Here is a 57,671-nt window from a genome sequence, read left to right as displayed (position 1 = left end):
GCGCGTAAGCAAATTCCGCATAGCCGCTTACAATAACAAACTGTATCGGGAACGGAAAGGACTTGCCTCGCTGAATCAGCTCCAGCCCATTCATTTCTGGCATTCGTATATCTGTAAAAACAACATCCGGCTTGCACTGCCCAATAGCTTCAAGTGCCGCAATGCCACTGTATGCTTGTCCCACGACTTCGAAGCCGAGGCTGCCCCAATCCACCAAGTCCTTCAAGCTTTCCACAACCCAGCTCTCGTCGTCGACAAGAAATACTTTATGCATCCTGTTCCTTCCTCTCCGCCAGCTTAAGCTGCACTTTCGTACCCCGGCCTTCTACGCTATCGATTTGGATCCCGTATTCATTCCCATAAATCAGCTTAATCCGGTTATTTACATTGCCAAGCCCGATGCTCTTCACGTTTTCGTCCGCTGCCGGCGCTGTGGACTCTTCGGATAACATGCTGCGAATATGCGCTAGGCGGCCGGCTTCTATGCCTACACCGTCATCTTCAATTACGATGTGAAGAGCGTTTTCCTCATCCACGCTCGCCCGCAATGAAAGCTTCCCTACCTTCAGCGTCGGCTCGAAGCCATGGTAAATCGCATTTTCGACGAGCGGCTGAAGGATCATTTTGGGAATGCGGCAGTCCATCGCTTCCTCCGAAAAATCGTATTCCACGGAGAACCGCTCCGCAAAGCGGATTTGTTGAATTTGAATGAACGACTCTATCATTCTAATCTCATCGCGCAGCTGCACAACATCGGCGCCCTTGATGCTGTAACGAAAAATATTCGATAGGGATCTGGTCATCGTTTTGATTTTCGTTTGCTTCTCCACGACTGCGATGCCTGTAATAGCCTCCAGGGTGTTGTAGAGAAAATGAGGGTTGATCTGGCTTCTCAAAAAAGCCAGCTCCGCCTTCTTCTTCTCCAGCTCGCTGCCGTAGATCCGGCTGTTTGCTTCCAGCAGGCGCTGGGTCAGCTGCTCGATCTCATCGAGCATTTGATTAAATTGAGTGGCCAGCACATTGATTTCAAGATAACCATGGAGCGAAATTCTCTTTTGAAATTCAAACAGCGTTCCCCGCTTGACATTCGTCATGAAAAACATCATTTTCTTGAGCGGACGCAAAATATTGTTAATGATAAACGTAAACGGAACAGCCAGCAGCAGCAGGCAAATGGCTAAAATCGTAAGCTCTACCTCGCGAATCTTCCTTAGGTCGCGCAGCAATTCATCCTTCGGCGCCATGCTTAGAATAACGCCATCGATATCGGGCAAGCTGTCGGCTTGCATGATGTAGGATTTATTTTTCCACTGCACCGTTTGCTGGTCATTGCTTTTCCCGCTAATGTTGAGTTCCTTCGGCAAGGCCGTTCCGATTTGGTTCGGCGTATTGCTGGTAATAATTTTATGGTCACGGTCCAGCAAATAAATTTGCGTGCTCGTATTTTTCATGGCATATTCTTCTTCGCCTGCAAGCGCTTTCGGCCTGATGATAAAAAAGAGCGTTCCAACATTCGTATTAAACAGTTCCCCAGGCTGCATATAAGTGATCGATGTCGCGAATATAAGCCCCTCAGCGGAGCCGTATGAGCTGCCAAACGTCTGCATCCCCACATAATAAGCATTAAATTTCGTTTTAGGCAGCTTGCTGATCATCGGTGCGACATAGGGATTGCCTCCGTTAATATCGACCCAGCCGCCATTATTGCCCGAAATAACGATATCAAGGACACCATCCTTCAGCTCCTTTTGGTTAGTGATCAGCTGGCTTAACTTTTTGAACATTTCATAGCGCCGCAGTGGATTTTGCTCTACGAGAAAGCTCTGCACTTCTTCGTTGTACGATATATTTTGCATCAGCCGGTTAACCACGTCTTTGTTGGAAATCACGTTTTTATGAATTTCAGTAACCGTCTGCCTCACGTATTCCTCATGGTTCCTCGTAATCATTCCCGACATCATTGAATACGTATGCAAAATGATAATCAGGATGACGGCAATGGAGGATCCAGCCAATATTAAGAGCTGGGAGCGAATAGAAAGTTTTCTAAGGAACGCCAAGGAGCTCATCTCCATCACGATAATATAATCAAATGCGGGTCATATCGCTAATTATTACTGCAAGGCCAGAACAAGGTCAAGCCCATTAGCCAAAACACAAAATATCCTGCAAATCGTCCATAGCATGCCCAAAAATCGTCTATATGAATGTTTTCGACATTCAGATATGCCAATAAGAGAGCTCGCGACTGAGAGCTCCCTGCATCTATTGCTATTGCATCCCAAACTCTATACTAAGCTTGCTAATGTGTCGGGACATTCATCATCGTATTCATGAGCTCCGTTACCGTCACGAATGCATATCCCCGCTTGGTCAGCTCATCCAAAATTGTGTCCAACGCTTTAACCGTCTGCATCGATCCCGGAATATAATCATGCAGCAATACGATATCGCCGTTACGCGCATTATTGAGTACTTTGTTCACAATTTTATTTACGCCAGGACTTTTCCAATCGTTCGTATCCTGGTGCCAGGACCACATGATTGTTGTATATCCAAGCGTTTTGGCGATTGCAATGGAATGTTCATTATAATAGCCTCCGGGAGGCCGGAACAGCTGCGGCTTTTTCCCTGTTAGCGCCTCTAATGCCTTTTCTGTTCTTACGATTTCTTCCCTTATGGTCGCTTGACTGATCGAACGCTGAAAGTACACATGATTAAACGTATGATTGGCTACCTCATGCCCTTCGGCAATTTCCCGCTTAATCGTCTCCGGATAACGTTCAACCTTGTTGCCAAGCACAAAGAAGGTAGCCTTTGCATTGTATTTCTTCAATAAATCCAAAATCATATCCGTCGTTTTAGGAAATGGGCCATCATCGAAGGTTAAGGCAATAATCTTATCGTCCGTAGGAACCTCCCATACAATTTCTCCTCTTTGTTCATAAAAAAAACGGTCCTTTTTTATCGGGATGCCAAACCCTGCCAAAATAAAGACCATTATCAGCAACAGCAAACTCCTTCTCAGCATGAACAATGCAATTCCTCCTAACAGCGCAGCCGTATGTAAAAATAAGAAAAGCCGAGCAGCTCCAAAAAGGAGCTGCCAGCCCAACTAATATCCATTAACGCAGCGGAGCAGTTACCGCATTGCCAATGTCCCGAATCATCATCGTTACGTCGTTCGCTAACGTTTTGATTGGATGATTGCTGGACATGCCTGCATTCATCTTTTGTATTTTTTGATGCATGGCGTGGTCGGAAGTAACATGAATGTTATACGCAGGATATTGACCCTTTAATGCTGCATAAACCTGCTTTTCGATGATTGCTTTTTTGCCTTTATTATCGATATCTAGTCCGACGATCGCTTCGTTATTATGCACAACAACCGTTGCCATTTTCACTCCGCTGACACTTCTTGCTCGGCTGGCCAATTGATCGGCGCTTTGCTTTGTATTCATGCCATGCATTCGGTTATAAGTGGAATTGCCCATCCGGTTTTCCATCGTATTATCTATGCCAGTGCCATTGTTCATATTGTTGTACATACGGTTATTGCCCGTCATGTTATCCATGCCGTTGTACGTCGAATTACGTGTACGGTAATCCATTTCATTAATCCGGCGATCCGTCATGTTTGTACCGTAAGGTACGGCTTTGGATTCAATGCGATGCATTTCGTTTCTGGCTTTCATCGATTGCTGCTTTACGGTATGGTTTTGGCTGCAAGCGGACATGGAAAAGCCTATTGCCAGAACCATTACAGATGTTATTACGGGTTTTAAATGTTTTTTCACTTCATAGCACCTCCTGTTTGATGCTTATAAGGTGTGCTAAACAAGGCCATTCATACATGGAAAAATGATTGTGCTCCTAATAAAAAGAACGGCAAGCCACTGTTCGCGGCTCGCCGTCCATTGAATGCTTATCTATTCCGTTCTTAATCCTCAACATTGCGTACGTCGACCGTTACATGCAGGATTTGCTCCCCTGTGCCTCGATAGACACCCTTTACGGGCACAATATCCTTATAATCACGGCCATGCCCCAGTTTTACGTAGCGTTCGCCCACGGGATCCATATTCGTTGGGTCAAAGCTGCACCAGCCAAGTCCTGGCACGAAAGCTTCGACCCAGGCGTGGGAAGCCTGTTCAAAGTCGGCGCTGCCTCCCTGTAAATCGCCTACAAAGTGATAACCGCTCACGTATCTGGAAGGGATGCCGAACGCTCGGCAGCTGGCGATCATCAAATGCGCAAAGTCTTGGCATACTCCCCTTTTGCTGAGAAACATATCCGATGCCCTCGTCTTCACATCCGTCGCTTCCGGATCATAAATGAACTCCGTACGAATTTTGGTTGAGAGCGCGCTAAGCCAGTCCAATACGCTGGAAGGCCCCGTCCCGCTTGACTCGTCTATCTCGCGGGCGAAGCGCTCAACCTCTTCGGTCACGGCTGTATATTCCGTCGTGAGCAAAAACTCCGTAAACCGGTTTGCCGCATCCTCCGTCCTCAGCCAGCCCCACGCCTGGCCAACGGGACGCTTACTTAAATATTGCGCCCTCTCCTCTGAAGAAGGCGCCTGCTTCGTAACCACCGTCATTTGAGTGCGAATGGTCAGTTTCTTATGAGGACCGTTGACGGAGAAAGCATGGACACGGTTGCCGAAATAGTCCTCATACGTAAACAAAGATGCATTCGGCTCAATGGATATGGCTTGCTGATAGCAGGATTGCCGCTCATTCGTGCTGGGGGTGAGCCTAATTTCATTGACACTGTCCGTAACCGTCTCTGCGTATTCGTATTGCGTCACATGAGAAATGCTCAGCTTCATGCGCTAGCCTCCCCCATGCGAAAAAAGGTTTTCGCAAACGCCATCCCAAGCTGCTGGCAAGCATCAAGCAGATGCGCCACGATAGTCCCGCTCCGGTCAATAACCATATCTTCCCGTTCCAAGCAAGCGAGGTCTGCCTTCACCTTCCCAACCTGCCGAAGCACACGTTCATGTGCCGTTCGAAGCTGTTTGTCCTGCAGTTCGATATCTCGCATATGGTCATCCAGGGAGTGCAGCGCGAAGTGGAGCGAACGTGGGAACGCGTCATTGAGAACCACAAATTCAATAATCGATTCCACCGATATGCCATCCGCATAATAACGGCGAAACGCTTGATAGCCGCTAACGGAGCGGAGAACTGCCTGCAAATAGGAGTAGGCGTTCGCGTTGTTAAACCCTTCTCCGCTAGCTGCGTTTCCGACCGCTTTGATGATGCGCAGCGTGTTCTCCGAACGCTCTAGAAACCGGCCGCACTCAATAAAATGCCATTCGTTCTCCCTTGGCATAACCGATTGGCTGACGCCTTGGAACAACGCCGTCCATTCCTTGATCCGTCCAAAAAAGAGATGCGGGGATTCACGAAGCAGGTCATCCGGCTGTTTCTCGCGCAGCCACAAATAAAATCCATTCGTGGCGTCCCACATTTCGCTCGGCACCTTCTCGCGCAGCGTACGCAAATTGCCGCGGGCATGGCTGACGCAGGAGACCAGCGAATTCGCATTGTCGCGGTCAAGCGTTGTATAGAACAACACATCTCTCTCGTTGTAACTGCCGTACTGCTGTTCATAGGCCTCGCGGCTGCCCAGCGCATCAACGATTCTGGCCCATTTGGAATAGGATTCGGCTGTTTCAGCCCCTTGTTTCCCTTCCGCGCCAGCCGTATCCTCATCTACCTGCAAATGATAGTGAACGTCAATGAGCCTGGCATGATTTTCAGCACGCTCCATATAACGACCAATCCAAAATAATGCCTCTGCATTCCGGTTCAGCATCGCATTCCCTCCAAATTATTTATCGATTAAGGACCCACGTATCCTTGACTCCGCCGCCCTGTGAAGAATTGACCACGAGCGAGCCCTCCTGCATGGCTACACGCGTTAATCCTCCCGGAATGACATGCGTCTCTTCTCCCATCAATGCAAAGGCCCGTAAATCAATATGGCGAGGCGTCATGCCCCCGTCTACCATGACCGGAGCGCGCGAGAGCTTCATCGTCGTTTGCGCAATGTAGCGTTCCGGCTCGCGTTTAATCGCTTCGGCAAACGCCTGAAGTTCGCTCTTGGTAGCGCTTGGTCCGATCAGCATGCCATAGCCGCCCGAGAGGGAGGTTTCCTTCACCACAAGCTGGTCCAGATGCTCAAGCACGTACTCCCGCTCTTCCTTGCGCGATAAAATATAGGTAGGCACATTGTGGAGGAGCGGCTCTTCGCCCAAATAATAACGGATCATATCCGGGACGTACGCATACACCGCTTTGTCGTCAGCTACGCCGGTGCCTGGCGCATTGGCGATAGCAACGTTGCCTGCACGGTAAGCGTTCATCAAGCCGGGAACGCCTAACACCGAATCCGGCTGGAAGGCGAGCGGATCAAGAAAATCGTCGTCAATGCGGCGATAGATCACATCCACTTGGCGAAGGCCGCGTAAATCGCGCAAATAAATTTTATGGTCCTTGTAGACAAGGTCCCTGCCTTCTACGAGATGAATGCCCATTTGCTGCGCCAAAAAAGTATGTTCGTAATAAGCGGAGTTGAAAGCGCCTGGCGTCAGCAGAACGATTAACGGATCTCGTTTGCCGTTAGGGGAAAGGGCACGGAGCGAGCTAAGGAAGCAGTTCAAGCTCCGGTCAATGCTTTGAACCGAGCTAGACAAATAGAGGTCGTGGAAGAGCTCGCTCATCAGCGTCCTGCCTTTAAATAAGTAAGAAAATCCTGAGGGCGAACGCAAATTGTCCTCCAGCACGTAGTACCTGCCTTTTTCGTCGCGGATTAAATCAATGCCCGATGCTGTAATATATACACCGCCGGGTACATGTAGACCAGCCATTTCTGGACGAAAATAAGTATTCGATACAATCATCCTCCGAGGAATGATACCGTCTGCTACGATCTTTTGACCATGATAAACATCATGAATGAAAGCGTTCAATGCGCGGATCCGCTGTCTCACTCCCCGGTCAACCACTTCCCATTCATGCCTCGGAATGACACGCGGAATGTAATCGAAGGGAATCGTCCTCTCCAGAGGCTCGTTTTGCGCCTCGCTATACAGCGTGAACGTGATGCCTTCCTCCATCATCCTTTGGTTAATCGCATTTTGACGAATCGCAAGCTCTGCCGGTTTGATTCTCCCGAATAAACGATGGACGCTGTCATAATGGGCTCGAACGGAAAAATCCTTTTCGAACATCTCATCGTAAAAGGTTTGAGAATCATAATATTGCGATTGCGACTGTTTGGCCGTCGACATGACAACCGCCTCCTTCATGATGGGCGCTGCACCAATTTGGTACGAGCTGGGTAAACATTCGATCAATTATGTTATATTTATGTTAAAAAACTTAACAATTGTAACGGAATTGCATCTTAATGTTAGGATTATCATACTAAAAACTGAAAATTGTGTCAACTTATATAACGCGAAAGCAGGAACCCTCGGTTGAGAGAATTCCTGCTTTTTCTAAGCTGCGTATGATACTAGGATTGGTTTAATTGCTGTAAATCTTTAGTCACCTTATCGACCATTTGCACGAACGAAGCCAGCTCTTGGGAACGGGCGGCCTGATTGCGCGCTTCGACCGAGGTTTGTTCGGATTCCTGGCGGACCGCTGACAGTTTCTTGTCAATCTCTTCAAGCTTCGACTGTATCCCTTCAAGCGCATTTCGTGAGGAAGTGGCCAGCTTGCGTACTTCATTCGCAACGACCTCGAATCCGCGCCCATGCTCGCCGGCTCTCGCTGCTTCAATAGCTGCATTCAGTCCGAGCAGATGTGTCTGGTCCGAAAGTCCGCGAATCAACGTACCCATTTCATTAATGCCGTCAAGCTCCTCGCGAAGCTCTCCCAATAGTGTATGCGTCTTATCCTGTGATTGCGAGGTTGAAATTGCGGTAGCTGCAATCGATTGAGCACCCTCGTCCAATTCAAACATAAGCGAAGCAAGCTCCTGGACTGCACCGGTAACCGTAGTCAGCATCGCTGAACGATTGTCTGCAAGCTCTTGGATTTTCAATTGCTCATGCTGATTGTACGCTTCGAGAACGAACTGGGAATCCAGATTAAACAATTTCGTCAATACATGCACGACTTCCTGCCAGTGCTCGGGAAGAACGCGTTGAAGCACTAATGTTGAAATATCCAAATATGTCATATAAGCACCCAGATACCAATCCGTTGTCAATCCAATATTGGAATGGACGGCGCCAATCTTTATTCGATTATCAATATACGCTTGATCGATGACCCCCTCGGTCAGCGATATGTAGTACCACCTTTGTGTTTCCTTCAAGCGTTCAATCGTGCTGAACTTCGAAATCAAAGCAACGAGCTCCTGCTGCTGCCCGATGCTATCATAAAAACGGTCAACCACTTCATCGACGATTTTTTGAAAAATAGGCTTGTATTGTGCCAGAAGAATCAAATCCTGATCCATAATGCCTGTATACTCAAGCTGTTTCTTGCGTTCTGCTGATACATTAATCAACTCGTCCGACTCCTTCGGTGTAATAGTCATCCACTACCACCTATTATATCGGAAAACATACACAAATCAGTATGGTCCTGATAAATTTATTTTAAACCTGGGAGCATTACAGAAAAGCCGATAGACGATTGTCTATCAGCTTTTCCAATACCCAAACCGGGAAATTAACGATTCAGCAGGCTGCCCACATAACGAAGCAGCTCGTTAGAGCAGACCGAGCAATATTTGTGATCGTCCATAAGCCGCTTCGTGACCTCATTGATCCGTTTTAATTGGCTTTCATCCGGTGTCTTGGTAGAGGTCGTAATCTTCACGATATCCTTCAAATCTGCGAACAGCTTCTTCTCAACGGCTTCACGCAGCCGCTCATGGCTCGTAAAATCAAATTTTTTCCCTTTGCGCGAGTACGACGATATGCGAATTAGAATTTCCTCGCGGAAAGCTTTTTTCGCATTTTCAGATACGCCGATTTGCTCTTCAATCGAGCGCATAAGGCGCTCATCCGGGTCCATCTCCTCGCCGGTCAGCGGATCTTTAATTTTAGCCCAATTGCAGTAAGATTCGATATTGTCCAAATAGTTTTCAAACAGCGTGCGGGCAGATTCCTCATAAGAATAAACAAACGCCTTTTGAATTTCCTTCTTCGCTAATAAATCATATTCCTTGCGCGCAACCGAAATGAAATTTAAGTACCGCTCACGTTCTTCCTTCGTGATGGAAGGGTGGCTATCGAGCCCTTCCTTAAGTGCACGCAGTACGTCAAGCGCATTAATGCATTGTGTATCCTGCTTGATCAAAGCGCTGGAGATTCGGTTAATGACATAACGAGGATCGATGCCCGTCATGCCTTCCTCCAGGTATTCATTTTGCATCTCCTTCAAGTCCGCTTCCTTAAAGCCCTCAATTTCCTCACCGTCGTACATCCTCATCTTCTTCACCAAATCCATGCCCTGCTTCTTCGTCTCCTTGAGCCTCGTTAGAATAGAGAAGATCGCCGCTGCCCGCAGCGCATGCGGAGCAATATGGATATGGCGCATGTCGCTCTGCGCGATGAGCTTCTTGTAGATTTTCTCCTCGTCAGACACCTTGAGGTTGTAGGGCACAGGCATTACGATCATCCTGGAGTGAAGGGCTTCGTTTTTCTTATTGCTGATAAACGATTTGTACTCGGATTCATTTGTATGAGCGATAATCAGCTCATCAGCGGATATTAAAGCAAATCGTCCGGCCTTAAAGTTGCCTTCCTGCGTCAATGATAGCAGGTTCCACAAAAACTTCTCGTCGCACTTCAGCATTTCCTGAAACTCCATTAACCCCCGATTGGCTTTATTTAGCTCGCCGTCAAACCGATAGGCGCGCGGATCGGATTCGGAGCCGTATTCGGTAATCGTCGAGAAATCAATACTGCCCGTCAGGTCGGCAATGTCCTGCGATTTAGGGTCAGACGGACTGAATGTTCCAATCCCGACACGATTGTCCTCTGAAATAAACACGCGTTCCACGAGCACATTCTCAATATCGCCGGCATATTCCGTTTGCAGCCTCATTTGGCACGATGGGCACAGATTGCCTTCGATTCGAACGCCAAGCTCCTTCTCAATATCAGAACGAAGCTCATGGGGAATGAGATGCGAGGGGTCCTCATGCATTGGGCAGCCTTTAATCGCATAAACGGCTCCTCGCTCCGTTCTGGAGAAACGCTCCAGCCCTTTTTTGAGCATCGTCACAATGGTTGACTTGCCCCCGCTGACGGGTCCCATCAATAGAAGAATCCGCTTGCGGACCTCAAGCCTGCGAGCCGATGAATGGAAATACTCTTCCACCAGCTTCTCAATCGCACGATCGAGCCCAAAAATCTCCTGGTCAAAAAATTTATACTGCTTTTGACCCCCAACGTCTTCCACCCCATGAGATTCAATCATTTCATAAACGCGTGAATGTGCTGTCATGGCCGGGGACGGGTCCTTCCTCAGCAATTCAATATACTCCTTGAATGTTCCTGTCCAAGCAAGCTTCTCGCTCTCAGCCTGATACTCCGATATTCGCTTGAAAATGTCCATACCGTGCCTCCTCCCATCGCTTCCGCATTCCACTAATCATTCGACGCCCGGGATTTGTCTCTAGACGCTCTATCGAGTGGTGCCAACTTTTATTGAGATATAACAATCCTATGCTTATTCGGGAAGATAATTGCACACTATTTTTGTCCATCATCCATCAAATTACGACAAGCTCATGGAATCCTTTGTTATAATGGGAACAAAAGCATCGTAAAACGGAAATGGGAAGGAGTAATCCGAAGTGGCAGTTGCACGGGAAGAGGAGCTTTATCATCCAATCAAAAAATACTACGAGCAGCTTGGCTATACGGTAAAAAGCGAAGTGCTCCACTGTGATTTAGTGGCTATTCATCCCGAACAAGCCGATACCGTTATTGTCGAAATGAAAAAAACGTTCAATCTCGCCTTGCTGCTGCAAGGGGTTGAACGTCTTCGCATAAATAACCATGTCGTGCTTGCCGTGGAACGGAACCGCAAAAAAAGCGGCGCTCACAACCAACGGTTTGGCGATTTGACCGAGCTGTGCCGGATGCTGGGGCTTGGGTTTATGACGGTTACGTTCTACAAAACCAAACCGCCGGTCATCGAGCTGCTATGCCAAGCAGGCGATCCCCCTCAGCGCGGGGTGAGAAGGAAAAAACAGTCTCAGCTGCTTACCGAATTCAGGGAGCGCAGCGGCGATTACAACGTCGGCGGCAGCACGGGACGCAAGCTGGTTACCGCATACCGCGAGAAGGCGCTGCGCTGCGCTTATGCGCTCCATAATTACGGCCCGCTTGCTCCTCGCGAAGTTGCAGCAATCACCGGCTACAGCCGCAGCGGCGAAACCATGCGCAACAATTATTACGGCTGGTTCGACCGCATTGGCCGGGGCAAATACAGCCTGCGCCCGGATGGTGCAGCCGCGCTTGCCCAATACGGGGATGTCATTGCCGATTGGACAGCCTCGCTTAGCTCCGCGCCGTAAACTCGCCGAGCGCTTCCACAAACCGTTTCACGCCCTGCTCTGTGCGCGCACCCGTATTATAGGTATAGTTCAATCTGGCGGTGTTTCGCTGCGGGTGATCGCCGTAGAAGGCGCTTCCTGGTACGAAAGCCACGCCCTTCTGAACCGCACAGCGCAGCAGCGCCTCCGCATCAAGTCCGTCAGGCAGCTCCAGCCACAGGAACATGCCTCCCTTAGGCTTCACCCACACCACGTCTTGAAGCGCTTCTCGCTTCAGCAGCTCGTGCATCTCGACCATGCGCTCTCCATAGGATTGGGATATTAGTCGGATATGGCTGTCCAAATCAAACCCCTTCAGCAATTGGCTCAAAATTTGCTGATCGATGGCGCTGGAGTGAAGATCAGCGGCTTGCTTTGCTTTAGCTACCATCCCGATAACCGTGCTGTCCCCGATGGCCCAGCCCGAACGCAGTGCAGGCGCGACGGTTTTGGAGAAGGTACTCGTATAGAATACAGCTCCGCCCTCAGCCTGACCCTCCAGTGAAAATAACGTTGGAAATTGTTCGCCCTCGTCAAATTTAATATCACCATACGGATCATCCTCAATGATCGGCATATCATTTTGCTTGCATAGCGCAAGAAGCTTCTTTCTGCGCTCCAAGCTCCATACGCGTCCGGTCGGATTTCCGAAGGTCGGCACCGCGTACAGCAGCTTCGGACGATGCTCGCGAATAAGCCGCTCGGCCTCTTCAGGAATCATGCCGTCTTCATCGCTCTCCGCAGCAACAACCTTTAGACCATGCAAAGCAAATACCTGCAGACTTGCCAAATAGGTAGGCTTCTCGACTAAGATCGTATCGCCGGGCTCCGTAAGCACGCCAACGAGCAAATCGATCGCCTGCTGCGATCCGGTCGTTAGAATCATTTGATCCGGATTCACATGCATTTGCTTCGCGGCCATACGCTCGCACAGCTGCTCCCTAAGCGGCATGTAGCCTTCTGTGAGCCCATATTGCAGTGCCCCTTTTCCAGCCGTAAATACGCGGTCTGCCGCTTCACGAATCGCTTGCACTGGGAACAGCTCCTCTGCTGGAAGCCCACCTGCAAACGATATCATATCCTTTCCTTGTGTCAGCTTCAGGATATCCCTGACGACTGACGATTTCAACTGTGATACTCTGGATGAAAAACGATAATTCATATGCTATGCTCCTCCTCGCGAGCTGATATGCCCGCTATGCTCATACTCTCTATGTTAACAATGTGTTCACAACTTTTAAAGTTTTCTTTTTTGCCATCGTTGGTTATAATAAAGACAGCTTATTTGGAGGTGTCCCACAGATGAACTTTATTATTGTTATGACTGTGTTTGCATTGTTCATTACGGCGATGCTCACTAGCTCCTACAATGACGACAAAACGCAAGGCCTGTAAGCGCGCATCTGCCAGCTTACGGTAAATGCATATGGCTGAATCCTGTCTCAGGCATTCGTCCGTATGCCAATCAACAGAAAGGAAGCGTGGCCCATGTCGCCTGCTTCCTGCTATCATGAAACAAACGAAGCTTCCCGCCGAGCGCATTTGCTCATTTCGGGAAGCTTCATTTCGTTAAAATAGCAGGCCTTAGCGCTGATTAGCGCTGCAGCTCTGCCATTTCTTCCATACAAACGCCACATACATAACGATCCTTGAAATCACGTACCTCAACCATAGAGCCGCAAAACACGCATTTTGGACGGTAACGCTCCAAAATAATATGGTCACCTTGGACGAAAATTTCCACGGGATCGCCCTCGTTCATCAAATAACGTTTACGCAATGATTTTGGAAGTACAATACGGCCGAGTTGATCCACTTTCCTTACTACACCTGCTGGTTTCATCACTTTCACCTCTTCTGTGTCTGGTTTCGCAAGTCATTTTTGAGAAACCTCTGCGTTATAGTGTTTCGATGGTACTTCCGCATTTCCTTCATTCATTCATAAATTCTTAATATCCTGCAATTAATTTTTAGTTTTCCGGTGATAAAATACCAATAAAAGTTAAACAATGCATAAATTATCACTTTAGTCCCGGAAAATCATTTTGCCTGAGCGCTTCATAGATAACGATAGCCGCTGAATTGGATAAATTAAGCGATCGCACCGTATCGGTCATCGGCATTTTAATGCAGCTTTCCAAATTAGCGTCTATAAGCTCTTGAGGCAGCCCTTTCGTCTCTTTGCCGAATACAAAAAAGTCTCCGTCCTTATACTCGAATTGCGAATAAGAATGTCTGGCTTTCGTGCTGGCATAAAAAAAGCGGCCCTCTGGATAGCTGGCAAGCACTTCTTCAAAAGAATCATGATACTCAATATGGACAGAATGCCAGTAATCGAGTCCCGCCCGCTTCAAGGTACGGTCGTCCGTATCAAAGCCGAGCGGTCTTACTAAATGCAAAATTGTACCGGTTGCAGCACAGGTCCGCGAAATATTGCCTGTGTTTGCCGGAATTTCCGGTTCCACCAAAACGATATGAAATGGCATGGCTTTCTATCTCACCTCTCATTTTGCCTATTATACACGAAAATAGCGAATATTTTTACACCCACTTTACGTACCGTTAATCTCAAGCATAATTTTCACCTTCATAATAGGAAACATAATAGGCGGAAACAGATGAAGGAGAGCTGAACCATGCGGAAAAAGATTTTGGTCGTTGATGATGAGCCATCCATATCGATGCTGATAGAATTCAACTTAAAACTGGCAGGCTATGATGTTCGCTGCGTAGGTGACGGCGAAGCCGTATTCGACATGCTGAAACCTTTTCGCCCCGATTTAATCGTTCTTGACCTTATGCTGCCTAAAATGGATGGCATTCAAGTTTGCCGCGAGCTTCGCAAACAAAGCAATGCCGTACCCATCGTTATGTTGACCGCCCTACAAGACGTTACCGATAAGATTGCTGGGCTAGATAACGGCGCAGATGACTATATGACAAAGCCATTCAGCCCTCAGGAGCTTGTGTCGCGCATTCAAGCCATATTCCGCCGTGTGCAGTCGCTGCCCGGCAGTGCAGACGACACCGCCTTTGATATTGGCCGCCTGAACGTCAGGGTCGAGCAGCGGGAAGTATTCATTGACGGAAAGCCCGTCGAGCTCACGCCAAAGGAATTTGAACTGCTCTTGTTCCTCTGCCGCCACAAAGGGAAGGTGCTTAGCCGCCAGCAGCTGCTGCACGGGGTATGGGATTATCACTTTCTTGGCGACACTCGAATCGTCGACGTTCATATCAGCCATTTGCGGGATAAAATCGAGAAAAACGCCCGGACACCGGAATACATTATGACTGTTCGTAATGTCGGCTATAAGCTAAATGGTCCTCATGTGGCTGAAAGCTCGGTCGCACAAGCATAATCGTCAAGTAACACCGGTCGAATGCAGCACGCGAAAAACCGCCCTCCTTCTATGTTAGAAGGCAAGGGCGGTTTTTTTGCAAGCCATTTCGGTTATGGCAAGAAAACGAGCAAAGCAATTATTTAGCCGTTGCGTTTCTGGAAGTCTACCATGAATTGCTGAAGCGCTTGGCAGCTCTCGAGCGGCACGGCATTGTAAGTCGAAGCTCTTAAGCCGCCAACATCGCGATGGCCCTTCAAGCCGACAAAACCTTCCTTCTCCGATTCCTTAACGAACAGGTTCTCCAGCTCTTCCGTTTGAATACGGAACGTAATGTTCATCAGGGAGCGGCTTTGCGGCTGCGCGCAGCCGATGTAGAAGCCATTGCTTTGATCGATGGCATCGTAGATCAGCTTTGTTTTGTCGCGGTTGTATTGCTCAAGCTGAGCAACGCCGCCCTTGTCCTTGATCCACTCAAGAACTAATTTCATCATATAAACCGAGAAAGATGGCGGTGTATTATATAGCGATCCGCTCTTCGCATGCGTACTGTAACGGAACATGGAAGGAATCGTTTTCGAACCGTTCTCGACAAGATCTTTACGAATAATGACCACCGTTACACCTGATGGTCCTAGGTTTTTCTGTGCGCCGGCATAGATCACGCCGAATTTGCTTACATCCACTGGCCTGCTTAAGATATCGCTCGACATATCGACAATAAGCGGCACGTCGCCGGTATCCGGAAACTCCTGGAATTGCGTTCCGCCGATCGTTTCATTCGAAGTAAGATGAACGTATGAAGCGTTGCTAGGCACTTGAATCTCGGACAATGTCGGCATGCGCATAAACTTGTCGGCTTCGGTCGAAGCAGCGATGACGGTTTCACCAATATTCTTGGCTTCCTTCAACGCCTTATCCGCCCACGCGCCTGTCATCACATAAGCGCCCGGCTTGCCAGGCTGCAAAAGATTCAGTGGAAGCAAAGCGAATTGCGTACTTGCACCGCCTTGCAGCAAAAGCACATCATAATTGTCCGGAACTCCGAACAATTCGCGCAGCAAAGCTTGCGAATCATTATTTACCGCTTCATACAGTTTGCTGCGGTGAGACATTTCCATGATCGACATTCCTGCGCCCTGATAATCTACAAATTGCTCCTGGGCTTGCTTGAGCACCTCAAGCGGTATTGCGGCTGGTCCTGCATTAAAGTTAAATGCTCGTGTCATCTTGGATACCCACCTCTGTTTCTTTATATATGCTATGGTTATGATAGCAATTTTGAAGGTTCGCATCAAGTGTATTTCGCATATCTGACAACAAAAAGTCGAACGTATGTCGAAAAATTAACATTAAACATTCGGTTTTCGTTCATCATTTGTTTACAATACACAAAGAAACGGGTCCCTGAGGGACCCGTTTCTTATATTTCTTAACAATTAGATTAGCAATCGTAGTAAAGGCTGAACTCGTGCGGATGAATGCGGATGGCAACAGCTTTCGCTTCTTGGCGTTTGATTGCTACGTAGTTCTCGATGAAATCTTTCGTGAACACGCCGCTTTCTGTCAAGAAATCGGAATCTGCTTCAAGAGCGTTAAGCGCTTCGTCAAGCGTACCAGGCACGCTGCGAATTTCTTTTTTCTCTTCTTCCGGCAATTCATAAATGTTTTTGTCGAAAGGACCATAGCCCAGAGCGACTGGATCAAGCTTGCGCTTAATTCCGTCAAGACCAGCAAGAAGCATCGCTGCGAATGCCAGGTAAGGGTTAGCCGTGTTATCCGGTGTACGGAACTCGATACGACAGCCCTTCGGCGTTACAGCCGCGATTGGAATACGAATCGCTGCCGAACGGTTACCTTTAGAGAACACAAGGTTAACTGGAGCTTCGTAGCCAGGCACAAGACGTTTGAACGAGTTTGTGCTTGGGTTAGTGATCGCGATTAGAGCCGGTGCGTGGTAAAGCACGCCGCCGATGTAGTGCATTGCCATTTCGCTAAGGTTAGCATACGCACCTTTATCGTAGAACAAAGGCTCGTCGCCATTGAAGATCGAAGTATGAACGTGCATACCGCTACCGTTGTCGCCGAAAAGCGGCTTAGGCATGAATGTTGCTGTTTTGCCGTATTGGCGAGCCGTGTTATGAATGATATATTTGAATTTCATCAGGTTGTCTGCTGTTTTAGTCAACGTATCGAAGCGGAAGTTGATTTCTGCTTGACCCGCTGTTGCTACTTCATGGTGATGACGCTCAACGCGAAGACCCGATTCTTGCAAAAGGCGAACCATTTCGCTGCGGATATCTTGTTGGGAATCAACAGGCGCTACTGGAACGTAACCGCCTTTTACCGGAATTTTGGAGCCAAGGTTGCCGCCTTCTTCTTTGCGGTTCGTGTTCCAGCCTGCTTCTTCCGATTCAACAACATAAGAAGATGCATTCATGGAGCTTTCATAGCGAACTTCGTCGAAAATAAAGAATTCAGGCTCTGGTGCGAAAAATGCTGTCGTACCAACGCCAGTCGTTTGAAGAAACTCTTCAGCCTTCTGAGCGATGCTGCGCGGATCGCGGTCATAGCGTTCGCCTTCAGGTGTATGAATATTACACATAATGTTCAGTGTAGGGTGGTCTGTGAAAGGATCGATAAATACGGATTCTGTATCTGGAATCATAACCATATCGGAATTCTCGATACCACGGAAGCCGTGGATGGAAGAACCGTCAAAAGCTACCCCGTTTACGAAAGTATCTGCATCTACCTCAGCTGCTGGCAGCGTGATGTGGTGTGCATGACCTAGAAGATCCACGAAGCGGAAATCTACAAACATAATGCTGTTTTCTTTAATATTGTCCAATACGTTTTGAACTGACATTAATAATTTCCTCCATTTCCGAACATTAGCGTAGTGTTGAACAGGTATTGTTCAATTATTGCTCCAAATCCATGTCGTTATTATAAAACTAGCCTTCAATCTCCGTCAATAGCTATGTAAGGTATTTTTTGTAGCTATGTAAGCTATACTTACAAGTTTGAACAGTTGTTCACAATTCCGCCTATAAAGGAAGGGCGAAAACCGCGCAGCCCTTGCATATCTAGGGTTTAGCGGTTTTTTCCATGTAAGCTATTACATGGCCATGCTGCCAAATGAAAAAAAGAGCTCCGCCATCTTTCGATGGCAGGGCTCTTTGATGTTAGATTGATTAAATTTTCCATTCTTTGAAGGCTTCGGCTGGCGCTTTAGGCGTATCGAACTGCTTGCCAACGATTGGAGCAAGCTGTTCAAGGTCCTTCAGCAGGTTTGCGAACTGATCAGGGAACAACGATTGCACCCCGTCTCCTGTCATCGAGTTGTCAGGGTCCGTATGCATTTCAACGATCAAGCCGTTCGCACCGGCAGCCACCGATGCCTTGGACATAGGCTCAACCAGCTCTCGGCGTCCCGTACCATGGCTTGGATCCGAGATGACCGGCAAATGGCTGAGCGACTGCAGCACAGGAATAGCTGACAAATCGAGCGTGTTGCGCGTGTAGGTCTCAAACGTTCGGATTCCCCGCTCACAAAGCATAACATTCGGGTTTCCGCCGGCAAGGATGTATTCCGCAGCGTTTAGGAATTCATCATACGTAGAGCTGAATCCGCGTTTCAACAAAACAGGCGTCTGGATCGTGCCCAGCTTGCGCAGCAAATCGAAGTTTTGCATGTTGCGAGTGCCGACCTGAAGGATATCCGCATATTCCGCGCATACATCGACATATTCGGGCGTCATAACCTCCGTGATCGTCAGAAGCCCATGCTTCTTCCCTGCTTCCGCCATCATGACTAAACCTTCTACGCCTACGCCTTGGAAGCTGTACGGCCCTGTACGCGGTTTAAACGCGCCTCCGCGCAATACCTGGCCGCCAGCCGCTTTCACCAAACGGGCAATCTCATCGATTTGCTCCGGCGTTTCCACCGCGCACGGGCCACCCATAATAACGAGGTTGCTTCCGCCGATCTTTACGCCTTTAATATCGATTACGGTATCGTCGGGATGGAAGTCACGGCTTGCAAGTTTATAGGATTTAGAAATTTTAATTACATTCTCAACGCCCTTCATCTGGCGCAAATGCTCCGCAAGCGTAGGCTCAGCCTGGCCAATGATGCCGATTACCGTACGGTCTGTGCCTTTCGATACATGGGCTTGAACGCCGGCTCTTTCAATATGGGCAACAATTTCATTTATCCGCTCATCAGCAATACTTGCATTCGTAATAACGATCATAGGGATCACTCCTAATATTTTTTTGTAATACTATGCTTATTTCATAAGTACAGGCTTGGTCATATGAGGCAAGGCTTAGCTTTCAAGCATCCATTTATGTTTCCTATTCGCGCTTCAACGCTTATACGCTTTATAGCTTTTATGCTTCGTAGCTTTTATGCTTTTAACCACTAAAGTAAATATACAAGAAGATGCGAGTCCCGTCAACCCATTTGCCAAAAAAAAGAGGGAAAACGTATTCCGCATGAATCTGCTCTCATGCAAACCTACATTTCCCCTCCTGCGTTTCAGCCTCAACTATTCCGGCTTCACTGCCGTTGCAGTAGTGGAGTCCGTGCTTGCCGACTTGACCCGAACATTCGGGAGCAGCTTATTCATGTTCACCGTACGGCGGATTTCCCAAGTATCAGGATTGTTGTGGTCATATTGCTCCAAATACGTAATGACTTCTTTCGTCAGAGGGGTTGGTGTCGAAGCACCGGATGTTACAGCCACCCGATCGACTCCTTTTAGCCACTCCTGCTCAATTTCGGATACATCGGATACACGATATGCTCTCACGCCAGCAATTTCCTCAGAAACCTGGGCTAGCCTGTTCGAGTTGTTGCTGCGCGGATCGCCGACAACGATACAGAGTTGGGCTTCGCCAGCCTGCTCGGCGACCGCTTCTTGACGAACCTGTGTCGCTAGGCAAATCTCGTTATGCACCTCTGCTGTCGGATAACGTTCCTGCAGTTGGCTAATAATATGGCGAATATCCCACTGCGACATGGTCGTTTGGTTTGTAATCAAAATCTTCCCTTCCGGGATGCTAAGCGAAGCAATCTCCTCTTCACGCTCAATCAAATGAACCTGATCCGGCGCAACGCCAATCGCACCCTCCGGTTCCGGATGGCCCTTCTTGCCAATATAAATAATATGATAGCCTTCCGCTGATTTTGCGCGAATCAAATCATGGGTCCTGGTTACGTCCGGACATGTGGCGTCAACAACGGACAAGCCCTTCTCGCGAGCGCGCTCGCGTACCTCAGGGGATACGCCATGAGCCGTGAATATAACGGTGCCTTGCTCGATTTGATCCAAAATATCAAGTCGGTTGGCGCCATCAAGCGTAATGACGCCTTCCTTCTCGAAAGCCTCAGTGACGTGGGCATTATGAACAATCATGCCTAATATATAGATAGGGCGGGGCAGCTCCAGGTTTTTGACCGTCTGCAAAGCCAGCACCATCGCATCGACGACGCCATAGCAATAGCCGCGCGGTGATATTCTAACGATTTCCATTCCTTGCACCTGCTTTCTGACCGGATATGCGTCATAATCATAATTTCTTCATTTCATCCGTTGCTACTATTATAGACGAATGAGACGCGTCAGAAAAGGTTATTGGCAGCCAGATCGTAAACTTCGTCCCGTGACCCTCCCGCGTGGTCACTTCTACCGAGCCTTGATGCTCGTCAATAATCCATTTGGCAATCGATAATCCAAGCCCGGTTCCCACGGTAACGCCTCTGGATTCGTCCGCGCGGTAAAACCGATCGAAGATATGCGGAATTTCCTCAGGGTTCATCCCGATGCCGGTATCCTCCACTACGAAGCCGATCTGATTTTCTTTCCGAATCGCACTAAGCTCGATCGAACCCTCTTGCGTATACTTAAAGGCATTCTCAATAAAAATAAACAGCAGCTGCTGCAAATAATTGTGGTTGGCGTTGACGCGAACTTCCTCCAGCGCCGACAGATCGCCCACATTCCACGCAGCCGTACGCGGAAGCAAATGCGCTCTGCGCACAACCTCTTCCGTAAGCGGAAGAAGATCAAGCGGCGTTTTCTCCATCGTATAACCCGCATCGGCTCTCGCAAGCGCTAGCAAATCATTGACCAGCGTGCTCATGCGCGTCGCTTCAGCCGAAATATCGCTCATCGATTCCTTGGACATTTCCCAGCGGTCCAGATCGAGCGGCAGCCACTCCCCCATGCTGGAGTTCTCGTTGGTCTCCCTCACCTTCGTCCACATCCGCTCCAGCAGCTCAATATTGCCGCGAATGGTCGTGAGCGGCGTCCGCAGCTCATGCGAAGCATCGGATACGAATCGGCGCTGCGCTTTGTACGCTTCATCCAGCTCGTTATAGGCCATCTCCAGACGGGCTAGCATGACGTTCAGCGTGCTGACAAGCCTGCCGATTTCATCCTTCGGTCCCATCGCCGGTATCCGTACGCTGAGATCAGCGCCATTCTCAATTTGCTCGGTAGAGCGAATCACGCGCTCAATCGGACGAAGCGCTTGGCGCGCAATAAAGAGGCCTACGGTGAAGGCGATTAGGACAACGACCAAGGATGAAAATATAAGAATGGTTCGAAGCCCGGTAAGATATCGTTCCTCATTATAAGAAAAGACGCCAATCTGAACCAAGCCTAATAAGCTATTGTCCTTTTCCAAATAAACAGGTCGTTGATAAGTAAGCATTGCATATTTATTACCATTAAGTTCAATGTGGGTTTTTACAAAACGCTCTTTTGGATTTGTTTTGGCATCGGGATAGGGAATTGTAAAATCATATGGAAAGTTATCGGATTGAGATATTGCTTTTTCCTTATAGTTTACCAATTGAATGAACATGTCTTTTTTATCAAGCCGAAATTGAGGCCCTACTACCAAAACCGATTGATCGTAAAAATTGGTAGCCCCGATAACTTCAATTTTACTATCCTGGGTCCGAATCTGCTGCTTGATTTCCGCATACGTGTTCCAATTCACAAAGATATAAATGCAAATTCCAAAAACGATCATCGTAACCGCAAGCAAGCCCGAATACCAAAGCGTTAGCCTAAGCCGAATGGACATATGCTTAACCTGCCTCTCCGCGAAGCACATAGCCGGTGCCGCGAACCGTCTGGATAAGCCGGTTTTTGCCTCCGTCCTCTACCTTTTGGCGCAGCATCGCGATGTAGACCTCTAATACGTTAGATTCCCCGCTGAAGTCATAACCCCAAATTTTTTCCATAATGGCATCGCGCGTAAGCACGCGGCGAGGGTTTTGCATAAACAGGAGCAGCAAGTCATACTCCTTAGACGTCAGCTCGATTCGCCGTCCGGACCGTATAGCTTCACGTGCATCCATATCAAGAATCAAATCCTCGTAAAGCAGCTGATTGCTCGATTGCTCGATCTTATCGGATTTGCGGCGCAGCAATGCGCGCGCTCTTGCCAGCAGCTCCTCGAGCGCGAATGGCTTAACCAGATAATCATCGGCGCCAAGATCAAGACCTTTCACCCGGTCAATGACATCATCCTTGGCCGTAAGCATCATGATCGGAACCGTGCTGCCGCTCTCGCGGACGCGCCTGCACACTTCCCAGCCGTCCACCTGCGGCATCATTACATCGAGAATAAGTAAATCCGGCTCCGTCTTCAGGAGCACTTTAAGCCCCTCCATGCCATTGGAAGCCGTCGTTACCTCATAGCCTTCAAAGGCAAGGCTTCTTCTTAATAATGAAATAATTTTATCATCGTCATCGACCACTACAATATGCTGTCTCATCTGCTTGTCCCCCTTGATTTGCAACAAAAAACGCAGAGCCTGCTGTCTCTCTGCGTTTTTTTCATACATGTCTTCCTAATGTTACGCCTTATCCGGCATTAAACGTATTCTTGTCGCCGATTTCAACCTCGACATTCACGGCGCTGCCTTTACGAATAACGTTCAATTGAATCTTATCGCCGACCGCTTTTTCCTTAATTCCATCGATTAACCCTTGCGTATTGGCATATTTCTTGCCATCGATGCCTGTAATGACATCAAACTGCTGCAAGCCGCCTAGATACGCCGGTGAATTATAGTAAACATTTTGTACAATCGAGCCTTCAACCTTATCCATGCTCAGCTGCTTCGCGATATCTTCAGTAACATCTCTCAGCTCAGCTCCGATGAACGGTACTGCAGGTTTAGGGATATCTTTGTTGTTTTTCAAGTTCTCCAATACCTCTTGAATCGTGCTTGTCGGAATGGCAAAGCCAATGCCCTGTGCCTGCGAGCTGACTGCCGTATTAATGCCAACAACCTCGCCGTTTACATTGAGCAGCGGACCGCCCGAGTTACCAGGGTTAATAGAAGCATCTGTTTGCAGCAAGTGCTCGTATTTGCGCTCTCCCGCCGAATCCTGAATGTCGATTGGACGCTCTTTTGCGCTAAGTACGCCTACCGTTACCGTATGGTCAAATCCGTATGGGTTGCCGATCGCTACTACCCAATCGCCGATATTAATGTTATCGGAATTTCCTAGCGGAAGTGTAGGGAACGCTTTGTCTCCTGTTACTTTGAGAACAGCCAAATCCAAATCATAGCTTGAGCCTAGCAATTCGGCAGTGAATGGCTCATCATAGCCTTGAACGATGACCTTGATTTGATCCGACTCACCGATCACATGCTGATTCGTTAAAATATAGCCGCTCGCGTCGAAGAAAAATCCGGTACCGATGCCTGATTGCTGCATTTGCCCCTGTTCACCTTGACCGCTCTCCGGCTGCTGAGTGCCTGGGTAGCTATCGCCAAAAAATTGGCGGAAAAACGAGTCGTCCAGCATGCTTCCGCTATTACTGCGCTTCGCCGTATTGACGAAAGTTTCGATCTTCACGACTGCAGGGCTTGCCGTTTCGAACAATTGCGCGATGTTATCCGGTCTTGCAGCAACGGTAGCCGCTCCCCCATTGCTAGTTGTTCCCGTGGAAGCCGCAGTTCCAGCGCCGCTTCCGCTCGACTGCGAATTAGCCGTCAATGCTTGCTCCTTCGTAAACCAATTGTTGATATCGGCCGTATACATCAGCGATCCTACAAGCAGCACGCCTGCAAGAAACGAAATAAACATCGATTTAAAGGAAGTCCGTTTAGGCTCACGTACCTGCCACGGCCCCTTGGAGGATGCCGGGGATGGCGTAAACGAGCGGATTTGTGACTGCTGCGGCGCTCTTGGCGCTGGCTGAGCCGGCTCGCTGTACGATTCATCTTGTCCTTCGGGCGCTTGGCTGAAGGACGAAGAAGCAGAGCTGCCTGTATTGCCGTAAGGCTGGTCCTGAATCAGCTTAGGTCTTTCAATCTCATGATCCGGCGAGGGAGAAGCACCGTTCTCCTGCGAATTGGCTTTGAACGGGCCATAAGAATAGTAGTAAGAGGGCTTAGCCGATTGGTCCGCAGCCTCCTTCGTCAGATCCGAGTCCGCTTTCATTTCGTTTCCGCTGTTTTCAGCCCCACCAAGCTCTTCGTCTTTTTTGCGAAAAAAATCATCAAAGTCCTTTTTGTTCTGATCGTCCATGTACGTTCTCCTCCTTGAATCTTATTCCATCATGCCCCAAAAGCCGCTCGTGCCTAGGCGCATGTTCATTTGATATAGTTCTATCATGCACATTCTACCTTAAAACAAACTTAAAAGGAATTTAAACAGAAATAAAAAAAACGTACCAAATGGAATTTTGGCACGTTTTTTTTACGCGATTATGCTTAAAAAAGCGATTAATGTGGGAAAAGCTGTTCAACCTCATTAAGCGCTTGCTTCGCTCGGTCAATCCATTGCGATTCAACCTCGGCATCTGGATTAGAGGGAGACTGGAACTGGTCAAACAATGCGCCGACGACGCGAACGGAAGCCTCCGGGTCGTTGCCTTCCCGATATAAATGTTTCAGAACATAAGGTGTGCCAACCTTTATCGTAGCTTCATCGTCGGCCTCTTCATTGTCAATATGACCGGCGATGACTTCAAACGGAATGCGAAGCCATACTTTATGTTCCTCATCAAGCGAGCGGTCAAAGGAACCTCCATCGTATTCCCAATTGCCGCCCAGCGTAAACTGCTGCGTCTCCAGCAGCTCCTTCATCTCCGTAAAATGTTGCTCCCGCGACTCCAGCACGGACGAGATCGGTATCATGACAGCTGCTCCTTTACACTAGCTATAAGCTATTTCTTGTATCGCTAGTAGCTAGTCTACCCTGCCAGCATTTCCTTTATGTGCGATTCGCCCAGCCCTTGCGGTGAGCAAGGACGGCAAGCTGCGTACGATCGTCGAGCTCGCATTTCATCAATAAATTGCTAACATGGGTTTTTACCGTTTTGACGCTAATATGGAGCTCCTCGGCAATTTCTTTGTTCGATTGCCCATCGGCAATAAGCAGAAGCACTTCCTTCTCCCGCTCCGTCAGTCCCTCATCGCCAGATTGCGCCGTGCGCTGCCTCAGGCCTCTGGTTAATGCTTGCGATACATCGGCAGTCATGACCGGCATGCCCTTGAACGCCCCGCTAATCGCATAGATAAGCTCTTCCGCAGACACGGTTTTGAGCACATAGCTGACCGCTCCCGCCTCTATCGCGCCGTACACCTTGTCATCCTCAAGAAAGCTGGTCAGCATGACAATTTTCATGGTAGGGTACTTGGCAACGATCGATCTCGTCGCTTCAATCCCGTCCATTCCGGGCATCATCAAATCCATCAGAATAATTTGGGGCCGCTTCTCTTCCGTACTTTCTGCCAGCAGATCGATGGCCGCTTGTCCGTTGCTTGCTTCGGCAATAACCTCAAATTTCGGCTCCAGCATCAGATAGGTGCGAAGCCCCGTTCTTACCATATCATGGTCATCCACGATCATAATTTTTATAAGTTCAGTCTCACTCATGGCTCATGCTCCCCCGCAACATTTTAGGTATCGTTACCTTTACTCTCGTCCCGCCTCCGGGCTTGCTCCATATTTCCGCCGCGCCGCCTAGCTTCTGCGCACGCTCTTGCATCGTTGAAAGCCCGTAAGAACCGCGCTTGACCTCGTCGGCCTTAAAGCCAATGCCGTCATCCTGCAATATCATGACGACCTGCCGTTCATTATCCGCAATCGAAAGCGTGCATCCGGAAGCTCCCGCATGCTTCACAACGTTAGCCATCGCTTCCTGCGCGATAAGGAAAAACTGATGCTCCATCGCCTCTGACAAATGCTCCTTCATCCGCCATTCCAGCTCGCCCTGCAGGTTGTTTTGCCGGCAATAATCCGGAAACCATTTATCAAGCGCTTCATATAATGTCCTTCCCTCAAGCTCCATTGGACGCAGCTGCGCAATGAAATTTCTCATTTGCTTCTGTGCCAGGTTCGACATATTCACAAGCTGCTCCAGCACGGAATCCGCGCGCTCGCGATCGACCTGTTGAAGCTTCGGAAGCGACGAAGCGCACATATGAATTGCAAATAGCTGTTGGCTTACCGTGTCATGCAAATCTCTCGCAAGCCGCTTCCGCTCCTCAAGAACAGCCGCTTCGTTGGAAGCGGACTCGGTCATGACATATTCCTCGCCGCGCATTTGCAGCCACTTCATCTTGTCTTCCATCTGCTCTGCCAGCTCATTGAATTCCCTATATACCTCAACAAACGAGTTATGGCCGCTTTCTGTGATCCGCACGCCAAAATTGCCATTGGACGCCTGCTTGAGCGACAAATGCAGCGTATCGATCCGCCGCCCGATCCGCTGCGCTGCCCAATAGCCGAAAGCCGCGCTCACAAGCAGGAAGACGGAGGCGGCCACAAGGCGCACTTCCGTCTTTCCTGTATCAGCCGCGAATCCATTCCATGCCACTAACCCGAGAAAAAATGCGGTTACCGAGGCAATGACAAACATTCCGATGAGCTCCCATTTCCCGCTCCGTAGCAACCGAACCATCATGTGTGGTCACCCTACCTTCGTGACACGAACATCACCAATAAACGTACTGACGATCAGCTTGATTTTTTTGTCCGATTCTTGATAGGAAGGCGATTGAATATTAATATTCGTAAACATGCCGCCCTCTTTCTGTCCCAAAATCTTCACGTCACCGATAAACGCGCTTGAAATGACCTGCACGCCAACCTCATAATCATTTGGCACGTAAACCTTCACGTCACCGATAAAAGAAGACACATGAATTTTTGTCTCGCCCGGAAATACTTGTGCTTTCGTCAGATCCAGCACCGTGTCGCCTATGAAATGCGAGATATTCAGCGGCTTCAAATCCCAATAATCCTGGCCGATATGGATATCGCCAATGAAACCGGATCTGGTTTGCACATTCGAATCGCCATGGCTCCACCACTCGACATGCTCTTTGTGGTTCCGTTTCCACTCCTGCGAGCTTTTTTTATATTCCTGCTTATAATGATTTTTCCATTCCTTATAATCTTTTTTCTTTAAATGAATGCCCTCATAGCCGTTAGATTTCCCGCCTGTTTGTTTCCCCTCTTGATGCTGCGCGCCTACCGGTTCTTTTGTAGGGTCAGGATGCAGCGGAGGTGCCGGGGGAACCGATGCATCTTCCGCAAACGGTCGGTATGATTTCCAATCATCCTCAGGCGGCTCATACCGCTTAGATTTGGGTTTCCAGATGAGATTAATTCCGATTAAAATGACGGCCACTGGCCAAACATAAGGAACGATATCCCCAATAGACCAGGAGAACAATTCCAGATTGCGGCCGAGAAAGACAAAACCGATCAACAGAACGACCGCTCCCCACCAGCTAGAGCCCGAACCGTTCGATCGGCTTGAAAGCAAGCCGCGAATTCCAACTATAATAAGAATAACAGGCCAATAGGTAGAGAAAAGATCGCCAATATCAAAGGTCACATGACCTGTTTGCCTTAGCAAAAACAATAGGCCAACTGCAATGATTACCAATCCGGTGAACAACCGGCTTGCGAAATTACCGTTCATGCGGCTCCAGCTCCTTACGCTTCCATCGTCGTTTGATAATCTTAGTATACCGGACAACATAAAAGAGAAAAAGGGACGGCCGATTGAAATCTACATCGGTCTGCAGACCGAGGAACTGTTGATATTACCCAATCCAAACCTAACATACGTCATAAAACATCACGTACAGCGTTGACATTGTTTACTTGTACTATTTATAATGATGAACGGATCAAGGTGAAACGGCTGTTGCCGTCCTCTGGCGGCACAGCGCGTTTCATTCCGAGAAATATAGAGAAGGGATAGCGAAATGATATACTTTCCTATATTTCAAGCAAAAACACCTTCAGCGACCTTTGGTCGCTCAAGGAGCTTTGACGATGAAATATAAGACTTCTTTATCGGATAAAACATATAAAGTCTTATATTTCAAGGTGAAACGGCTGTTGCCGTCCTCTGGAGGCGTAGCGCGTTTCATTCCGAGAAATATAGAGAAGGGATAGCGAAATGATATTCCTTCCTATATTTAAGAGAGCGGGTATACGCTTTCACCTAAAAAGGGAACAGGGGATGAAGCAATGGACATTAACGAACTGTCAAGAGGGCTAGATACGATCTGGGTCGTCTTGACAGCAGCCATGATCTTGCTCATGGAAGGTGGATTCGCTTTGCTTGAAGCTGGTTTTGTCAGGCAAAAAAATGCCGTCAGCATCATTATGAAGGTATTTGTGGACATCGCTTTCGGAGCACTCGTTTTTTATTTTTTCGGATTCGCACTTATGTATGGACAAGACGCCGGCGGTATCATAGGAACAAGCGGCTTTCTAATAAACGGGGACCTGTCTCACATCGCATTAAATATTACGCATGAAACCTTTTGGTTATTCCAATGCGCGTTCGTTATTGCCGTTATTTCCATCGTATCCGGCGCCGTTGCTGAACGCATTAACTTTAGAGCTTATATTTTGCTCACCATTGCCATGACCGGTTTCATCTACCCGCTCGCAGGGCACTGGGTATGGTCGGCAAACGGATTTCTTGGCTCGCTCGGCATGATCGACTTTGCAGGATCGGCAGTTATTCACGGTTTAGGAGGCTTCTCCGCCCTTGCGGCCGCCATCTTCATCGGGCCGCGAATCGGCAAATTCAGCGCTGATGGCAAAGTTAACATCGTGCCTCCTTCAAATTTGCCGCTGGCATCGGTCGGAGCCTTTATCCTTTGGTTTGGCTGGTTCGGCTTTAATGCCGGCAGTACGCTCAGCGCAACCAACAGCTCGATCGGGCATATTGCCATTACGACCATGCTCTCTGCCGCAGCCGGGGGCGCAACCTGTATTTTGTTCACCATGTTCCGCTACAAGAAAGCTGACCCGCCCATGGTCATTAACGGCTCGCTAGCAGGGCTTGTCGGCATAACGGCAGGGTGCGCTTTCGTATCCGATATTGCCGCTATCGGCATCGGCGCGGTATCCGGCATTGCCATGGTGCTTGTAACCGAATGGCTGGAGAGCAAGCAAGTCGATGATCCGGTCGGCGCTTTCGCCGTCCACGGCATCAGCGGCAGCATCGGTACGCTGGCCGTCGGATTATTCGCTCTTCCTGAATTGACCGCTGACGTTGGCAAAGGTTATTACGGTCTATTTTACGGTGGCGGTTTCCAATTGCTTGGCGTTCAGGCACTTGGACTTGTTACCGTATGCGTATGGGGCTTCTTGCTGACATGGGGCGCCTTGTGGCTCATTCGCAAAGTAATGCCTGTCCGAGTCTCCAAGGATGAGGAGCTAATCGGTCTTGACGTTGGGATACACGGCGTTCCAGCTTATAGTCAGGAGCATGACTTCCTGGACATCGACCGTTTAAAAAATAGCAAATAACGCTACAACAAAAAGAACCGTCCTGGCAGATAAGCCTGGGCGGTTCTTTCTTATGTTGAATATTTACGTGAATTAGTTGTTCATTTCACTGGCAAGCTCATACGATACCGTCACAATGTCCGTTGGAGCGGAGACGTTCTTAATCGAGCGGGCGCTTTCTATTTCAAGTCGCAGCGCGCGAACCTTCTCCATAGGCTTTCTAACAAAATGGATATACTCTACAGCCAAATGATGATCCGGCTTCTTGCCCGACAGCATTCTTCTTAAAGTGGATTTGGATTGATAAGCGCGTTCCTCAGCCATCCTTCTCTTCTCATAACGCTCAACCATTTGTTCAATTTCAGCAATTTCCTGCTCTTTCTTCGCTACGTAGGCATCTATGAAAGGTAAAACCTCGCCCGCTTTCCGATGATGGGCAGCAACTACAAAGCCTGAATGAATGATTGGGTCTGTCATGAGATTTCACCTGTCTTGTCATGTTATTATTTCTTACATGTCTTATCATACAACAAACCAGGGTCATTTGAAAACTATTTTTTATGAAATGGAAATATCTGCGCCCAAAACGCCGATTACCTTGCCGTCGGCATTATGTATGGGAACAGAGACGGTCACGCAGTGCTGCTTAGTAATCGCCGATACGTAGACATCGGATTGAAAAACCTGCCCCGTCATCGCTTTTTTCCACCAATCTCTTCCCTTAGCGTTCAGCAATCCGGCTTCCGGCAGCGAGAATATAAAAGACCCATCGATGCGATTCGACCAAATAGCCTCTACGTCCACCTTGCTTATGAGCATAGAGCTTAGCTTCGTTTCATGATAGCTCTCTTCCATCGAAATGAAATGGGCATCAAGAGCAGCCTGCTTCAGCCACTCTTGCACAGAGCTTGCATTCACTTTCACATCCTTAGCCACGCTCTTCTTCACACCCACTTGTTCAATTGCAACCGACAAATCCGCAGATGACCTTTGAAGATTCCGGCTAATTCGGTTCAAATTCCCGATCTGCTCGCGCTGAAGCTTCGTCATTTGGAGCGTACTATCCACGCTTTGCAGCGTTTCATTAACCGAATCCACTACTTCCTTGAGCATCCCTGTCGACTCGCTCATATGCTCGGTCTGCTGCTTGCTCGCCATGCTTGTCTGTTCTACAAGTCCATCAACCTCGTTAATCCTTGCAAATATGACGTCCATACGATCTTTGTTGATTGCCATCTCGGCTACTCCGCGCTCTACCGAATTTTTCTCGGCGTCCACCGCATGTACAACCTGCGTTACCCCTCGCTCGATTTGCTCCACGATGGCCGAGGAACGCTTGACCGCCTCTCCGCTCTGCTCAGCAAGCTTCTTGATCTGCTGGGCAACGACAGAGAAACCCCGTCCATATTCTCCCGCATGCGCCGCTTCAATCGAAGCATTCAAGGCAAGCAGTGAAGTTTGCGACACGATCTCCTGAATAAATTGGTTGATTTCATTAATGTGAGAGGTTTGCTCAATGAGCTGCCTGATATGCTGCTCCATCGTCTGATTGTTTTGGCTCAGCTCATTCATAACTTCGTCGGTGCTTGTCAAGGACCGGCACACATCGAGCACGACTTCCTTCGTTTCCTTGCTCCTGGCATTCAGGTGAGCGGAGGTATCATTGATTTGTTCTGCGGCGGAAGCGACCTCCTGAAGGGCAGAAAAGGCCTCTTCAATGCGATTTACCGCAAGCGAGCTATTTGTTCGCAGCTTCTGCTCCTGCAAAGCGGATTGATCCGCTATTTCGGTTAAATGGCGGGTGGTTTGCTCCACCTCGTCAACCGCTGCATGGAGTTGATCGGAGATCACAACAGATTCATTCAGCAAAATTGTCATTCGAGCGTGCTCGCCGGTTTCAGATCCAGCTGCTCCAGCTTTGTTATCGCGTGAAAACCATCGGGACGTGGCACTCATGTCAGGATATTTTCCCCTCTCGCATACGGATACAAAATTTTCCTAAATTATATCCCAGCCTTAGGCAAAAGAAAAGAGGAGCCGCTAGGGCTCCTCCGTTATTTCTTCTTATTGCATAGCAAAAATGTTACTTCTCGGCTTTTTGTTGAGCCGTGTTCGCCGCTTGTTTGCCAGCAGCGTTATTTTGATTCAATTCTTCAGCGAATTCTGCATTGTACTGATTGTTTTGGGCTTTGTTATTTTTGTTTTTAGCCATTGTATTCACCTCCCCGTGTCAATGATAGTATGGCATTCTTGCCGTTTATTATACGAGTATTTTACGATTCCAAATACGTCTGCGGAATCGGTTTTCCTGCTTCAATCGCCAGATTGATCTGATTCAGCCAAGCCTGCGAAAGCTTTCCCGTGCCTCTGCGCAGCACCTCTACCTGAACCGTACGCTTGCCCCACTGCTCATAAACTTGTTTAATGGTTTCAAAATACAAATCAATTTTCTTTCCCTTTATTGCCGAACCCGTGTCCGCCACAACGCCATATCCATACCCGGGGATATAGAGCAAGGTGCCTATCGGAAAAAGCTTCGTATCTGCCGCGATCGTGGATACCTGGTCCCTTCTCACTTTAACGCCCGAGTACGTAATGCCGTATTGCGGATGGCCGGGACGCTTGCCCGTCGATTCCACGCCAGCCGTATAGCCGGTCGCTATAACCTCTACAGTATCCGGCTTCGCCTTCTTCGACGAACCGGCCGCGGAATCCAAGGAATCTGAACGGTTGCTAGCAAGAGCATCGATTGCCTCTTTACCTGGAGCTGGGGATGCCGCCTCTGCCTGCACTGGACGGCTCGCTGTATTAAGACCGAAAGCAAGTGCAATCAAAAGCACCAAAGCAGTAATTTTTTTTCTCCAATCAAAAAAGCTTGTGACCATCGGATGACTTCCTCCTCAGAAGAATAATGCCCCGATGGCACAAGCTTTATGCGTAATCTTTTATTGTTCTTTGTCGGAAATTTGCTTCTTAAGCAGCGTAACCAGCTCTGCGAGCGGCATAGCTCCAAGATCGCCTTCTCCGCGTTTGCGGACCGATACCGCTTCCGCTTGCATCTCATTCTCGCCTACGACGAGCATATAAGGCGCTTTCTCCAGCTGCGCTTCACGAATCTTGTACCCAAGCTTCTCATTCCGCAAATCGCTCTCGACGCGAATGCCGCCTAGCTGCAACTGCTCAGCCACTTTGCGGGCATAGCCCTCATATGCTGTCGATACCGGAATAACCTTCGCTTGAACAGGAGACAGCCAAAGAGGCAGAGCGCCTGCAAAGTTCTCAAGCAAGAACGCCGTCATCCGTTCCATCGTGCTGATGATGCCGCGGTGAATGACAACAGGGCGATGCTTCTTGCCGTCCTCCCCTACATACTCAAGCTCAAAGCGCTCTGGAAGCAGGAAGTCTAGTTGAGCTGTGGACAATGTCTCCTCTTTGCCAAGCGCCGTTTTAATTTGAACGTCCAGCTTCGGACCGTAGAACGCCGCCTCGCCTTCCGCTTCGAAGAACGGAAGCTCCAGTTCCTCAACAACCTCGCGCAGCATACGCTGCGACATCTCCCACATTTCATCGTTTTGGAAATATTTCTCGGTATCCTTCGGATCCCGGTAAGACAAGCGGAAACGGTATTCCTTGATGCCGAAATCCTCATAAACCTTACGGATCAAATTAACAACACGAGCGAATTCTTCTTTGATTTGATCCGGACGGCAGAAAATATGAGCGTCGTTCAGCGTCATCGCACGTACGCGGTGCAAACCAGTAAGCGCGCCTGACATTTCATAGCGGTGCATGGTGCCAAGCTCGGCAATCCTTACCGGCAAGTCGCGGTAGCTGCGCATATCGCTCTTAAACACCATCATATGATGCGGACAGTTCATCGGACGAAGCACAAGCTCCTCGTTGTCCATGATCATTTTCGGGAACATATCCTCGCTGTAGTGCTCCCAGTGACCCGATGTTTTGTAGAGCTCTACGTTAGCCAAAACTGGCGTATATACATGCTCATAGCCCAGGCTTTCCTCAAGATCTACGATATAACGCTCCATCGTTCTGCGAAGCTTTGCGCCGTTTGGCAGCCATAATGGAAGGCCTTGTCCCACTTCACGGGAGAACGTGAACATTTTGAGCTCGCGGCCAAGCTTCCGGTGATCGCGTTTCTTCGCTTCCTCCAAGAAATGGAGATGCTCATCAAGCTGTGCTTTTTTCGGGAACGCCGTTCCGTAAATCCGCTGCAGCATTTTGTTTTTGGAATCTCCACGCCAGTACGCACCCGCAACGCTAAGCAGCTTGAAGGCTTTAATACGGCCAGTGGACGGCAAATGCGGCCCGCGGCACAAGTCAAAAAACTCGCCCTGATCATACATCGTAATGACGGAATCCGCAGGCAGGTCACGAATGAGCTCTAGCTTCAGGTTGTCATCCAGCTCTGTAAAGATAGCCAAAGCTTCGTCACGGCTTACGACTCGGCGGCGAATATCCAAGTTTTGCTGAACGATCTTTTCCATTTCCTTCTCGATCTTAATAAGATCCTCGGGCGTCAGCGATTGTTCCATATCGATATCGTAATAGAAGCCGTCCTCGATAACGGGACCGATGCCCAGCTTCACTTTTTCATTTCCATAAATGCGCTTAATCGCTTGAGCGAGCAAGTGAGCCGTACTATGGCGGTATACCTCAAGGCCATCCGCCGAATCAAGCGTAACGATCTCAATAGCCGAATTGCCTTCGATCGGCGTGTAGACGTCTACGACCTTACCGTCGATTTTACCGGCAATCGCGTTTTTGCGCAGGCCTGTGCTAATCGAGCCCGCTACTTCTTCAATGGTTGTGCCTGCGGCATATTCTCTTACCGCGCCGTCAGGCAAAGTGATTTGAATTGTCATTTTCCTGCATCCTCCAATTTGTGTATAAGCATTCAAAAAAAAGCGCACAAAAAAAGCACACATCCCTAAAAAGGGACGAGTGCTTGTGTGCTCGTGGTTCCACCCTACTTCGACTGGCACAACATGCTCAGCATTAGTGCTGCAGTCCTCGTATTATCTGTTAACGGAGATTTCCGGTACAGCTTACTTTCATAGCTCTGCTCTATCTAGAGCAAGCTACGGGTTAGGCCATACAGCTTCAAAGGGGTATACCTGCAGACATTGTGGAAGGAAATTGCAGCCATGTTTCCTCTCTCTGGACCAAGTATCATAAGCAGATACGTATCTTTGTCATTGCCGATTAGATTTCGTATGAAAATAATTATAGCCCCGTTCCTTCATTTGGTCAAGGCTATTGCCTTCGCCTGCTTAAGGCTGCACGAGCTCATCAAGGCTGCTGCTGCAAGATGCGCACTGGACGCATACGGTTACCCGCTGGTCAAATATCGTCTCAATGGTGCGAATGACCTGCATATCCTGCTGCCTCGTATGAATCGTGATATGCTTTGGCGATACGGCAATTAGCGAGCTGATAACCATATCCTCAATATTCATTTCCGTCTCCAGCATTTCCGCTACGATGCGATCGGCCGGCGGATTCGGGTCCAGCAGCTCGAAGGCATCATCGTACAGCATGAAGTCATGGCCGCCTTTATGCAGCAGATGAACCATAGGCAGCTTCGTATCCTGCAGAAAAACAAAATATTTCAATAAGGAAATAAACTCCTGATATTGTTTGTCGAGCACATACTCATCGAGCGCATATTCCACAACCTCAGCCAATTCCTTGCGGTAGGGCTCCAGCCGGAAACGAATGAAGCCATTTATATTAAGCTGCGTATTTTCCTCCAAAAAAAGCTCGACCTCTGCCAACACTTTATTTTTGCGCCTTAATCGGTCCGCGTCATGAAATTTAGCCCCTAAGCCGTCCCACTCTTTTCCGTGCAGCAAGTCATGGCAGTACCGTTCAATAGCAGCCGTCTCGCTTGTATTATGATTCTTGTATTTCTTGCGAATGATGGCTGCCAGCATGCCCGGCTCCAGTTCACTGACCACAAATTCGGCAATAGCTGCCGCTGCTGCCTTATAGGTAGCCGGGCCATGCGCCTTCAATTGGAAATGCGGAAATATCGCCTGACACTGCACATCCTGCTCCGATATCGCTATCATTTCAACGACGGCTGGTTGCGCCTCATCTGAACCCATATGTAAATCAACATTCGTTTGATCGGTTAACAGCTGGATTAACTTGCCCGCTGACGCCTTCAGGCTTGCTGGCAGCGATACTGTATATAGCTCCATGAGCTCACCCCTTTCTTTCCTTATCAGTATATGGTGCGGCGTACGGGGATATACGATGAAGACATTGGAATGTAAGGGAGCTGTCCATACGCTGGCATAAAGACAAAAAAACGCCTGCGAATCGTCCCTTTCCATGGAAAGGAGATCTGCAGACGTTTTTCATTTAGCCTATTTGGCAACGGAAAAGGGCTAATTTTGCATAACAAAATCAAGCTCCGCTTTGTCGGTGTCGTTGTACATCTTCAAAATATTGTATTTCGTATCCCGCTGTGCAGGAATCTTGCCAACTTCACGGATAAGTTCAAGTATAAGTTCGATGTTTACTTTGTGCGTAGTGCCCGCAGCGGAAACGACATTCTCCTCGATCATCGTGCTTCCGAAGTCATTGCAGCCGTAGGACAGCGACAGCTTACCCATCTCAGGGCCCATCGTTACCCACGATGATTGGAAGTTCGGAATGTTGTCGAGCATGATCCGGCTGGCAGCCACGATGCGCAGGTACTCTTCAGGCTTCGCTTTCTCCAGCTTTAGATTCGTATTGTCCGGCTGGAATGGCCAAGAAATAAACGCCAAGAAGCCTGTCGAATCATATTTGTTCGCAATGCATTCGTCTTGGGCATCGCGGATGCGCATCATATGTAACGCGCGCTCTTCAACCGTCTCGCCGAGGCCGTATACCATCGTCGCCGTCGTATTCATGCCATGGCGATGTGCCGACTTCATAACATCCATCCAGTCGGTCCAAGATCCTTTCATCCGGCTGATCTTGCGGCGGGTGCGGTCATCCAAAATTTCAGCGCCGCCGCCTGGCAACGAATCGAGTCCGGCCTCATGCAGCGCTTTGATCACTTCATCTAAGGAGAGCCCATCGGATACAACCTTCATTTTCTGAATTTCTGCCGGTGAGAACGAGTGCATCGTAATGTCCGGAAATTGCTGCTTAATCTTGCGAAGCAGATCTGTATAATACGTAAATGGCAAATTAGGGTTCGTACCGCCCTGCATCAAAATCTCGGTACCGCCAACGTCCACCGTCTCCTGAATTTTGCTCAAAATCGTTTCATCCGGCAGGACGTAACCTTCCTTCGAGCCCGGTGCACGGTAAAACGCGCAAAAACGGCAATATACATCACACACGTTCGTATAATTCACATTCCGCCCAACGACAAACGTCGTAATTGGCTCCGGATGATGTTTTAACATAATCTGATTTGCAACATGACCCATTTTCTCAATCTGATCGGAAGCGAGCAGCTCCATGCCTTCTTCGAGCCCTATTCGCTCGCCGCGCAACGCTTTATCCAAAATATGGTCTAACGTTCCCATTCCGCAAGACCTCCTTAGTTCCATTCTAGGTAAACATTCAATGACTTTATCCTAACATAAATGAGCAGCCTAAGTCACTTGCCATATGCTGCCCTCTCGGCCTTTAATAAGGAAAAACACGGCGTGTCTGCATGACCAGCCGTGTTTTTCTTTCATTTTGTCCTAATTAGCCACGAAGTGCCTGATCCAGATCCTCAAGCAAATCTTCAATATCTTCAAGGCCGACCGAGTAACGTACAAGCCCGTCAGTAATGCCGCGGGCATGACGCACTTCTTTTGGCATAGCGGCATGCGACATCATGGCCGGATACGAGAGTATGCTCTCCACTGCACCCAAACTAACCGCTACGAGAGGAATTTGAACCTTGCTAAGCAAAGACTTGGCACGCTCTCCGCTGCCCACATCAAAGGACACAACAGCTCCGTAACCAAGCGATTGCTTTTCATGGATAGCACGGCCTGGATGGTTCTCCAAACCAGGATAATATACAGCTGTAACTTCCTTGTGCTCCGACAGCCATTCCGCAAGTCTGCGGGCACTGCGTTCACTATATTCCATCCGCGCCTTGAGCGTCTTCATTCCGCGCATCAGCAGCCATGACTCCTGCGCGCTAAGCACAGTGCCCATTCCGTTCTGAAGCTGCTTCAGCCGCTTGCCAAGCCCTTCATCGGCCGTTACTGCAAGCCCTGCAAGCACGTCGCTATGACCGCCAAGGAACTTCGTTGCGCTATGCAGCACGATATCTACGCCATGTTCGATCGGACGCTGGTGATAAGGCGTCATGAACGTGTTGTCGAGCATGGTGAGCAAACCATGCTCTTTCGCCCACGCAGTGGTTTCCGCTATGTTGGTGATTTTAAGCGTCGGGTTCGAAGGTGTTTCCATAAATACAGCCTTCGTATTCGGCTTCAGCGCCGCTTTGACCGCTTCAAAATCGGTCATGTCTACAAAAGTCGACTCAATGCCAAGACGATCTAGAATCGAAGTCAGCAAACGGTACGTTCCGCCGTACACATCCTCGGTTACAATGACATGCTCCCCAGCGGACAGCAGCAGAAATGTCGTGGATATGGCAGCCATCCCGGATGCAAATGCGAAGCCTCGTGATCCACCCTCGAGAAGTGCGATATAATCCTCCAGCGCTTGGCGAGTAGGGTTGCCCGAGCGGCTGTAATCATATTGCGGCGGATTAAAAATATCATGGTGGTGGAACGTTGAAGCCTGGTATATCGGAACGCTAGAAGCGCCTGTATGTTCATCGATTTCAGCACCAAAATGAATCAGTTTAGTCGCAAAGCGGCGATCTTGCGGTGCAATCTTATCGTTATCGTGACCCATCCTTTACAGTACCTCCCCAATCTCTTGTTTGGCCGCTTCCAGCGCTTGCGCCAAATCATGAATTAAATCGTCGGCATGCTCAATGCCGACAGAGAAACGAAGCAAACGGTCATCTACCCCAATCGCCTGGCGGATTTCAATCGGAATGTCCGCATGAGTCTGGACCGCCGGGTAAGTCATCAAGGATTCCACGCCGCCTAGGCTCTCTGCGAAAGCGATAAGCTTAATGTGGCGCAGAATAGGCTCTACATAACGTGAATCCTTCAAGCGGAAGGAGAAAATGCCCGTATTGCCGGACGACTGCTTGTTTTGGATATCGTAGCCCGGATGATGCGGAAGGGCTGGGTAATAAACATCCTCGACAGCTGGATGCTCTAACAGATAATTGGCAATCGCAGTCGCGTTATGCTGATGGCGCTCCATGCGCAAAGCCAGTGTCTTCATGCCTCTCATGAGCAGCCATGAATCCTGTGGTCCGAGCACCGCTCCGATCGAGTTATGCAGAAACGCCATTTCTTCGGACAATTCCTTGCCTTTGGTAACGATAAGCCCTGCCAGCACATCATTGTGCCCACCCAAATATTTAGTCGCGCTATGAATGATAATGTCTGCTCCAAGTTCGATAGGGCGCTGGAAAAACGGCGTCAGCAGCGTATTGTCAACAATCGTTAGCAAGCCTTTTGATTTTGCCCATGCCGCTACCCGTTCGATATCGGTAATCATCATGAGCGGATTGGTTGGCGTTTCGATAAGTACCGCCTTGGTATTAGGCGTCCATAATGTGGACATGGCATCAATATCATTGGTATCTACATAAGAAGCCGTAACGCCAAATCTGGACATGATCCGCTCCAGCAAACGATAAGTGCCTCCATACAAGTCAAGCGACACAATCAAATGATCGCCTTGGCTGAACAGAGCGAAAATCGTTTGCAGTGCAGCCATGCCGGAGCTACAGGCAAACGCTGCATCGCCAGCTTCCAATTGTGCTGCCGCCTCTTCAAGAACGGCTCTTGTCGGGCTTTTTGTACGCGCATAGTCAAATCCCGTGCTCTCTCCAAGCTTGGGATGGCGAAATGCGGTAGCTTGATATACTGGAAAACTCACTGCCCCGGTTACAGGCTCTTTAATAGATCCGATTTGAGCTAATTGGCTTTCAATTTTCATGGTTAAATCGCACTCCCTCGTCTATGGTTAGATGCCTGCGCCCAAATCAAACGGCGTTTGTTGATATACGTAATAGTTCAGCCAGTTCGAAAACAGCAGGTTCGCATGGGCACGCCAAGTGGACAGCGGTGCGCCAGCCGGGTTGTCGCCTGGGAAATAGTTTTTTGGCACAGCGATTTCAAGGCCTTTGGCCCGGTCGCGGTCATATTCGTACTTGAGCGAGGTCGGGTCATATTCGGAATGGCCGGTGACAAAGATTTGCCGACCGTCCTTCGATGCAACAATGTACACGCCAGAATCCGAAGATTCCGATAAGATATCAAGCTCCTCAATCGTTTCGATATCTTCACGGCGAACTTCCGTGTGACGTGACTGCGGCACAAAAAACATTTCGTCGAAGCCGCGCAGCAAGTTCACGTTGCGCTTCTCGATCGTATGAGGGTAAACCCCAAACATTTTGTCATCTAAATTATATTTAGGAACATTGTAGTGGTGGTATAGGCCAGCCTGCGCTGCCCAACAGATATGGAAGGTTGAGGTTACGCGCCTCGTGCTCCAGTCCATAATTTCCTTGAGCTCTTCCCAATAGTTAACCTGATCAAATGGCATATGCTCAACCGGGGCGCCCGTAATGATGAGCCCGTCATAATACTCATGCGAAATTTCATCGAACGTTTTGTAAAAGGATTCCAAATGGTCGGCCGATGTATTTTTGGACGTATGCGTTCTAGGGTGCAGCAATACAACCTCAACTTGCAGCGGCGTGTTGCCAATCAGCCTCAGCAGCTGCGTCTCTGTGGTTTCCTTCGTAGGCATTAAATTAAGGATCGCAATGCGGAGCGGCCGGATATCCTGCTGATAAGCGACGCTCTCATCCATGACGAAAATGTTCTCGTGATTTAAAATTTCTTTGGCCGGAAGGTTATCGGGTACTTTAATTGGCATGATTTTCACTCCTCTTTAGGCAGTATGACCGCTTGAACATGAAAAAGACCCTTTCTGCTGTGAGAAAAGGTCGTATGCTCAGTAAATAAGCCATCCGCCTCTCTCATCTCTCAGAAACATAAATGTCTCCGCAAGAATTAGCACCGTGCGTATAATACGCCGGTTGCCGGGCTTCATCGGGCTAGTCCCTCCGCCTGCTCTTGATAAGAAAGTAGTCTATTCAATTTTCCGCGGTTACATTTCAATTCAACTTTAATGCATTCTGTCAATCGCGTCAAGAAGTACATTTGCATACGCTGAAGAAATAGCCGGAAATTCGCAGTTTTTATGCTTGAATGTAAAGCTGGTGCAGGAGTATACTAGACAAGAATTATGACGACAAATTCCACGAATAAGGGGTGCAAAGGACATGGAAGGCGACAGACCTAAGCCTGAAAACAGTCGAATACGGTTACTGCCGGCCAAGTCCAATTCAGCCGGCAGTTTCCTCTAATTGAAATTAAGGAGTGACTCCGGATGAAAATACGTCTCGTTAGCAATGGAATTTTTACCACAATTGATGATATCAATGAAACGCTTGTCCCGTCGAAAGAAGGCTTCTACTGGATAGATGCCGATGTTGAAGACCTAGCCGTGCTGCAACCGCTGTTCAGCATGCATGATCTGGCCGTTGAGGATTGCCTTAGCGAAGAGGAACAGCGACCAAAGATCGAAATTTACGAAAGCCATTATTTTATCGTTATAAACAGCATCCGTTTTGATGACGAAGAGATTTTTCTCAGGGCGCTGAACATTTTTCTCGGCCGCCACTTTATTATAACCGTTACGAAACAAAAAATTAACGAGCTGCGTTCCCTAAAGCCTGTTCTATGGGAACAGGAAGTCAGCCGTCCCGATTATTTCCTTTATCACCTTGTCGATATCGTCGTGGATAATTACTTCCTCGTCGGTGACCGAATCGACAACCGCATTGAAGCGCTTGAAGAGGATATCTTGATGCATACCAAGAAGTCGCATTTGAATGAAATTATCGGTTTGCGCGGGGAAATTCTCTGGCTCAAGAAAGTGCTCGGCCCGCAGCGCGATGTCATTGCAACGCTAAACAAAAAGGATCTAAAGCTGATCGACGATCAGCTCCAAAAATATTTTAGCGATATATACGAAAATGCTTTGAAAATCGCCGAGTCCTTCGATACGTACCGCGATCTAATGGGCAACTTGCGCGAGGCCTACCAATCCAGCGTATCCAACCGCGCCAATGAAATCATGCGCGTGTTTACCGCCATTACGACGATTTTCATGCCGCTCACCTTTATTACCGGCATCTATGGAATGAACTTCGATTTTATTCCGGGCTTGCATCTGCGGCTGGGGTCATATATTTTGCTCGGCATCATGCTGCTGCTCGGCATAAGCATGTTCTTTATTTTCCGCAAGAAGGAGTGGCTATAGCCGCCTGCTCCGAATAGCGCCTGTAGGGCTGCACCTGCTTGGCATCTTGCCTAAAGCGGAGGCGGCCCTTTTTTTGCTGAACCAAGGGGTATCCATTATAATAGTATAATAAGCATTTGAGCATTATGTATTTTTGAGAGGGGGATTGACGTGAACATCAGCCAGCTTGAAACACTCCAAACGATATCCAAGACGATGAGTTTCCGAAAAGCCGGCGAACTTCTCAACCTGACCCAGCCTGCTGTATCGGCACAAATCAAAAGTCTGGAGGATGAGTTCAAGACGGTCCTTATCGATCGTAATCAACCAGTCACTTTAACCGACCACGGTCAAGTTTTTCTGGAGCACGCAGAGCAAATCCTTAACATTGTTGAGGAATTAAAGCATAAGCTGTCCGATTTGAACCTAACGCCGCAAGGTCACATTTTGCTTGGCACAACATCCTCCATCGCCATTCAAATTTTGCCTCGCGTCATGTCGTATTTTCAAAACCAATTTCCTTTGATTAAAACAACGATCCATTCCATGCCCTCATCCCAAGTCATGGCCAGCGTTGAAAATGGATCCGTCGATATCGGCATTACCTACCTAACCGAAAAAAACCCGAATGTCACCTCCTCTGTTCTTTACTACGATACGTTCGAGCTTGTTGTCCCGCCTTCTCACCATATGAGCCGGCTTACGCATACAACCGTCGATACGCTCAAGGATATCCCAATGATCATGCTCGCTCCCGATACGCTTGGACGCAAGTTCGTCGATAAAATATTCCGTAAGTACAATATACAGCCGAATATTGTGATGGAGGTGTCCAGCAGCGAGGAAGTCAAACGCATGGTCGAAATTAATTTGGGCGCCGCCGTCGTATCCAAGCTTTCTATCGCTAACGAGCTCCGAATGGGCACACTAAAAATGATCAAAGTAAACGAGCTGGAAACCAGCCATCCGGTGGGTGTCGTCTATAAGTCCGGGCGCTACATCAATACGGCGCTGCAGCAATTTCTAAGCGATCTTAAAGGCATGCCCGAGCATCACTTCATCAGCAGCGAATAAGACGACCTACAGATAGAATAGGAGAGATTAAGATGAAATTCGATTTGCACACCCATCATCTCAGATGCGGCCATGCCGACGGAAATATTGAGGATTACATACTTGCCGGGCTTGATGCCGGCCTTCAGGTGATTGGCATATCCGACCACTCGCCTTACTTTTACCACGAGGAAGATCAGCCGTCTCCGGGAATTGCCATGGCCAGAAGCGACTTTGCCAACTACGTCAATGAAGTGCTTCGCTTGAAGGAGAAATACGAAGGCAAAATCGAAGTGCTGCTTGGCATGGAGTCGGATTTTTTCCCTGAGTATCTGGACAGCTACCGCAAAGCGTACGACGGCGTTCCGTTCGATTATCTGATTGGCTCGGTCCATCAGGTGGGCGGTGTCAGCATATTCAATCGTAACCGCTGGAAGGGTTTAGATGAGGCACAGCATGTAAGCGTGAAGCAAAGCTACTACGAGCTTATCAAGCAATCCGCACGCAGCGGCATGTTCGAAATTTTAGGTCATATCGATGCCATGAAAGGATACTACCCATCGTTCTCCGATATCCCAGCAGACTCGGATATTGACGATGCACTTAAGGTCATCGCTGAAAATGGCGTTGCGATCGAGATCAATACGTCCGGCAGCACCAAATACGTTGGAGGCTGGTATCCTTCGGACGCGATTTTGGAGCGTGCCCTATTCTTTGGGGTAAATGTAACGTTCGGTTCGGATGCCCACCTGCCAAGCCGGGTCGGGGATGATTGGGATCGGGTTCAGCAAAGGTTGAAGGAGATCGGCTTTAAGCAGTGGGTGTTTTACCGCAAGCGCCAGCCGGTAGTGGTATCGTTATAGTCGAGGATATGGACAAAAAAAGTGGACCTGCACGCTGCAGGTCCCAAAAGATATATTAAAAAAGGGGGTCTTGTTTATTATAATAGCCCATTAATGTGATGAGACGATAACAGAACTATTTCATTTGTGTAACAAATTTGAGGGGATGAACATCCATGTGGCTCATAACAGCCATCAGCAGCGCTTTTTTGTTCGGACTCGCAGGCTGGTGGATGAAAGTATCCCAAATGCGCGGCGGTTCAACGCGAACACTCCTCCTAGGATTATACGCTTCCGGTACGTTAGGTTTTGGCGTACATGCAGCGCTTGAGGGAACGATTGGTGTGCTTGGCAATCCGAAGGTGTGGATCGCAGGCATCATTATCGGTGCTGGATCGGCTTGGGGCAATGCTTTATTTATGAAGGCCTTGCATTTTGGCCCGGCCAGCCTAACGTCTCCGCTTACCAATATGAATATCATATTAGTGATTGCCCTGGCGACATGGTGGTACAGGGAGCCACTTAGCGCTTATGAAGCGGTCGGTATCACCTTCCTCCTGCTTGCCGTTGTATTTATCGCCCATAAGAGGAAAGAACCGCTCACGATTACGGAGAAACGCTGGTTCCTTCTCGTAGGAGTGGCTATTGTCATGTTCGCTCTTCGCAATGGCGGCCTGAAAGTAACCGAAGAACTCGGCATGCCCAGCGCCCCGATTTTATTTATCGCCTATGCCCTTTCGCTCGGCTGGTTCCTTATCCCATCCAAGACCAAGGCTGAGAAAGCCGCCCAGCGAACCGGCCTGAGGCTCGGCATTATCGCGGGACTGTTCTCCTACGGCGGTTTGCAGCTTTATGCGGTGGCTCTAGCTACCGGGCAGGCGAATTTGGCTGCGCCGATCTTCGCAACAAACAGCCTTGTTGTAGCCGCAGGCGCTATCGTTTTTTATAAGGAGAAGCTTACCGGCTTGCAATGGACAGCCTTTGCTTGCACGCTTGCCGGTCTGATAATCATTCGTTTATAACGCTTGAAAGCAACAACCGCCACGAATCTAACTTTTATATAGTAAATATATATTTTTTAAAAAAATCACGTATTCCCACTGTTATGAACTTACTTTTAGTTCGTTCATATGCTACAATAGGATTACAAAAAGCGGGGTGATACGGTTGGATTATTCGACAATGTGCCCAAAGTATGAAGCCGCAGCCGACATATTAGGTAAAAAGTGGACGGGCAGAATTATTCGGGTATTGCTTGGAGGACCGAAAAGGTTCAAAGAGATCAAGGAACAAATTCCCGAAATGAGCGACAAAATGCTGACGGACCGGATGAAAGAACTGGAATCAATAACGATTATTAAACGTCAGGTTTACCCTGAGATGCCCGTACGCATTGAGTACGAATTGACTGGCAAGGGACGGGAGCTTGAGCCTGTCATCGAATCCATTCAAAAATGGGGCGAACAATGGATGTAAAATGAGAAACCGCTGAGGCGGTTTTTTTATTTTCCCCTTTTGCTGATTGGTCCCCTTCACCCTCACCCCTCACTCTCCCCCACTTAGCCAGGCTAAGTTGTACACACGCAGGATAGGAGCCGCTTCTTCGCCAGATTCTGCTGCTATGTTTTGCATTCCATACAATATAGTTCACCTTATCATCACGCTCAGGCGCTGTATTAACGCATTCTACTGCAGAGGTGCAGGATAGCATCATCCCTTCACACTCAACAGTAGATTGTTATTGCATATGTGCAGCATAGCCTCGCTGCTGCATGTTTGATTTGTACGATTAGTAGTATATTTATGCTGAATGTTATGATTCGCCTCATTCAATCTTCATGCCAGAAACCATATCCTATCGCATTTATCCGAGCAAACATTTTTATCAATAGCGCTTAATGCCCAATTGACAAAGGAATGTCCATCCACTATCATTGATAATAATAATCAATATCAAAAAAGTAAAAAAAGAAACCCCCGAACTAGTCGAGGGTTTCCAAGCGGGCTTAGCACTACATGCCTAGCCATTTTTTGAATAAATGCTTAGTCGTATCCTTGTTGATTGCAGCAATTGAAGTCGTAAGCGGAATGCCTTTCGGGCATGCGCGAACGCAGTTCTGCGAGTTGCCGCAGCCTTCAATGCCGCCATCGGTCATGAGTGCATCCAGACGTTCTTCTTTGTTCATCTCGCCCGTAGGGTGAGCATTGAACAGACGAACTTGGGATATCGCTGCAGGGCCGATAAAGCTGTTCCGGTCATTCACGTTCGGGCAAGCCTCAAGGCAAACGCCGCAAGTCATGCATTTGGAAAGCTCGTACGCCCACTGACGCTTCGTTTCAGCCATCCGCGGTCCAGGTCCAAGATCATACGTGCCATCGATCGGAATCCATGCTTTAACGCGCTTCAGTGCGCCGAACATGCGCTCACGGTTAATGACAAGGTCACGAACAACTGGGAACGTGCTCATTGGCTCTAGGCGAATCGGTTGCTCCAGCTTGTCGATCAAAGCGCTGCAAGCTTGACGCGGCTTGCCGTTAATGACCATCGAGCATGCGCCGCATACTTCTTCCAAGCAGTTGGAATCCCAGCATACCGGTGCTGTGCTCGCGCCGTCAGCCTTCTTCGGATTACGTTGAATTTCCATCAAGCCGCTGATTACGTTCATATTCGCGCGGTAAGGAACTTCGAACTCTTCCGTATAAGGTTTGGAATCAGGAGTATCTTGACGTGTGATGATAAACTTAACCGATTTTGTAGCTACAGTCGTTTCAGCCATCATTATTCTCCTTTCTTCTTGTCGCTCGAGTAATCGCGTTTACGAGGCTTGATCAAGCTTACGTCGATATCCTCGTAAGAAATTTGCGGACCTTCTTTCGTCCATTTCGCAATCGTCGATTTCATGAAATGATCGTCGTCACGGTCCGGGAAGTCCGGTTTATAGTGAGCTCCGCGGCTCTCGTTACGAAGCAATCCGCCAAGCGTCATCGCTTCCGAAAGCTCAAGCATATTCCAAAGCTGGCGCGTGAATGCCACGCTGGCATTGTTCCATTGCGCGGAATCATTAATGTTGATTTTCGCATAACGCTGCTTGAGCTCTTTGATCTTGTGGATCGTTTGCTCCAGCTTGTCGTTAAAGCGTACAACGGTCATGTTGTTCGTCATCCATTCACCAAGCTCTTTGTGAATGACATACGCGTTCTCGTTGCCGTTCATGTTGATGATGCTGTTGTACTTGTCCGTTTGACGCTTGTTCTCGCGGTCGAATACAGAGGATGCAACGTCTTCTGCCGATTTCTTCAAGCCTTTGATGTATTCAACAGCTTTCGGACCAGCAACCATGCCGCCGTAAATAGCGGACAACAAGGAGTTTGCACCTAGACGGTTAGCTCCATGGTATTGGTACTCACACTCGCCGGCTGCAAACAGACCAGGAATGTTCGTCATTTGATTGTAGTCGACCCACATGCCGCCCATCGAATAGTGGACTGCAGGGAAGATTTTCATCGGGATCTTGCGCGGGTCATCGCCCATGAACTTCTCGTAAATTTCAATGATGCCGCCAAGCTTAACATCAAGCTCTTTCGGATCTTTATGGGATAGATCAAGGTAAACCATGTTTTCTTGGTTGATGCCGAGCTTCTGATCGACGCATACGCTGAAGATCTCGCGCGTTGCAATGTCACGCGGAACCAAGTTTCCGTAAGCTGGGTATTTTTCCTCAAGGAAGTACCAAGGCTTGCCGTCTTTGTATGTCCAGATCCTGCCGCCTTCACCACGAGCCGATTCAGACATCAAGCGCAGCTTGTCGTCGCCTGGGATCGCCGTGGGGTGAATCTGGATAAACTCGCCATTCGCATAGTTTACGCCTTGTTGGTACACCGCACTAGCTGCAGTTCCTGTATTGATAACCGAGTTCGTTGTTTTTCCAAAAATAATGCCAGGACCGCCTGATGCAAGGATAACCGCATCCGCACGAATCGTGTGTACTTCCATTGTGCGCAGATCCTGCGCAGAAACGCCGCGGCAAATGCCGTCATCATCTACAACAGCGCCAAGGAATTCCCAGTGCTCGTATTTGTTGACTAGGCCTGCAGCTTCCCAGCGACGAACTTGCTCATCAAGTGCATAAAGCAATTGTTGGCCCGTCGTTGCGCCCGCGAATGCCGTGCGGGAATGCTTCGTGCCGCCAAAGCGACGGAAGTCGAGCAAACCTTCGGATGTACGGCTGAACATAACGCCCATCCGGTCCATCAAGTGAATGATGCCAGGCGCCGCATCGCACATTGCTTTTACCGGAGGCTGATTTGCTAGGAAATCCCCGCCGTATACGGTATCGTCAAAATGCTCCCATGGAGAATCGCCTTCACCTTTTGTGTTTACGGCGCCGTTTATGCCGCCCTGCGCACATACCGAGTGGGAACGTTTGACCGGAACCAGTGAAAAGAGATCAACGTGCACGCCAGCTTCTGCAGCTTTGATGGTCGCCATCAAGCCGGCCAGACCGCCGCCAACGATGATAATTTTATTTTTAGCCATAACGCTTCGCTCCTTGTCTACAAACTAACCGATATTCGTAAGTGTCAATACCGCACTTGCAGCTTCCTTGAATTCATCGCCTCTAAACGCAACCAGCGAAAGAATGAACAGCGCGGAAACGATAACAAAAATGCCCATGCAAATGTAAGAAGAAATACGCTGAGCTTTAGGGCCGATCGTAATGCCCCAGCTAATCAGGAATGCCCATAGACCGTTGCTGAAGTGGAACACAGCAGCAAGCACGCCGATGACATAAAGTACAAAATAAGTAGGGTTGCTGGCGATTAGGTTCATCGTTGACCCAAGCTCTTCATGTGTGATGTGGCCCAGATAAACTTGAATCCTAGTTTGGTATACGTGCCAGAATACGAAGACAAAGGTAAGTACCCCTGTTACGCGCTGCGCGGTAAACGCCCAGTTCCGTCCGTATTTGAAGCGTCCCGTATTCGTGTTCGATTGGTAAGCGACGTACAAGCCGTAAATACCATGAAACAAAAGCGGGAGGTAAATGCCGAAAATCTCGAGCAGCGGGATCACGGGCAAGCTGTTGATAAAATGCACACCGTTGCTAAAGCCTTCCGGTCCGCGTTCAAACGCCTGGTAGTTGGTCAGTCCATGCACGACGATAAAGCCGCCGAGCGGAATGATTCCGAGCAGCGAGTGAAGCTTGCGCGAGAAATACGAGTTTCCTTTCATGTCATTCCTTCTCCTTTCAAAACTGTGAGTGCTAGCATGCTTCATTTTAAAATATAAGAATGTTTCGGTTATCCTGTATACATTGCTTATATTTCAGCGCAAAACGAACGCTATACCGCCAATGGCTTTACATAGCAGTTTACGCTTGGCAAATCATTCTACATTGTAACCCCAGCATGTACCCCCGTCAACAAAAGTCGACACATATCAGCCACACTTTCCATCCTACTCCTTTTCAGCTTATAATGGAATTGCTTATTTTTTATAATTTCTTATAACAAAATGACATAAGGAGCTTCATCCATGAATGAAGAAATGCATGTCTTTACCGTAATTGTCGAACAATCCAGCATGAATAAGGCGTCCGTACTGCTTAACTTGTCCCAACCGGCAATATCCCGCAAAATTGCGAAGCTTGAGCAGGAGATCGGCTCCCCTTTGTTTCGGCGCATCGGCAAACGCCTGGAGCTCACTCGAATCGGGCAAATGACGTACGAATACGCGCTGGAGCTGCGCCAGCTGCATCGCAAGTATTTGCAAACGGTTTCCGAGTTTACGATGGCCAGACATACGACGCTCACGATTGGGGCCAGCCTGACGACGCTGCAGACCACTTTGCCTGATTTAATTCAGACGCTGACAGCGACCCATCCTGAAATCGACATCAAGGCGATTACGGGCAAAACGCATGAAATCGTGTCCCTTGTGCGCGACAATAAAGCCGATATCGGCATTGTCGCTTCCAGTATCGAAGATTCGACGCTGCGCTGCATACCGCTGTTCGAAGACCATTTGTCGCTCGTCCTGCCCCGTAATCAGGTCATTACGGACAAAGGGACGCTCGGCATTCAGGATTTGACCGGCATGCCGATGATCCTTTTCTCCAAAGGCACCTGGTACCGGCTGCTTACGGACGAGCTCTTCGACAAGTACCATCTCCAGCCCGATGTCCGTATGGAAATCGATTCGTTCGAAGCGATTCTTCGCCTGCTTCATACCTGCAGGGCCGCGACGCTGCTGCCGCGCTCCTATATGCGCAAGCAGCTTCTCGAGGATAATGACCTCGCCGTTATCCCGATTCGCGAGCTGGAGGATACGAAGCGCACCACCTCGCTTATCCATGCGGATGCAGCGGCGCTCAGCCCCTCGGTCAGGCTATGGATCAACGAACTCGCCGCCCGTTTTCCCGGTAAAAAGGACAGCAGCTTCTAAATAAGGCCGCTGTCCTCAGCATTTCCAATATTACGCTTCTAAATCCGCCTGCTTATGCGCCTAACGTATAACGGTTGCCTCAAATTCTTCGATTTGTTCATTTGTGCCAATGACTACCATCACGTCGCGCTCTGCCAGCACGTCTGTAGCCGTGGGAGCAATGATGATGCCGCCTGGTTTGTTGATCGCAACGATGCTGCAGCCAAATCTAGCACGAGGGTTAAGGTCATGCAAAGATTTTCCGTTTAGGCATTGCGGAACCGCAAGCTCCGCTATCGTATACTCCTTGGATAGTTCGATGTAATCAAGCAGGTTTGGCGAAACAAGCTGATGCGCCACGCGGATACCCATATCCCGCTCCGGATAAACGACACGGTCGACGCCGATTTTCTCAAGGACGCGCCCATGCAGCTCGCTCATCGCTTTGGCGACCACCTGCTTTACGCCCAAATCCTTGAGCAAAATGGTCGTCAGAATGCTGGCCTGAATATCGTCGCCGATCGCGACCACGCCGCAGTCGAAATTTCGGACGCCGAGCGAGCGGAGCGCTTCCTCGTCCGTACAATCCGCGGATACCGCGTAGGTGAGCACGCTGCTCATCTCCTGTACGGCTTCCTCATCCTTATCAATGCCCAGTACCTCATTGCCCAGCTCAATCAGCTCTCGGCCCAAACTTGAACCGAATCTCCCTAACCCAATAATGACAAATTGCTTCTTTTTTGCTCCCACCTGCTGTATCTCCTATCCAATCGTAATTTTGCCTTCGGGATGCCGGTACAATTCTTTTTCTGTGCGGGGCCCCAGCGCATAAGCCAGCGTCAAAGGACCGAGCCGTCCGGCAAACATCGTTAATGCAATGACCACTTTTCCAACCGTGCTTAATTCCGGCGTCACGCCGATCGACAGGCCTACCGTACCGAATGCGGAGGTCGCTTCGAACAATAAATGAATGAACGGCTGCGTTTCCGTCATCGATAGGATCATCGTTACGATAATGACAAGTCCTAGCGATATAAGGGTAATGGTCAGCGCTTTGAAAATACGGTCCTTCCCGAGCCTGTGCCGGAAAAACACAATATCCTCGCGTCCGCGAATCATGGCAAACACGGCACCGACCAACGTCGTAAAGGTCGTTGTCTTAATACCGCCACCCGTCGATCCGGGCGATGCGCCAATAAACATTAAGATGATCGTAAAAAACATCGTCGCTTGCCTTATCCCTGTGTAGTCGAGCGTATTCGCCCCCGCGGTCCGCGGCGTGACCGATTGAAAGAAGGAAGAGAGCACCTTGCCTCCAAAATCCAGTGAGCCGAGCGTCTTCGAATTAGAAAACTCAAAGATGAAGATGACGATCGTCCCTAGTGCAATCAACGTTCCCGTCATCGACAGGACAACCTTGCTGTGCAAGGAAAGCTTGCGGTTTTTGCGATATTCCATTAAGTCCGACATGACAACAAAGCCTAAACCTCCGGTAATAATCAGCAGCATGGCGGTTAAGTTGACGATCGGATCCGATACATACTGCGTTAAGCTGCGATAATTGCCAAAAATATCGAAACCAGCGTTATTAAACAAGGATACGGCATGGAATGCGCCGAAATAAATCGCTTTGCCGATCGGCATATCAAAGGCAAACCTTGAAGCAAATAGCGCAGCACCCACGAGCTCAATAGACAATGAATAAACAATGACGCGCCGGATCAACCGCACGATGCCTTCCATGCTCGATTGGTTCATCGCTTCTTGAAGCAGAAGCCGCTCCCGCAGCGAAATCTTCTTGCGCAGCACAAGTGCCACCAGCGTCGCCATGGTCATAAAGCCAAGTCCGCCCAGTTGGAACAGGCACATGAGAATGATTTGGCCCGGTACCGAAAAATAGGTTCCGGTATCTACGACGACCAGCCCCGTCACGCAGGTGGCTGACGTCGCCGTAAACAGTGCGTCGAGAAAAGGCAGGCGATCGCCGTTTGCTGAAGCAAAAGGCATGGATAATAATAAGGCCCCCAGCAATATAATAAGAGCAAAGCCGCTGACTAATATCCGCGGGGGCGACCACTTAAGCACATTCCAATCAACCTTCATTCCCTAGCCTCTTTTTCCGTTATGTCTTTACCAATCTAGTTATATATAAGCATAAAAAAAAGCACTGAAACTCAAGTGCTCTGTGCGATGAGTCCTGTTCCAGTTTGCCTACGAGGTTAGCTGACGGATTCGGGCCTGGACAGGCAGCCCTATCTCGCAGCAGGACGATGTCCGGCTGCAAAAATTCACCCCATGCTGTCACTTCGGAATGACCAGAGCGCTTTCTGGCTATACGATTTCTGACAGCTTTATGGTTCCCCCGTTTTCCATAGGAAATTCGGCTTTGCTATTCAATTAGTATGACGTTAACGATTATAATCCCAAAGCAGTCCACATATAAAGGAGGGGTTTGGCACGTTAAAGACGATTTTAGACCAAAAAAGGGCATGGGGTGAATACAGCCCTCATTAAGCTTGACGGACATCTTTATTTCGCTCGTTATTGAAAGCAATTGCTCTTTTTCATTGGATAATTCAGGGATTAGTATGTTAAGGTAAGGAAAGAAGCTACTCATTATAAAGACAGTTGAGGTGAACGAATGATTGATTCTATCAAGCCTTTTGAATGGAAACGTTTTCTATGGGCGGCAATTGCATGCTTCGTCATTTATACGGCGGTAGAGATCGGCCCAATGATTGCGTCTATCGTCTCCGGAGACATGAACACGAAGGTCATCGAGAAGTCTGCAGCGGAAGAGCGGGCATCCGATTTTGCGCAAAAGCAGACCGGCCTCGAAGTAAAGTCGGCCAAAGCCGTGCATCAAACCGATAAAATTTTGAACGGCTATTTATCCAAAAACAAATTGATTAAAACGTATAGCGATAAATATGACCCGAGCTTTCCCACCGATACCTTTCAGGTCGATCTGAAGTTCGTGGGCGGCGGAAGCGGCTTCGTTTACGTACATATGCAAAGCGAAAAAATCGTTGCGTGGAATTTGCTTGTCGACGGAGAACCATTGAATGATGTGGACAATACGAAGCAAATCGAAGCTTTCCTGGCCGCACAAAGCTTGAGTCCCGACGATTTCAAGCAACGGCAAATAAACGAAAGCGGCGAGTGGATGGGCACTTCGTCTGGGCTATATTCCATCAAGGATGCCAAGCTCTCCCTTGAGATTGAAGCGCTTAGCGTAGACGGGCGTACAATCATAACCAAGTACAAGCCTGCTTTCATCGCGCCCGATGATTATATCAGCTATGTAACCAAACAAGATAAGCTCGCAGGCTTCCTGACCGGCTTCGGCTATTTCTTTATGAGCATTGTGCTGTTTATACTTGCGATTATTTACGCGGTGCTCTACCGAAGATTGACTTCGTTTAAATACGGAATTATCTTAACCGTCGTTTATTTGATTACCTACATGATTATGAACTTGAATGTGCTTGATGGCATTCGGGCTTCGCTGGGCGAGAACGAAATTGCCGGCCAAGCCACCACGATTACGGCTATTTTCACGGTGCTTCTGACCATTCCGATGGCTGCATCCATTTACTTCTCTATCATTGCGGGCGATGCGCTCTGGAAGGCGCAGGGACGCTCCTTATGGCCGCGCTTCGGGCAAAAAGGCTATGGCGATTACGTGTGGCGCAGCATGGGATTATCGTATATGTTCGCGATTATTCTGTTCGCCGTACAGGCCATCATCTTTATCGCCCTGAGGCTGTCGATTGGCACTTGGGACACTTCGGACGTCACGCAGTCGCCTTACAATATGAGCATTCTGTGGCTGATGCCCGTGCTCGCTTGGGCTGCCGCTATCTCCGAGGAAGCCGTCTTCCGTTTCTTCGGCATCGGGCTGTTCCGCAAATGGTTTAAAAACACGTTCGCCGCAGCCCTGCTGCCAACCTTGTTCTGGGCGCTTGGGCACGTCATGTATCCATTCTACCCGTCATCGACCCGGTTGATTGAGCTGATGATTATCGGGCTCGCATTCAGCTTTATTTTTGTCAGATACGGCTTCATTACATCGATGTTCACGCATGCGATCTTCAACAGCGTCGCCGTCGGCATATCCTTGCTGACGATCGGGAAGGCGGAGAATATCATTTCGGCAATCGTCTTCTCGGTACTGCCGGTGCTTATTGCCTTCGTCCTCAAATATTTTAGCGTTAAAAAAGAAAAGAAGCCGCCGGTTACGACGGCTCCTCCGCTAGAGAAGCTATAATTTGCGTAGCTAATTTATCCCCAATAGATAGAGGCCGAAAGTCTTCGACTGAGGCCTCTTTTATTTTTTTGACCGAGCCAAAATGCTTCAGCAGCAGCTTCCGGCGTTTTTCCCCGATACCCGGAATCGAGTCAAGCTTCGATTCGACCATCGACTTGCCCCGCTGCTCCCGGTGGAACGTAATCGCGAAGCGATGCACCTCGTCTTGGATGCGCTGCAGCAAATAGAACTCCTGGCTGTCGCGCGGCAGCGGTACGATCTCGGCTGGGTCGCCGGTCATGAGCTGTGCCGTTTTGTGCTTGGCATCCTTGACTAGGCCGCAAACCGGAATGTACAGCCCCAGCTCGTTCTCAAGCACGTCCAGCGCCGCAGAGATTTGCCCTTTCCCGCCATCGACGACGATCAAGTCCGGAGCGGCCAGCTCTTCCTTCAACACACGCTCGTAACGGCGCCGTATGACCTCGCGCATCGTCTCGTAATCATCCGGTCCCTTTACCGTCTTCACCTTGTATTTGCGGTATTCCTTGCGGTCCGGCTTGCCGTCCGTGAATACGACCATCGCAGAGACGGGGTTCGTCCCCTGAATGTTCGAGTTATCGAACGCTTCGATCCGCCGAACCTGATCAAGCCCGAGCCAGTCGGCCAGCGATTCCGAAGCCTTAACGCTCCGCTCCTCATCCCGCTCGATCAGCCTGAATTTCTCGTCCAGCATGACCTTCGCATTGTTCGTCGCCATCGTTACGACCTCGCTCTTGCGGCCGCGCTGCGGCATAAGCACCTTAACCTTCAGCCAGCTGTGCAGGGACGCAATGACATCGTCTGCATGCGTGGCTGCCGCCTCATCCTCCGCTGCCTTGCCTTCAGCCTCAAGCTGCTCGAGCTCAGGTGGGATTGGCAGCAAAATTTGCTTCGGCAGTGCGGGGTTGTCGCTGTAATATTGCGTGACGAACGTCATAAAGTCGTCATAAGCCTCGCCATAATACGGGAAGGTCGTTCCGTGGCGTTCAATAAGCTTGCCTTGCCGCATATACAAAATTTGCACGCACATCCAGCCCTTGTCGACGGCAAAGCCGAAAATATCCCGGTCGAGCGCATCCGACATCGTTATCTTCTGCTTCTCCATTACCGCGTCGATCGCAATTAGCTGGTCGCGAAGCTCCTTTGCGCGCTCGAACTCCAGCTTCTCTGCCGCCTCTTCCATTTTGCGCTGCAGCTCGATCTTGACCACATCCTGCCCGCCGTTTAGGAAACGCGAAATTTCCTGGGTCATCCGGTCGTATTCCGACTGCTCCACCTCGAATTCGCATGGCGCGATGCACTGGCCAAGATGATAATACAAGCACACTTTATCCGGCAGCGTCTTGCACTTGCGAAGCGGATACAAGCGGTCCAGCAGCTTCTTCGTCTGTTGAGCCGCGTAAGCGTTCGGATAAGGGCCAAAGTATTTCCCTTTGTCCTTAATGATCCGTCTCGTTACTTCCAGCTTCGGATGTTTCTCGTTCGTTATTTTGATATAAGGAAAGGTTTTGTCGTCCTTAAGCAGGACATTATATCTGGGATGATATTGTTTAATTAAATTGCATTCAAGAATGAGTGCTTCCATATTGCTGGACGTAACGATAAATTCGAAATCCCGGATCTCCGATACGAGCCGCTGCGTTTTCCCGTTGTGGCTGCCGTTAAAATACGAACGCACGCGATTCTTAAGCACCTTCGCCTTGCCTACATATATAATGACGCCTTCGCTGTTTTTCATGAGGTAACAGCCTGATTGGTCGGGGAGCAAAGCTAGCTTGTTCCGTATCGTTTCTTTTGCCACTGCAAGCTGCTGCTCCGCCAGCTCCCGATCCGTTTGTTGTTGATCCATGCTCTCGCCTCCGACTGCCTAAAGATTCTGTACACATTTTAGCATAAATGAACGCTATTTTGTTTTACAATTGTCACCGGTAACCGCTTTACAACTCTTTGGCTGTTTGGGTATACTAATATAAGTTGAATAAACCGATACTACATAAAGACGACCGCTTTAGGTTGTAATTGAAGCAATCGGTCTTTTTCAAGGAGGACGTCAACGATGGATAACGTTAGAGACCCGCGCGAGCATTTTAACGAAGAGCCTCGCCATGACTTGATGGACGTCGTATTCGGCTTTGGTGGCATGCTCGGTTTTATGACCGTTATTTTCGCCATTGCTGTAATCGTAAAATTCGTCATTTCGTAAGAAGAAAAGGAGCAGCGTGCTGCTCCTTTTTTTTGTTTCCTGCCCTGTAAATTAGAATCCATGAAATTCTGAAAGTAGGCGTCCATACGGACGTTCAATCGTTTAGCAAGGATAGTCGATTAGTAATTGGTTATTTATCCCAAAAATTTGCTGGCCATACTGCTGCCTTCAAACAGCAGTTGTTGAATATCGTCGTATTTCCGGCGTTTTTTGTATTTTGTAAACTTACCCGTTTTTCAAATCCTGGTGGTCTGCTGTTTCGACATCCCTACTCATCACTTGTCTCGTAAATTTAACAAAATTAGCTGAAATGGATGAAATAGGGCTAAAAAGCAGGTCCATTCCTGCCAGCAGCTCTAATTAGCCGGGTTATGGCTGGTTTTTGAGAAATAGATCTAATTTTTAGATCTATTCTGGCGTAAATAGCCCAAACTGATGAAATAGATCTAAAAAGTAGATCTAAACTAGCCCAGTCGCTCCAATTAGCCAGGATATAGCTAGGTTTTTGGGAAATAGATCTAATTTTTAGATCTATTCTGGCGTAAGTAGCCCAAACTGATGAAATAGGGCTAAAAAATAGATCTAAACTAGCCCAGTCGCTCCAATTAGGGCTGAGTCCATATAATTGTGTAAAATGATGACTTCATAAAAAGTAAGCCATGAAGTAAATACTCATCTAGAAGAGTTACCTAGACCATTCC

General features: G+C 48.7%; 50 protein-coding genes and 2 riboswitches (1 of these 52 running past the window's edge). Of the genes, 11 read left to right on the top strand and 39 right to left on the bottom strand.

The features are described 5' to 3' along the window. From FJQ58_RS19650 to FJQ58_RS19610, 9 genes are all read right to left on the bottom strand, one after another. On the bottom strand, positions 1–274 hold the 5' portion of the coding sequence (locus FJQ58_RS19650) for a response regulator transcription factor (RefSeq protein ID WP_139996472.1). The gene continues 1,151 nt to the left of window position 1, outside the view; only the first 274 of its 1,425 coding nucleotides appear in the window; it begins with the start codon at positions 272–274; the stop codon falls past the left edge of the window. Then, positions 267–2,060 carry a sensor histidine kinase gene (locus FJQ58_RS19645; RefSeq protein WP_162341611.1) on the bottom strand — a complete coding sequence of 598 codons (1,794 nt, stop codon included), beginning with the start codon at positions 2,058–2,060 and terminating at the stop codon, positions 267–269. The genes FJQ58_RS19650 and FJQ58_RS19645 overlap by 8 nt, the downstream gene beginning before the upstream one ends. Before the next feature lie 242 nt (positions 2,061–2,302). After that, complete coding sequence (locus FJQ58_RS19640; protein ID WP_238404202.1) at positions 2,303–3,001, bottom strand: polysaccharide deacetylase family protein; 699 nt, start codon at positions 2,999–3,001, stop codon at positions 2,303–2,305. Between the two features lie 124 nt (positions 3,002–3,125). Further along, positions 3,126–3,800 carry a YhcN/YlaJ family sporulation lipoprotein gene (locus FJQ58_RS19635; protein ID WP_139996469.1) on the bottom strand — a complete coding sequence of 225 codons (675 nt, stop codon included), beginning with the start codon at positions 3,798–3,800 and terminating at the stop codon, positions 3,126–3,128. Positions 3,801–3,943: 143 nt separating this feature from the next. Beyond that, the gene (locus FJQ58_RS19630; RefSeq protein ID WP_139996468.1) at positions 3,944–4,834 is read right to left on the bottom strand and encodes a transglutaminase family protein; all 891 of its coding nucleotides are present in this window, start codon (positions 4,832–4,834) and stop codon (positions 3,944–3,946) included. Next, entirely contained in the window at positions 4,831–5,826 is a 996-nt protein-coding gene (locus tag FJQ58_RS19625) for an alpha-E domain-containing protein (RefSeq protein ID WP_139996467.1), read from the bottom strand. The genes FJQ58_RS19630 and FJQ58_RS19625 overlap by 4 nt, the downstream gene beginning before the upstream one ends. A 19-nt stretch (positions 5,827–5,845) precedes the next feature. Beyond that, positions 5,846–7,303, bottom strand: coding sequence for a circularly permuted type 2 ATP-grasp protein (locus FJQ58_RS19620; protein WP_139996466.1), 1,458 nt, complete (start codon positions 7,301–7,303; stop codon positions 5,846–5,848). A gap of 227 nt (positions 7,304–7,530) precedes the next feature. Further along, positions 7,531–8,565, bottom strand: a complete 1,035-nt coding sequence (locus FJQ58_RS19615; RefSeq protein ID WP_162341609.1) for a globin-coupled sensor protein — start codon at positions 8,563–8,565, stop codon at positions 7,531–7,533. A gap of 134 nt (positions 8,566–8,699) precedes the next feature. Beyond that, a complete protein-coding gene (locus FJQ58_RS19610) occupies positions 8,700–10,595 on the bottom strand; it encodes a PrkA family serine protein kinase (protein WP_139996465.1) in 1,896 nt (631 codons plus the stop codon). A gap of 241 nt (positions 10,596–10,836) precedes the next feature. Between FJQ58_RS19610 and FJQ58_RS19605 the strand changes: the two genes are divergently transcribed. Then, a complete protein-coding gene (locus FJQ58_RS19605; protein WP_139996464.1) occupies positions 10,837–11,562 on the top strand; it encodes a DUF2161 family putative PD-(D/E)XK-type phosphodiesterase in 726 nt (241 codons plus the stop codon). On the opposite strand, the gene FJQ58_RS19600 is transcribed toward FJQ58_RS19605, so the two are convergent. The 3 genes from FJQ58_RS19600 to trmL form a co-directional block, all read right to left on the bottom strand. Further along, positions 11,546–12,742, bottom strand: a complete 1,197-nt coding sequence (locus tag FJQ58_RS19600) for an aminotransferase-like domain-containing protein (RefSeq protein WP_139996463.1) — start codon at positions 12,740–12,742, stop codon at positions 11,546–11,548. The two genes, FJQ58_RS19605 and FJQ58_RS19600, sit on opposite strands and share 17 nt — an antisense overlap. Before the next feature lie 432 nt (positions 12,743–13,174). After that, positions 13,175–13,423 carry an AbrB/MazE/SpoVT family DNA-binding domain-containing protein gene (locus FJQ58_RS19595; protein ID WP_139996462.1) on the bottom strand — a complete coding sequence of 83 codons (249 nt, stop codon included), beginning with the start codon at positions 13,421–13,423 and terminating at the stop codon, positions 13,175–13,177. A gap of 178 nt (positions 13,424–13,601) precedes the next feature. Continuing rightward, positions 13,602–14,066 (bottom strand): tRNA (uridine(34)/cytosine(34)/5-carboxymethylaminomethyluridine(34)-2'-O)-methyltransferase TrmL, encoded by a 465-nt coding sequence (trmL, locus tag FJQ58_RS19590; protein ID WP_139996461.1) that lies wholly within the window; start codon positions 14,064–14,066, stop codon positions 13,602–13,604. Positions 14,067–14,216: 150 nt separating this feature from the next. Between trmL and FJQ58_RS19585 the strand changes: the two genes are divergently transcribed. Beyond that, a complete protein-coding gene (locus FJQ58_RS19585) occupies positions 14,217–14,939 on the top strand; it encodes a response regulator transcription factor (protein ID WP_139996460.1) in 723 nt (240 codons plus the stop codon). Positions 14,940–15,061: 122 nt separating this feature from the next. On the opposite strand, the gene serC is transcribed toward FJQ58_RS19585, so the two are convergent. The 11 genes from serC to liaF form a co-directional block, all read right to left on the bottom strand. Next, positions 15,062–16,147 carry a 3-phosphoserine/phosphohydroxythreonine transaminase gene (serC, locus tag FJQ58_RS19580; RefSeq protein ID WP_139996459.1) on the bottom strand — a complete coding sequence of 362 codons (1,086 nt, stop codon included), beginning with the start codon at positions 16,145–16,147 and terminating at the stop codon, positions 15,062–15,064. A 215-nt stretch (positions 16,148–16,362) separates the two neighbouring features. Beyond that, positions 16,363–17,787 carry a type I glutamate--ammonia ligase gene (gene glnA, locus FJQ58_RS19575; protein WP_139996458.1) on the bottom strand — a complete coding sequence of 475 codons (1,425 nt, stop codon included), beginning with the start codon at positions 17,785–17,787 and terminating at the stop codon, positions 16,363–16,365. A 328-nt stretch (positions 17,788–18,115) separates the two neighbouring features. Next, a complete protein-coding gene (gene aroF, locus FJQ58_RS19570; protein ID WP_139996457.1) occupies positions 18,116–19,177 on the bottom strand; it encodes a 3-deoxy-7-phosphoheptulonate synthase in 1,062 nt (353 codons plus the stop codon). A 297-nt stretch (positions 19,178–19,474) separates the two neighbouring features. After that, positions 19,475–20,461 carry a 4-hydroxy-3-methylbut-2-enyl diphosphate reductase gene (locus FJQ58_RS19565; protein ID WP_139996456.1) on the bottom strand — a complete coding sequence of 329 codons (987 nt, stop codon included), beginning with the start codon at positions 20,459–20,461 and terminating at the stop codon, positions 19,475–19,477. 37 nt (positions 20,462–20,498) lie between these two features. Beyond that, a complete protein-coding gene (locus FJQ58_RS19560; RefSeq protein ID WP_139996455.1) occupies positions 20,499–22,022 on the bottom strand; it encodes a sensor histidine kinase in 1,524 nt (507 codons plus the stop codon). A gap of 4 nt (positions 22,023–22,026) precedes the next feature. Continuing rightward, a complete protein-coding gene (locus FJQ58_RS19555; protein WP_139996454.1) occupies positions 22,027–22,719 on the bottom strand; it encodes a response regulator transcription factor in 693 nt (230 codons plus the stop codon). Positions 22,720–22,807: 88 nt separating this feature from the next. Continuing rightward, positions 22,808–24,487, bottom strand: coding sequence for a S1C family serine protease (locus tag FJQ58_RS19550; RefSeq protein WP_139996453.1), 1,680 nt, complete (start codon positions 24,485–24,487; stop codon positions 22,808–22,810). A 197-nt stretch (positions 24,488–24,684) separates the two neighbouring features. Then, positions 24,685–25,098, bottom strand: coding sequence for a YugN family protein (locus FJQ58_RS19545; RefSeq protein ID WP_139996452.1), 414 nt, complete (start codon positions 25,096–25,098; stop codon positions 24,685–24,687). A 76-nt stretch (positions 25,099–25,174) separates the two neighbouring features. Beyond that, positions 25,175–25,840 carry a response regulator gene (locus tag FJQ58_RS19540; RefSeq protein WP_139996451.1) on the bottom strand — a complete coding sequence of 222 codons (666 nt, stop codon included), beginning with the start codon at positions 25,838–25,840 and terminating at the stop codon, positions 25,175–25,177. Next, a complete protein-coding gene (locus tag FJQ58_RS19535) occupies positions 25,833–26,870 on the bottom strand; it encodes a sensor histidine kinase (RefSeq protein WP_139996450.1) in 1,038 nt (345 codons plus the stop codon). Before FJQ58_RS19535 ends, FJQ58_RS19540 begins: the two co-directional genes overlap by 8 nt. A gap of 6 nt (positions 26,871–26,876) precedes the next feature. Then, a complete protein-coding gene (gene liaF / locus FJQ58_RS19530) occupies positions 26,877–27,896 on the bottom strand; it encodes a cell wall-active antibiotics response protein LiaF (protein ID WP_162341607.1) in 1,020 nt (339 codons plus the stop codon). 557 nt (positions 27,897–28,453) lie between these two features. Here liaF and FJQ58_RS19525 point away from each other — a divergent pair. Beyond that, positions 28,454–29,749 (top strand): ammonium transporter, encoded by a 1,296-nt coding sequence (locus FJQ58_RS19525; RefSeq protein ID WP_139996448.1) that lies wholly within the window; start codon positions 28,454–28,456, stop codon positions 29,747–29,749. A 72-nt stretch (positions 29,750–29,821) separates the two neighbouring features. On the opposite strand, the gene FJQ58_RS19520 is transcribed toward FJQ58_RS19525, so the two are convergent. From FJQ58_RS19520 to metA, 10 genes are all read right to left on the bottom strand, one after another. Next, a complete protein-coding gene (locus tag FJQ58_RS19520; RefSeq protein ID WP_139996447.1) occupies positions 29,822–30,205 on the bottom strand; it encodes a hypothetical protein in 384 nt (127 codons plus the stop codon). Between the two features lie 81 nt (positions 30,206–30,286). Further along, positions 30,287–31,684, bottom strand: coding sequence for a methyl-accepting chemotaxis protein (locus FJQ58_RS19515; protein WP_139996446.1), 1,398 nt, complete (start codon positions 31,682–31,684; stop codon positions 30,287–30,289). A gap of 127 nt (positions 31,685–31,811) precedes the next feature. Beyond that, a complete protein-coding gene (locus FJQ58_RS33230) occupies positions 31,812–31,940 on the bottom strand; it encodes a hypothetical protein (RefSeq protein ID WP_269433050.1) in 129 nt (42 codons plus the stop codon). Between the two features lie 61 nt (positions 31,941–32,001). Next, the gene (locus FJQ58_RS33225) at positions 32,002–32,613 is read right to left on the bottom strand and encodes a 3D domain-containing protein (RefSeq protein ID WP_274382334.1); all 612 of its coding nucleotides are present in this window, start codon (positions 32,611–32,613) and stop codon (positions 32,002–32,004) included. 60 nt (positions 32,614–32,673) lie between these two features. Further along, on the bottom strand, positions 32,674–34,611 hold the full coding sequence (gene thrS, locus FJQ58_RS19505; RefSeq protein WP_139996445.1) for a threonine--tRNA ligase: 1,938 nt from the start codon (positions 34,609–34,611) through the stop codon (positions 32,674–32,676). A 408-nt stretch (positions 34,612–35,019) separates the two neighbouring features. Then, complete coding sequence (locus tag FJQ58_RS19500) at positions 35,020–35,952, bottom strand: putative sporulation protein YtxC (protein WP_162341605.1); 933 nt, start codon at positions 35,950–35,952, stop codon at positions 35,020–35,022. A 189-nt stretch (positions 35,953–36,141) separates the two neighbouring features. Next, positions 36,142–37,278, bottom strand: coding sequence for a cyclic dehypoxanthinyl futalosine synthase (gene mqnC, locus FJQ58_RS19495; protein WP_139996443.1), 1,137 nt, complete (start codon positions 37,276–37,278; stop codon positions 36,142–36,144). Positions 37,279–37,444: 166 nt separating this feature from the next. After that, positions 37,445–38,617: a trans-sulfuration enzyme family protein gene (locus FJQ58_RS19490; RefSeq protein ID WP_139996442.1), complete on the bottom strand. Its 1,173-nt coding sequence runs from the start codon at positions 38,615–38,617 to the stop codon at positions 37,445–37,447. A 3-nt stretch (positions 38,618–38,620) separates the two neighbouring features. Then, positions 38,621–39,784, bottom strand: coding sequence for an aminotransferase class I/II-fold pyridoxal phosphate-dependent enzyme (locus FJQ58_RS19485; RefSeq protein ID WP_139996441.1), 1,164 nt, complete (start codon positions 39,782–39,784; stop codon positions 38,621–38,623). Positions 39,785–39,811: 27 nt separating this feature from the next. Further along, positions 39,812–40,729, bottom strand: a complete 918-nt coding sequence (gene metA / locus FJQ58_RS19480; protein ID WP_139996440.1) for a homoserine O-acetyltransferase MetA — start codon at positions 40,727–40,729, stop codon at positions 39,812–39,814. 100 nt (positions 40,730–40,829) lie between these two features. Next, positions 40,830–40,939: riboswitch (SAM riboswitch) on the bottom strand. 306 nt (positions 40,940–41,245) lie between these two features. Here metA and corA point away from each other — a divergent pair. The 5 genes from corA to FJQ58_RS19455 all read left to right on the top strand — a co-directional run bounded on the left by corA (position 41,246) and on the right by FJQ58_RS19455 (position 45,531). Next, positions 41,246–42,181, top strand: coding sequence for a magnesium/cobalt transporter CorA (corA, locus tag FJQ58_RS19475; protein WP_139996439.1), 936 nt, complete (start codon positions 41,246–41,248; stop codon positions 42,179–42,181). A 150-nt stretch (positions 42,182–42,331) separates the two neighbouring features. Then, on the top strand, positions 42,332–43,234 hold the full coding sequence (locus tag FJQ58_RS19470; RefSeq protein ID WP_139996438.1) for a LysR family transcriptional regulator: 903 nt from the start codon (positions 42,332–42,334) through the stop codon (positions 43,232–43,234). A gap of 32 nt (positions 43,235–43,266) precedes the next feature. Continuing rightward, positions 43,267–44,076, top strand: coding sequence for a histidinol-phosphatase (locus tag FJQ58_RS19465; protein WP_139996437.1), 810 nt, complete (start codon positions 43,267–43,269; stop codon positions 44,074–44,076). Positions 44,077–44,231: 155 nt separating this feature from the next. Then, positions 44,232–45,077: a DMT family transporter gene (locus FJQ58_RS19460; RefSeq protein ID WP_139996436.1), complete on the top strand. Its 846-nt coding sequence runs from the start codon at positions 44,232–44,234 to the stop codon at positions 45,075–45,077. 145 nt (positions 45,078–45,222) lie between these two features. Continuing rightward, positions 45,223–45,531 (top strand): winged helix-turn-helix transcriptional regulator, encoded by a 309-nt coding sequence (locus tag FJQ58_RS19455; protein WP_139996435.1) that lies wholly within the window; start codon positions 45,223–45,225, stop codon positions 45,529–45,531. A 536-nt stretch (positions 45,532–46,067) separates the two neighbouring features. On the opposite strand, the gene sdhB is transcribed toward FJQ58_RS19455, so the two are convergent. The 3 genes from sdhB to FJQ58_RS19440 are packed head-to-tail and all read right to left on the bottom strand — an operon-like array spanning position 46,068 to position 49,288. Continuing rightward, positions 46,068–46,832, bottom strand: coding sequence for a succinate dehydrogenase iron-sulfur subunit (sdhB, locus tag FJQ58_RS19450; RefSeq protein WP_139996434.1), 765 nt, complete (start codon positions 46,830–46,832; stop codon positions 46,068–46,070). A 2-nt stretch (positions 46,833–46,834) separates the two neighbouring features. After that, the gene (gene sdhA, locus FJQ58_RS19445) at positions 46,835–48,592 is read right to left on the bottom strand and encodes a succinate dehydrogenase flavoprotein subunit (protein ID WP_139996433.1); all 1,758 of its coding nucleotides are present in this window, start codon (positions 48,590–48,592) and stop codon (positions 46,835–46,837) included. Positions 48,593–48,616: 24 nt separating this feature from the next. Further along, positions 48,617–49,288, bottom strand: a complete 672-nt coding sequence (locus FJQ58_RS19440) for a succinate dehydrogenase cytochrome b558 subunit (RefSeq protein ID WP_139996432.1) — start codon at positions 49,286–49,288, stop codon at positions 48,617–48,619. Positions 49,289–49,591: 303 nt separating this feature from the next. Between FJQ58_RS19440 and FJQ58_RS19435 the strand changes: the two genes are divergently transcribed. After that, positions 49,592–50,500: a LysR family transcriptional regulator gene (locus FJQ58_RS19435; protein WP_139996431.1), complete on the top strand. Its 909-nt coding sequence runs from the start codon at positions 49,592–49,594 to the stop codon at positions 50,498–50,500. A gap of 60 nt (positions 50,501–50,560) precedes the next feature. Here FJQ58_RS19435 and FJQ58_RS19430 read toward each other — a convergent pair whose 3' ends face one another. Together FJQ58_RS19430 and FJQ58_RS19425 are read right to left on the bottom strand one after the other, a co-directional pair. Further along, the gene (locus FJQ58_RS19430) at positions 50,561–51,229 is read right to left on the bottom strand and encodes a potassium channel family protein (protein ID WP_139996430.1); all 669 of its coding nucleotides are present in this window, start codon (positions 51,227–51,229) and stop codon (positions 50,561–50,563) included. Positions 51,230–51,241: 12 nt separating this feature from the next. Next, positions 51,242–52,582, bottom strand: coding sequence for a TrkH family potassium uptake protein (locus tag FJQ58_RS19425; RefSeq protein ID WP_139996429.1), 1,341 nt, complete (start codon positions 52,580–52,582; stop codon positions 51,242–51,244). A 90-nt stretch (positions 52,583–52,672) separates the two neighbouring features. Beyond that, positions 52,673–52,875, bottom strand: a riboswitch (cyclic di-AMP (ydaO/yuaA leader). Between the two features lie 245 nt (positions 52,876–53,120). On the opposite strand from FJQ58_RS19425, the gene FJQ58_RS19420 reads away from it, so the two are divergent. After that, a complete protein-coding gene (locus FJQ58_RS19420) occupies positions 53,121–54,749 on the top strand; it encodes a CPBP family intramembrane glutamic endopeptidase (protein ID WP_139996428.1) in 1,629 nt (542 codons plus the stop codon). Here the strand turns inward: FJQ58_RS19420 and uvrC are convergent. Then, positions 54,718–56,616 (bottom strand): excinuclease ABC subunit UvrC, encoded by a 1,899-nt coding sequence (uvrC, locus tag FJQ58_RS19415; RefSeq protein ID WP_139996427.1) that lies wholly within the window; start codon positions 56,614–56,616, stop codon positions 54,718–54,720. The two genes, FJQ58_RS19420 and uvrC, sit on opposite strands and share 32 nt — an antisense overlap. Positions 56,617–56,823: 207 nt before the next feature. Between uvrC and FJQ58_RS19410 the strand changes: the two genes are divergently transcribed. Then, positions 56,824–56,970 carry a YqzM family protein gene (locus FJQ58_RS19410; protein WP_139996426.1) on the top strand — a complete coding sequence of 49 codons (147 nt, stop codon included), beginning with the start codon at positions 56,824–56,826 and terminating at the stop codon, positions 56,968–56,970. The last annotated feature ends 701 nt before the right edge of the window (positions 56,971–57,671 follow it).

The sequence above is a fragment of the Paenibacillus paridis genome (genome assembly GCF_006345825.1).
GTDB lineage: Bacteria > Bacillota > Bacilli > Paenibacillales > Paenibacillaceae > Pristimantibacillus > Pristimantibacillus paridis.
Note: the sequence above shows the minus strand (reverse complement) of the source record. Positions and strands in the feature narration are given on the sequence as shown.

Excerpts from the sequence above, each read along its gene's own strand:
- FJQ58_RS19640 (WP_238404202.1), bottom strand. The coding sequence starts at position 3,001 with ATGGTCTTTATTTTGGCAGGGTTTGGCATCCCGATAAAAAAGGACCGT.
- FJQ58_RS19630 (WP_139996468.1), bottom strand. The coding sequence starts at position 4,834 with ATGAAGCTGAGCATTTCTCATGTGACGCAATACGAATACGCAGAGACG.
- FJQ58_RS19625 (WP_139996467.1), bottom strand. The coding sequence starts at position 5,826 with ATGCTGAACCGGAATGCAGAGGCATTATTTTGGATTGGTCGTTATATG.
- FJQ58_RS19620 (WP_139996466.1), bottom strand. The coding sequence starts at position 7,303 with ATGTCGACGGCCAAACAGTCGCAATCGCAATATTATGATTCTCAAACC.
- FJQ58_RS19615 (WP_162341609.1), bottom strand. The coding sequence starts at position 8,565 with ATGACTATTACACCGAAGGAGTCGGACGAGTTGATTAATGTATCAGCA.
- FJQ58_RS19610 (WP_139996465.1), bottom strand. The coding sequence starts at position 10,595 with ATGGACATTTTCAAGCGAATATCGGAGTATCAGGCTGAGAGCGAGAAG.
- FJQ58_RS19600 (WP_139996463.1), bottom strand. The coding sequence starts at position 12,742 with ATGAATTATCGTTTTTCATCCAGAGTATCACAGTTGAAATCGTCAGTC.
- FJQ58_RS19595 (WP_139996462.1), bottom strand. The coding sequence starts at position 13,423 with ATGAAACCAGCAGGTGTAGTAAGGAAAGTGGATCAACTCGGCCGTATT.
- trmL (WP_139996461.1), bottom strand. The coding sequence starts at position 14,066 with ATGCCATTTCATATCGTTTTGGTGGAACCGGAAATTCCGGCAAACACA.
- FJQ58_RS19585 (WP_139996460.1), top strand. The coding sequence starts at position 14,217 with ATGCGGAAAAAGATTTTGGTCGTTGATGATGAGCCATCCATATCGATG.
- serC (WP_139996459.1), bottom strand. The coding sequence starts at position 16,147 with ATGACACGAGCATTTAACTTTAATGCAGGACCAGCCGCAATACCGCTT.
- glnA (WP_139996458.1), bottom strand. The coding sequence starts at position 17,787 with ATGTCAGTTCAAAACGTATTGGACAATATTAAAGAAAACAGCATTATG.
- aroF (WP_139996457.1), bottom strand. The coding sequence starts at position 19,177 with ATGATCGTTATTACGAATGCAAGTATTGCTGATGAGCGGATAAATGAA.
- FJQ58_RS19565 (WP_139996456.1), bottom strand. The coding sequence starts at position 20,461 with ATGGAAATCGTTAGAATATCACCGCGCGGCTATTGCTATGGCGTCGTC.
- FJQ58_RS19560 (WP_139996455.1), bottom strand. The coding sequence starts at position 22,022 with ATGTCCATTCGGCTTAGGCTAACGCTTTGGTATTCGGGCTTGCTTGCG.
- FJQ58_RS19555 (WP_139996454.1), bottom strand. The coding sequence starts at position 22,719 with ATGAGACAGCATATTGTAGTGGTCGATGACGATGATAAAATTATTTCA.
- FJQ58_RS19550 (WP_139996453.1), bottom strand. The coding sequence starts at position 24,487 with ATGGACGATCAGAACAAAAAGGACTTTGATGATTTTTTTCGCAAAAAA.
- FJQ58_RS19545 (WP_139996452.1), bottom strand. The coding sequence starts at position 25,098 with ATGATACCGATCTCGTCCGTGCTGGAGTCGCGGGAGCAACATTTTACG.
- FJQ58_RS19540 (WP_139996451.1), bottom strand. The coding sequence starts at position 25,840 with ATGAGTGAGACTGAACTTATAAAAATTATGATCGTGGATGACCATGAT.
- FJQ58_RS19535 (WP_139996450.1), bottom strand. The coding sequence starts at position 26,870 with ATGATGGTTCGGTTGCTACGGAGCGGGAAATGGGAGCTCATCGGAATG.
- liaF (WP_162341607.1), bottom strand. The coding sequence starts at position 27,896 with ATGAACGGTAATTTCGCAAGCCGGTTGTTCACCGGATTGGTAATCATT.
- FJQ58_RS19525 (WP_139996448.1), top strand. The coding sequence starts at position 28,454 with ATGGACATTAACGAACTGTCAAGAGGGCTAGATACGATCTGGGTCGTC.
- FJQ58_RS19520 (WP_139996447.1), bottom strand. The coding sequence starts at position 30,205 with ATGACAGACCCAATCATTCATTCAGGCTTTGTAGTTGCTGCCCATCAT.
- FJQ58_RS19515 (WP_139996446.1), bottom strand. The coding sequence starts at position 31,684 with ATGAGTGCCACGTCCCGATGGTTTTCACGCGATAACAAAGCTGGAGCA.
- FJQ58_RS33230 (WP_269433050.1), bottom strand. The coding sequence starts at position 31,940 with ATGGCTAAAAACAAAAATAACAAAGCCCAAAACAATCAGTACAATGCA.
- FJQ58_RS33225 (WP_274382334.1), bottom strand. The coding sequence starts at position 32,613 with ATGGTCACAAGCTTTTTTGATTGGAGAAAAAAAATTACTGCTTTGGTG.
- thrS (WP_139996445.1), bottom strand. The coding sequence starts at position 34,611 with ATGACAATTCAAATCACTTTGCCTGACGGCGCGGTAAGAGAATATGCC.
- FJQ58_RS19500 (WP_162341605.1), bottom strand. The coding sequence starts at position 35,952 with ATGGAGCTATATACAGTATCGCTGCCAGCAAGCCTGAAGGCGTCAGCG.
- mqnC (WP_139996443.1), bottom strand. The coding sequence starts at position 37,278 with ATGGGAACGTTAGACCATATTTTGGATAAAGCGTTGCGCGGCGAGCGA.
- FJQ58_RS19490 (WP_139996442.1), bottom strand. The coding sequence starts at position 38,617 with ATGGGTCACGATAACGATAAGATTGCACCGCAAGATCGCCGCTTTGCG.
- FJQ58_RS19485 (WP_139996441.1), bottom strand. The coding sequence starts at position 39,784 with ATGAAAATTGAAAGCCAATTAGCTCAAATCGGATCTATTAAAGAGCCT.
- metA (WP_139996440.1), bottom strand. The coding sequence starts at position 40,729 with ATGCCAATTAAAGTACCCGATAACCTTCCGGCCAAAGAAATTTTAAAT.
- corA (WP_139996439.1), top strand. The coding sequence starts at position 41,246 with ATGAAAATACGTCTCGTTAGCAATGGAATTTTTACCACAATTGATGAT.
- FJQ58_RS19465 (WP_139996437.1), top strand. The coding sequence starts at position 43,267 with ATGAAATTCGATTTGCACACCCATCATCTCAGATGCGGCCATGCCGAC.
- FJQ58_RS19460 (WP_139996436.1), top strand. The coding sequence starts at position 44,232 with ATGTGGCTCATAACAGCCATCAGCAGCGCTTTTTTGTTCGGACTCGCA.
- sdhB (WP_139996434.1), bottom strand. The coding sequence starts at position 46,832 with ATGGCTGAAACGACTGTAGCTACAAAATCGGTTAAGTTTATCATCACA.
- sdhA (WP_139996433.1), bottom strand. The coding sequence starts at position 48,592 with ATGGCTAAAAATAAAATTATCATCGTTGGCGGCGGTCTGGCCGGCTTG.
- FJQ58_RS19440 (WP_139996432.1), bottom strand. The coding sequence starts at position 49,288 with ATGAAAGGAAACTCGTATTTCTCGCGCAAGCTTCACTCGCTGCTCGGA.
- FJQ58_RS19435 (WP_139996431.1), top strand. The coding sequence starts at position 49,592 with ATGAATGAAGAAATGCATGTCTTTACCGTAATTGTCGAACAATCCAGC.
- FJQ58_RS19425 (WP_139996429.1), bottom strand. The coding sequence starts at position 52,582 with ATGAAGGTTGATTGGAATGTGCTTAAGTGGTCGCCCCCGCGGATATTA.
- FJQ58_RS19420 (WP_139996428.1), top strand. The coding sequence starts at position 53,121 with ATGATTGATTCTATCAAGCCTTTTGAATGGAAACGTTTTCTATGGGCG.
- uvrC (WP_139996427.1), bottom strand. The coding sequence starts at position 56,616 with ATGGATCAACAACAAACGGATCGGGAGCTGGCGGAGCAGCAGCTTGCA.
- FJQ58_RS19410 (WP_139996426.1), top strand. The coding sequence starts at position 56,824 with ATGGATAACGTTAGAGACCCGCGCGAGCATTTTAACGAAGAGCCTCGC.